This is a genomic window from Pectobacterium araliae (genome assembly GCF_037076465.1).
GTDB lineage: Bacteria > Pseudomonadota > Gammaproteobacteria > Enterobacterales > Enterobacteriaceae > Pectobacterium > Pectobacterium araliae.
In genome coordinates, this window is record NZ_AP028908.1 from 2,535,259 (window position 1) to 2,592,929 (window position 57,671).

Consider the following 57,671-nt stretch of genomic DNA (forward strand, 5'->3'; position numbering starts at 1 on the left):
TTGCGCGGTTTATTCATCTCGGTCGTCACTTGCCGCGTAGGTTTAGGTTTACAGGCCCAGACGTGGCGATCGCAGCAACAATGATCACAAGGATTACTGCTATGGGTTTTCTTACCGGTAAGCGCATTCTGGTAACAGGTGTTGCCAGCAACCGTTCTATTGCCTACGGTATTGCACAAGCAATGCAACGTGAAGGTGCCGAACTGGCGTTCACGTATCAGAACGAAAAATTGAAAGCACGCGTTGAAGGCTTTGCCAGTGAACTGGGTTCCAGCATCGTTCTGCCGTGTGATGTCGCTGAAGATGCGAGCATCGAGGCACTGTTTACCGAACTGGCTAACGTATGGCCGAACTTTGATGGCTTCGTGCATTCCATTGCTTACGCACCGGGCGACCAACTGGACGGTGACTACGTTGATGCCGTTACCCGTGAAGGCTTCAGCATTGCTCACGATATCAGCTCTTACAGCTTCGTCGCGATGGCGAAAGCCTGCCGTAAAATGCTGAACCCGAACTCTGCGCTGGTTACCCTGTCCTATCTGGGCGCAGAGCGTGCTATCCCTAACTACAACGTAATGGGTCTGGCAAAAGCGTCTCTGGAAGCAAACGTACGTTACATGGCGAACGCCATGGGTGCTCAGGGCGTGCGCGTCAACGCCATCTCTGCGGGTCCGATTCGTACACTGGCTGCATCCGGCATCAAAGACTTCAAGAAAATGCTGTCCCATTGTGAAGCCGTTACGCCAATCCGCCGTGTCGTGACCATTGAAGACGTGGGCAACTCTGCTGCGTTCCTGTGTTCCGATCTGGCTGCCGGTATCTCCGGTGAAGTTCTGCACGTTGACGGCGGCTTCAGCATCGCTGCAATGAACGAGCTGGAACTGAAATAAGTCATCAAAAGTAGCCTGTCTCCCAGGTGGGCTACTTTCTTTTCCTCGGAGTTTAATTAGGTTGTTAATTAAAAACAAATTATATTAAATATAAAATCATTTCAGTTAAAATAATAATGAAAAATAAAATAACCCTGTTAATAATATAATTATCTTATTAGATAAAGACATAAGATACTCTAATTTCATTCTTGTAAAAACAAAACAATATAATTACTATCAATGACTGAGCAAGTTAACACTTGCTCTAAAAAATCATCATTTGCTATGCAGCTTTTTACATATTCCATTTATTATTAAAAATAAGGATATTTCATGAGTAACATCAATCAACTAAATTCGAGCAATAATATCATTAACGTTATTGTCATTATTGATACAGACCGTATTATCAATGACCCCTCAATCAAATCTGTTAGTAAAGATCAAGCCCATCCGACGCCGATTGGCCACCAATACTCTTACATGGTTGCACCAAGTCAATCAGCTATATCAGGAGAGGGAACGGGCGACCTCAATATTAGAGCAAACCGTGATGATGTTATTCGCTGGACAGGTATTTCAGAATCCGCCAACTCCGACTCAAGCGTTTTAATTTATGGGCTACCACGATATGCAGGTGATTCCATTTTTACCCAAGTTGAATTCGTTAATAACGGCCGTTTAGAAGCAGAACCTGCACCAACGAATAACATCTCACCGTTCCCTGTTACGTTCACCGAACAAAAACATTGGTACACTCAGGCAACTGTAACTAAATTAGGAACAGAGCAGTATCAGGTACAGTTCGCGTTGTACCATAGACCACACGGCGGAAATCAAGAACTCTATGGTTACTTCCAGTGGGATCCGACAATTACAGTCAAAGAGTAATAAAATAGTCTCTTAGATAAAATTAATGGCTCAGTATAACTATTGAGTCATTCTATATATCTGCATATTAATGTATTAACCATATCTAAAAATATCAACACACTCGATGATTACTGCAAACTCAATTGTCACTAGGCCAGACTTTATTGAGAGACAAGACGTCTCTCATTTCATCCCGATGAGCTTACGCTGATAAATGATTTGGGTGATTGACGACTCTGCCAGAGGCAGACTTGAACGCTGCTTGCAGCGTAGTCAACACACATGCGACTTGAAGTATGACGAGTATATACTGTTTGATAGTCACTTTCTGACATGAACCAAATAACTACCATCCAGCAATTCAAACGTATGATGCTGCTGAGAAGAAAAGATAATCTTTTTATTCTTCGTCACAAAGATGGCTTCGATATCTGGCCGATTTTGTAAAAACTCGATACCCGCGTTCACCCCCATGCCATAGAGCAGCGTGGTGTAAATATCGCCGTCGAGAGAGTCGTTCGAGATAACCGTGACGCTATGCAGTTCGTTATCCAGCGGGTAGCCCGTCCGGGGATCGAGAATATGATGATAAATACGATCGTCCACGGTAAAAAAGCGTTCATAGATACCGGATGTCACCACGGATTTATTCTTCACCCTAATCACACCGAGCAAACTATCGCGGTCCGCAAAAGGTTTTTGCAATCCCACACTCCATAGCCCTTGTTCATCTGCCAACGCGCTGCCGATAGCCAGCACATTTCCCCCCAGATTAATCAGTGCATCCTGAATAGCGTGTTGATGCAGAACATCTCGAACGATATCGGCAATATAACCTTTCGCAATCGCACCCAGGTCGATCTCCATTCCTGCTTTTTCTAACAATACAGCGCAGTCTCGCTCTCTGAGGATAATGCGTTCGGAATCGGTTAATACCAGTGCCCGTTGTATCGATTGTTGATCAGGCACCGTGCTGCCGCTAAAGCCGATTTTCCATAGTTTCACGACAGGGCCGATCGCCACGTTAAAGCGGCTATTTTCAATCAGGCTCACCGCTTTAGCACGCTTAATCAGCGCAAAGACAATCGGGCTGACCGAAACGAATGCTTTCCCCGCCGCCTGGTTGATACTCATCACTTCCGACAGTGCCCGGTTAACGGTGAGTAAATCTTCGAGCTGCTTGATGCGATGGAAAACCTGCCTGACGGCGGTTTCATCATGGGTAAACAGTTTAAGCAGGATGGGGCTGCCCATCAGATGCACGGAATAGACGTAAGCGTTATCGACAGAAGGCATCGCGTAGCTCCCATGAACAGATCTCAGCGCAGAGAGAAAATGCGAGCGCCCTTTCAGACGCTCGCCAACGGCTCCACTATTCCATCATGGCCGACGGTTTTTCAGCAATTTTATCCGTGGATTTCACAAATTTTGCTTTACGCGCCTTCGCAGGCGAAAACTCAGAATGGCGCGGTGCACGCGCATACGCCGCTGCCTGAATCCCCGCCTGAATGCCGAAGATAATGATATCCGCTACAGCGTTGCCACCAATGCGGTTCGCGCCGTGAATACCGCCCACCACTTCCCCAGCCGCGTAAGCGCCAGAGATCGTCTCTTTGTGACGATTCAACACCTCCGCTTTCGTGTTAATCGTCACACCGCCCATCGTATGATGCACGCCCGGAGCCACCTTAATCGCGTAGTAAGGTGCCTGATTCAGCGGATCGCGCATCCCCGTAGTACGGCCAAAATCCTCATCGTGTTTGTCGGCAATAAAGATATTGTAGCGATCGAACGTAGCTTGCAGCGCCGCCTGCGGTATGTCGAGTTTCTCAGCCAGTTCCGTGAGGCTGCCCGCGCTGACGGTCAGCCCTTGAGCAACATATTCTTCAACCGCCCGGTTGCGATTCCTTACCTGTTCGTCGAACAGGATATAGGCGTATTCTTCCGGCAAATTGACGATGGCTGACGAAACATTATCGCGTGTTTCCATCTCATTGAAGAAACGTTCTCCGCGTTGTGACACCAGAATCGCGCCACCGCCGCGAATAGATTCGGAGATCAGGTAAGAGGTTGTCTGCTCAACCGTTGGGTGGGTTTGAATTTCCCCCATGTCCACCGTATCCGCGCCAATCTGCTCCAACAGACGAATCCCGCCGCCTGTCGCACCTTTGTGGTTGGTGGTAACGAAGCCTTTCAGGTCTGGACGGTATGACTCCACCATCGCCTTATTGGCGCTGAAACCGCCCGTGGCGACAATCACCGCTTTTGTCGTAATCAGGTTCTCTTCCTGGTCATCATTGATGACGCTAACGGCAGTAACTTTGCCTTTTTCCTGCACAATTTCGGTCACCGACGTTTCCAGCAGCACCTCAATATTATATTTATTGAGGTTCTTAATCAGTCCGCTGACCAGATAGCCGCCCACCGCTGCCCCGTTGGCAGGCCGATGCGTTCTGTCCACACTCATGCCACCCGTCGTGGTGATATCACTCAGCTCAATATCGTGCTGTGCCAGCCAGTTAATCGCATCAGACGCATGATCGACAAAATATTGCACTAAGGTCGGATTGTTCTTCTGCTTCCCGCTTTTCAGCGTTTCGTTATAAAACAGCGCGTGACTATCTTCGATACCTTTATTTTGCTGGAAGACCGTGCCCGCTGCGTTCATACCGGCAGAGGCCTTAATCGTGTTTCCGCCGATGACCGGCATTTTTTCAATCACGATAACGCGAGCGCCCTCTTCACTGGCCTGAATCGCCGCCGCCAGCCCCGCACCGCCGCTACCGATCACCACGACATCCGCCTCGCGGCGCGCATTTGGGTTGCCGCCATCGGCAATAATGGCGTCTTTACTCGATTTCACCATCGCCTTAGTGACGGCTTTTTTAATCGCTTCACTTTGCGCCGTTGCGCCCGTTACGGCATCAACGTGTGGACTGTTGGTATCCAGAATGCGTTCGCGAATAATTTCAAAACTGATTTTCAGCGAATCATCAATCTCGCTGTTATTCAGTGCAATATCGGCGACCCGATTTTGCTCGAAATGGACGGTAATTTGCAGTTCGCCACCTTCATCTTGAACGTTTTCCTGATAAGCGCCGGATTTAAATTTCTTGCCGGTTAAATTCACGTCCCGAATCATGGCTTCGACTAATGAAAAACGCCACAGCGGTTCAGGAATCATTAATGCTTCACGTTTATCGCTGGCAATATAAAGATCGAGTTTTTTTTGTTGGGCAATACAATCCGTCCAATCTGGATAAGCAATACAGGCTCTGCCAACGGCAATCAGGTCGTAACCATTTTCTAACGCCGCATCGGCATCGGCTTGGTTGACAATATCTCCGACGCCAATAACCGGAATCGCCGCTAACGTCGCAGAACGGCGTGCCGCATATTTTTTAATCAGCGGCGTCGGATCGTTTGTCTCGATAATCGATGGCCGCAGGATATTTCCCATAGAGAAGTGGACGTAATCCAGCCCGCGCGCCGCCAATTTTTCCAGCAGATAGAGCGAATCATCAAAATGGATGCCGGGTTCTTCGATTTCTTCTGGTGAGAAGCGATAACCGATAATAAATGACGGATCGGCGTATTTACCGGCTACTTCATGGGTGATATCCAACACTGCCAACGGAAACGCCGTGCGTTTGTCACGGCTACCGCCCCATTTATCGGAGCGCTGATTAGAGTGGGGAGAATAGAATTGTTGAATCAGGTAGGTATTTGCACCGTGAATTTCTACACCATCGAATCCCGCCTGAATAGCGCGATGAACGGCATCGCCAAACTTGCCAATCATGGCGTCAACTTCATCACCGGACAACGCAACCGGAACAATGGCACCCGCACGCGGTGCCGCGATAGCACTCGGCGCAACGGGCGTCGCGCCACCGATAAAGCGCGGTTCGACCATACGGCCGCCGTGATAAATTTGCAGGATCGCCGTCGAGCCTTTTTCTTTAATCGCCGTCGCAATTTTAGCCAGCCCAGCAATTTTGTCGTCGTTATCGATCCCTATCGCACCGGGAAAAGCCAGCCCCTTGTCATCAATAAAACAGCATTCCACAATCACGGTGCCAATGCTGCCCGCTCTGGCTTGATAATACTCCACCAACTCTTTGGTCACGCTCCCATCGTAAAAACCGCTACAGGTGGTCATCGGTGCCATCAGTACCCGGTTTTTCAGCGTCGCGCCGTTGGGGAGTGTAAAAGCAGCAAACAAATCATGGTGATTATTCTTCATAATGAATACTCCACTTAAAATAAAAACGCTGTTCGCAAAAGAATCAAAAGCGGCCATATTTGTTTTTAATCATTAATTTTTTTGGCTGATAATTTGCGAACTTATTACTTACCAAGTATCTATTTTTTTAACTGTTATAAAACGTTTTTTTACTATTTAAACTATTTTGTAGCCACGCTATTATTAAGGGTATTAGTACAACTACTTTTTATATTTAATATTTCATTCACCTTATTAACATCTTCCTATCCTGGGAATAACCAATCAGAGATTAGTTATATTCTGCATAACAAAAAAACGCCCCGGTAATAAAAACAGGGGCACAAAAATGGTGGGTAAGGTCATAAAAGCAAGATAGTGGGAATAACGGTTCAAATAAATGCCCATCAAACAAGGGGGCAGTACTGGGCGATGGCCTTTACAACTGCCCCTGCAACCACTGTTGTGCGGCGTTAAAGAAATTCTGCGCCAACGGCGTCGCTCGGCCTGCCTGCGCGATGACAACAGCAGGCTGGCGCTGCATCGGGGGAAATTGCAGCGGCCGCAGCGTTAAGGCAGGCGTCATTTCCGGAATCAGGCTGCCATGAGGCACAATGCCGCAGCCTAACCCGACATAGACGCTTTGGATCAGTTGCAGGACGGAAGCGCTTTCCACCTTGACCCACGGCGAGACACCGGCTTCACGAAAATGGCTATCCAGATAGCGACGGAAATAGCGGCTGGCTTCCGCCAGACAAAGTGGCACCTCGGAAAGTGCGTCGAGAGCCAGTGGCACATCCCCTACCAACTGCGGAAAATGATGCGGATGGAACAGCAGGTCAACGCCCCGCTCCGCCAGTGGCGACGCCTGAAAGTGCAGCTCCTGTAGCGTCGAAAATTCAAAAAAACCGATACCGATATCCACCGAATGTGCATTCAGCGCTTCCAGCAATTGATCCGCACTGAACAGCGAGATCTGGAAATCCAACTGCGGATAAATCTTGTTCACCGCGGCCAGCAGGCTCGACAGCGCGATACTGCTTTGTGGCACCGCACCGATACGCAATACCCCGCTTACACCACGTTTCAGCGACGCGACCTCCAATTTTAATCCCTGATAAACCGAAACGATCTCACGCGCCCAGGCCAGCACGCGTTCACCTTCAGCGGTGAAGCCTTCAAAGTTGTTACCCCGATTGATTAACGCCAGATCCAGCTCTCGCTCCAGATTTTTCAACCGCATGGAAAGCGTCGGCTGGCTGACAAAACTGGCTTCCGCAGCCCGGCCAAAGTGGCGTTCCTTCTCCAAATTGCATAGGTATTGCAGCTGTTTAATATCCATCGCCAGACTCTGTAGTGGGTAAGCCCTGAGTATACTCCGATAAATAGCCTCTATCCCACCATAGCCGCATTTGATTAGACGGGATCACCGACGGCACCTAAACTTCCCTCAAGAGCAAATATTTAAAATTTTGTTCACATAAAAAAAACATTATCACCTGCGGAACGTCTATGAAATTCAAACCATCCATCAAGCCATACCGCAACGCGGCTGGCGGCTGGGGCTCATTGGAAGCCACCACGCGTTTTGTCCTCGACAGTAAGCAAGCGCTGAAAAATATCCGAAATTTGTTGCGGGTCAATAAATCGAAAGGATTTGACTGCCCCGGCTGTGCCTGGGGTGATGACAACAGCAGTACCTTCAGTTTCTGTGAAAACGGCGCAAAAGCGGTCAGTTGGGAAGCGACGCGCAAAGCGGTCGATCTGGATTTTTTCGCCGCGCATAGCGTCACAACGTTACGCCAGCAAAGCAACTATTTCCTTGAGTATCAGGGGCGCTTAACCCGCCCGATGCGCTATGATCGCGCCAGCGATCGCTATGTTCCCATCGATTGGGATGCCGCTTTTTCGCTGATCGCTCACCATATCAGTAAGATGGCACATCCCAATCAGGTCGAGCTTTATACGTCCGGCCGTGCCAGCAATGAAGCGTCTTATCTGTATCAGCTTTTTGGCCGCATGCTAGGCACCAACAATTTTCCCGACTGCTCGAATATGTGTCATGAAGCCAGCGGAACCGGTCTGAAGCAAAGCATCGGCGTCGGTAAAGGGACTATCCGTCTGGATGATTTCGAACACGCTGACGCGATTTTCGTTTTTGGTCAGAACCCCGGCACCAATCACCCGCGCATGCTGCACAGCCTGCGCCATGCCGCCGATCGCGGTGCGCACATCGTTTCATTTAATACGCTACGCGAGCGCGGTCTGGAACGCTTTGCCAATCCGCAGAACCCGTTGGAACTGCTTACGCCGCTGTCCGGCACCATTAGCGAAACTTACCTGCAACCCAATCTGGGCGGCGATATGGCTGCCGTGCGCGGCATGGTGAAAGCCCTGCTGGAAACGCATCGCCAGCGTCTGTCTGCCGGAGAAACGGGATTATTCGATCAGGCTTTCCTATCCACGCATACCCAGCAGGTGGACGACTATCTTGCTGTGGTTGATGCCACAAGCTGGCAGAAAATCGAACAACAGTCCGGCCTGAGCGAAGCGCAATTGCGCTATGTGGCGGCGATTTATCAGCAGTCGCCGCGTGTGATTTGCACCTGGGCGATGGGAATTACCCAACATAAGCATTCCGTCGCCACCGTGCGCGAAATCGTGAACCTGCAACTGCTGTTTGGGCAGTTGGGAAAACCGGGCGCGGGGCTATGTCCGGTGCGCGGTCATAGTAATGTGCAGGGTAACCGCACCATGGGGATCGATGAGAAGCCGACAGCCGCATTTCTCGATCGTCTGGCCGCGCATTATGATTTCACTCCACCTTACGCCGCAGGTCACAACACGGTAGAAGCACTGGAAGCCATGCTGCGCGATGAGGTTAAGGTGTTAATTGCACTGGGGGGGAACCTCGCCGCCGCCGCACCGGATTCGGCACGCACTGAAGAAGCACTGAGCCGTTGCGATCTGACCGTACACATCAGCACCAAGCTCAACCGCAGCCATCTGGTTACTGGCAAGGTTGATGCGTTGATTCTGCCAACGCTCGGTCGTACCGATCTCGATATGCAAGCCAGCGGTGCACAGTTCATTACCGTTGAAGACTCTTTCAGTATGGTGCACGCGTCGCAGGGTGTCGGGCAGCCGCTTTCGCCGTTGCAGCGCTCGGAAACCGCGATTGTTTGCGGTATTGCCAATGCGGTGCTCGGCAATGAGAAGCTCGACTGGCTGGCGCTGGCGGACGATTATTCTCGCATCCGCGACCATATTGCCGCCACCCTTCCCGGCTTTACCGATTTCAATGCCAATTGCGATCTGCCAGGCGGATTCTATCTCGGCAATGCCGCTGCCGAATTGCGGTTTAATACCTTAAATGGGAAAGCGCAATTTAGCCATGCCTCGCTGCCCGATACGCTGTTCCCGCAGTTGCAAGGCAGCGACGTGCCCTTTACGCTGCAAACGCTGCGTTCACACGATCAGTACAACACCACGATTTATGGACTGGATGACCGCTATCGCGGCGTGTATGGTCAGCGAGAAGTGCTGTTTATGCACCCAGATGACATCGCCGATCTGGGGCTGAAAGATGGCGATCTCGTTGATATCGAAACGCTGTGGAACGACGGCATTAGCCGCATCGTCAACGGTTTCAAACTGGTGAGCTACGCGATTCCACGCGGTAATCTGGCCGCTTATTATCCGGAAACCAACCCGCTGGTGCCGCTGTCCAGCTTTGGGGATGAAACACACACGCCGACGTCTAAATCGGTGCCAGTTAGCGTGCGACGCAGTACGCAAGCGGAGTCTCTGCTGCGCATCGCCTAAGCGTGCGGTAAATAACACCGTAAGTTCCCCTGTCGTGTTGCGAAATCAATGCCGCATACGACAGGGTTCTTATTCAAATCAGCATTGACTTTACTCGGATTTATTCGCGCTTTCACCGCCGTTACGCAACCACGCCAGCCCCGATTATTCTTGCCGCCAGCACCTGATTCGAGTAAAACTGTGAACTGCTAATTAAGCCACTCACAATCGTATTTCTGGACGCTATGTTTCAAGATAATCCGCTGCTTGCACAGCTAAAACAGCAACTTCACTCTCAGACACCGCGTGTTGAAGGGGTCGTCAAAGGCACCGATAAAGGATTCGGCTTTCTTGAAGCTGACGGACAAAAAAGCTATTTCATTCCCCCTCCACAGATGAAAAAAGTGATGCACGGTGACCGGATTACCGCCACCCTGCATACGGAAAAAGATCGGGAAATTGTCGAGCCAGAAACGCTGCTCGAACCCTTCCTCACCCGATTTGTTGGACGCATCCATAAAAAAGATGACCGTTTATCCATTACGCCTGACCATCCGCTGCTGAAAGATGCCATCCCTTGCCGCGCCGCGCGTGATGTCACGCACGACTTTCAGGAAGGCGATTGGGCGGTAGCTGAAATGCGCCGTCACCCGTTAAAAGGCGACCGTGGCTTCCATGCCGAACTGACACAGTACATCACCACAGGCGATGACCCGCTGGTACCGTGGTGGGTGACATTGTCACGCCATAATCTGGAGCGCTCAGCACCAGAGATTGAAACCACGGAACGCCATGACGGCGAACTGGTCCGTGAAGATCTGACGGCGCTGAACTTTGTCACTATCGATAGCGCCAGCACTGAAGATATGGACGATGCGCTATATGTGCAGGACAATAGTGATGGTTCACTGCAATTAACTATCGCCATCGCCGATCCAACCGCGTATGTGGATGCGGGCAGCGAGTTGGATAACATTGCACGCCAGCGCGCCTTCACCAACTATTTGCCCGGCTTTAACATCCCGATGCTGCCGCGTGCGCTGTCTGACGATATCTGTTCCCTACTCCCGAACGAGCGTCGCCCTGTCCTCGTTTGCCGCGTGACGATTGCCGCCGATGGTGCGCTGAGTGATGACATTCACTTTTTTGCCGCCTGGATCGAATCGAAAGCCAAATTGGCGTATGACAACGTCTCTGACTGGCTGGAAAATCAAGGCGAATGGCAGCCACAAAGCGAGGCCATTGCTGAACAAATCCGTTTGCTGCACCGCCTCTGTCTGGCACGCAGCGAATGGCGTACTACCCACGCGCTGGTGTTTAAAGATCGCCCAGATTATCGCTTCCTGCTGGGTGAAAAAGGCGACGTCCTGGATATCGTGGTTGAACACCGCCGTATCGCCAACCGTATCGTTGAAGAATCCATGATTGCCGCCAACGTCTGTGCAGCCATTGTGCTGCGCGATAAACTGGGCTTTGGCATCTATAACGTGCATAACGGTTTCGATCCCGCCTCGGTTGAACAAGCCGTTGCCGTACTGGACACACATGGCGTTCAGGCTGATGCGCCGACGTTGCTGACACTGGAAGGTTTCTGTACGCTGCGCCGCGAGTTGGATGCCCAGCCGACGCAGTTCCTGGATAGCCGTATCCGCCGCTTCCAGTCTTTCGCAGAAGTGAGTACCACGCCGGGACCACATTTTGGTCTGGGGCTGGAAGCCTATGCCACTTGGACATCTCCGATCCGTAAGTACGGCGATATGGTGAACCACCGTTTGTTGAAAGCGGTTATCACCGGACAGGCGGCAGAAAAACCACAAGATGACATCACGGTACAGCTAGCCGAACGTCGTCGCCTTAACCGTATGGCAGAGCGTGATGTCGGCGACTGGCTGTACGCTCGCTACCTCAAAGATAAAGCCGGCACGGATGTGCGTTTCAACGCTGAAATCATAGATGTCACACGCGGCGGCCTGCGCGTTCGCCTGCTGGATAACGGCGCGGTAGCGTTTATCCCGTCCTCCTTTATCCACGCGGTACGTGATGAGTTGGTGTGCAGCCAGGAATTGGGCACCCTCTCGGTGAAAGGCGACGTGGTTTATCGTCAAGGAGATACGCTGGACGTCGTCATTGCTGAAGTGCGCCTGGAAACCCGTAGCATCGTGGCAAAACCTGCCGCGTAATTAAGCCATATCGCTGCAATACAGCATCTCCGCGCGGGCGTTCACAGCGAACCAACCCGCGCGTCATCAGCGTTTAATTGCAGTTCAGCATCATGCATACAGGCATGATTGATGCAGGCTTTAACGTCAATATGACGAACCCGGCATCGGTGAATCACGATGGTGCGATTCTGGAATACAGTCGTCTGAATTCGATGACCATTCAAGCCTGGTCACCTTTCCAATACGGCTTTTTTGACGGCGTTTTTCTCGACAATGAAAAATTCCCCAAGCTAAATGCCACGATTGATCACCTCGCCGAGCAACATAACGTCACCAACACCGCGATTGCCACCGCATGGATCTTGCGTCATCCTGCCGCCATGCAGGTGATTATCGGCACCATGAGCCCGGAACGTATCCGTGACATCGCGGCGGCGTCTACCCTGTCACTCAGCCGTGAAGAGTGGTACAAGATTTACCGCGCAGCCGGGAACGTTCTGCCTTAAGCTCCTCGGCTCTGTCATCCTCTGAATCTCTCCCGGCAGGGCCTCTTATTGTTACCGCGCCAGCACGTTAACCCTTGTTCACCTTTTAAATTTATTTACATAAATTCACGTTTGCTCACATTTTCTCATCCATTCGCTTCTATTCGTCAACAAACCCACTATTGTTAAATTGCATTAACACTCGCGCTATACCCTTTCTGAATAACGAAGGAGCCGTTGTTATGAGTAACGTAAAGAGCATTGTGATCTGGCTGCTGGTCGGACTGGCGGGCGCCTTTTCGTTCGCTACGCTGGCGCTAAGCCGCGGTGAGCATGTCAATGCGGTGTGGTTGGTTATCGCCGCCGTATCGTGTTACAGCATTGCCTATCGCTTTTACAGTCTGTTCATCGCCAAAAAAGTGTTTGAGCTCGACGATCGCCGACTGACACCGGCGGAACGTCATAACGACGGTCTGGATTACGTCCCCACCAATAAATGGGTCCTGTTCGGCCACCACTTCGCCGCCATCGCCGGGGCTGGCCCGCTGGTTGGGCCAATTCTCGCCGCCCAGATGGGCTTCCTACCCGGTACGATCTGGATTCTGGTTGGCGTGATGCTGGCGGGTGCCGTACAGGACTTTCTGGTGCTGTTTATCTCCACCCGCCGGGACGGTCGTTCTCTGGGTGAGATGGCAAAACAGGAGCTGGGTACGTTCGCGGGTATTATCACGATGCTCGGTGCGCTGGGCGTGATGATCATCATTCTTTCAGCACTGGCGCTGGTCGTGGTGAAAGCGCTGGCGGAGAGCCCGTGGGGGTTGTTCTCAATTGCCGCCACCATCCCCATCGCGCTCTTTATGGGCGTTTACATGCGCTTTTTACGGCCAGGTAAAATCGCTGAAGTATCGATTATCGGCTTTGTGCTGATGATGCTGGCGATTGTCTACGGCGGTAATATCGCCGCACACCCCTACTGGGGGCCGTTCTTCACGCTGAAAGGAACATCACTCACCTGGGTTCTGGTCATTTACGGCTTCGTCGCCTCTGTTCTGCCCGTCTGGTTGCTGCTAGCACCGCGTGATTATCTCTCTACGTTCCTGAAAATCGGCGTTATTGTCGGACTGGCCTTCGGTATCGTGTTTGCGATGCCGGAAATGAAAATGCCCGCCGTCTCTCGGTTTATTGACGGTAGTGGCCCGGTTTTCTCCGGTTCCTTGTTCCCCTTCCTGTTTATTACCATCGCCTGCGGTGCGATTTCGGGTTTCCATGCGCTGGTTTCCAGCGGCACCACACCAAAACTGGTTGAACGTGAAAGCCATATCCGCTTCATCGGCTATGGTGCCATGCTGATGGAATCCTTTGTCGCCATCATGGCGTTGATTTGTGCCTCGGTTATCGAACCGGGTGTCTACTTTGCCATGAACTCACCCGCCGCCTTGATCGGCACCACGGTCGAGAGCGCCTCGTTAGCCATTAATAGCTGGGGGTTTGTGATTACCCCACAGGAATTGAGTGCGATTGCCAATGACGTCGGCGAAGCCTCCATTCTTTCCCGTGCCGGTGGCGCGCCGACCTTCGCGGTGGGCATGGCTTATATCATCACCGAAATTTTTAACAGCCGGGCGATTATGGCGTTCTGGTATCACTTCGCGATTCTGTTTGAAGCGCTATTCATTCTGACTGCCGTTGACGCCGGGACGCGCGCCTGTCGCTTCATGGTGCAGGATCTGGTCGGTATTGCGATTCCCAGATTAGAGAACAGCCATTCCTGGCTGGGGAATCTGGCCGGTACAACCGTTGCCGTTTCAAGTTGGGGGTTCTTCGTCTATCAGGGCGTGATCGACCCGCTGGGCGGTATCAATACACTCTGGCCGCTATTCGGTATCGGTAACCAAATGTTGGCAGCAATGGCGCTGATTCTCGGCACCGTAGTGTTGTTTAAGATGAAGAAGCAGCGCTATGCATGGGTGACAGTCGTCCCTACCGTCTGGCTGTTTATTACATCGATGACGGCGGGTTGGCAGAAAATCTTCCATGAAAAACCGAGTATCGGCTTTCTGGCTCAGGCGAAACGCTTCGCGGCAGGCATTGAACAGAACACGCTGATCGCACCAGCCAAATCGATTAAAGACATGGAAACCATCGTCTTCAGTAACCAGATCAACGCCGCGCTGTGTGGGTTCTTCATGCTAGTGGCGGTAACAATGCTGGTTTCCGCTTTCTTCGTTATTCGTCGTGCAATCAACAGCAATGTGCCAACGGCAAAAGAAACGCCGATTGTCTTACGAGACAGCGCTCGGCCTTAAATGGCATCGGCGCATATTCTTCAATCCCTCCCGCGTGGAGGGATTTTTTTACGTAAAGATACAGCTTTTTAGGGAATTCGCGCGGAACTCGTGCAGTTCAGGAGCGACAGCACGTGGCTCAAACGACGCAACTCCGTTGCGTCGTTCATGTTAAGCGGAGGTGTACAACGGTGATTTACTGCCCGTAATAGGCGTTCTTACCGTGCTTACGTAAGTAGTGTTTATCCAACAGTGTTTGCTGCATCTCGCCCAACTGAGGCGTTAACTGGCGCGAGAAAATGCCCATGTAGGCAAGTTCTTCCAGAACCACAGCGTTGTGCACCGCGTTATCAGCATCTTTTCCCCATGCAAAAGGGCCGTGCGAATTAACCAATACAGCGGGGACATCTACCGGAGAAATGCCGCGCTGGCGGAAAGTTTCAACGATCACCGTTCCCGTATCCCACTCATAGCGGCCATTGATTTCTTCGTCCGTCATCAAACGTGTACAGGGAATGGGACCATAAAAGTAGTCAGCGTGCGTGGTTCCCCAAGCGGGGATATCTTTACCGGCTTGCGCCCAGATCGTGGCATGGCGAGAATGGGTATGCACAATACCGCCGATATCGGCAAACTCCAGATACAGCACACGGTGAGTATCGGTATCTGACGATGGCTTCTTCGTCCCCTCCACCACTTTGCCACTTTCCAGCTCAACGACCACCATGTCTTCCAGCGTCATGGCGGAATACTCCACGCCGGAAGGTTTGATCACCATCAGGTCGCGCTGCCGATCTACCGCGCTGACATTTCCCCAGGTAAACGTCACCAGATTGTGCTTCGGTAAGGCCAAATTGGCTTCCAGCACCTGTCTTTTTAGCGTTTCTAACATATCAGCCCCCCTCGGTGCGATGACACCATTTTCGCGGTCAGGAGAATTCGTCGCTATGGGCTAAATCGCTAAAGACCTAGCGGTGTTCTGCTATGGGAAAAAGAAAGAGACACGCCACAGAGTTGTGCAAAAAACAACCAAACTTATCAATTATTGCTATCGTTAAAGTAACACTGGGGAATTAGGAGTTTTTACCTGTTGCCGTTTTTTCCGATGATTATACTTGTCATCACGCGGTAAAAGGCTCTTTTTCTTTATTTAATACCGTAAAAAGTACATTGTTCGATATTTCCTCACAAGAAACGTGAGACTAAGAGCAGAAGGGGAATAAAATGAAATTAAACAAACGTTTTGCGACGGCCGCTCTGGCAATTACGCTTGCTGTTACACTCGCGGGCTGTTCAAACATGTCCAAACGTGACCGCAATACCGCGATTGGTGCTGGTGCTGGTGCCGTAGGTGGCGCTATCTTAACGGATGGCGGAACATTAGGAACGCTAGGCGGTGCGGCTATCGGCGGGCTGATTGGCCGTCAGGTCGATAAATAACATATTTATCGCAGCAGGTTCACGGGAGTAAACCTGCTGCTTTCATACTTAACCGCCAGCCAGCTTGACCTTCATCCCTTTTGCTTCCAGAAGCTGTTTTAGCAGGTCACGCTTATCTCCCTGGATTTCGATCACGCCGTCTTTTACCGATCCGCCGCAGCCGCATTTTTTCTTCAATTCAGCCGCCAACTTATCCAGCGCAGCATCATCGAGATCGAGACCGCTAATCAGGCATACACCCTTTCCTTTGCGCCCACTTGTTTGGCGCTGGATACGCACGATGCCATCACCTTTTGGCCGAACCACCTTTTCTTCTTCCTGCGTAATGCGTCCCGTTTCCGTGGAATAAACCAGTTGACTGTTCTTATCATGGTTCATGATGCCGCACCGTTTAACAACGACGCGCGAATATCACGCAGCGTCTGCGCGGGATCGGTGGATTGTGTGATCGGACGGCCAATCACCATATAATCCACGCCAGCCTGCTGTGCCTGAACCGGCGTCATAATGCGGCGCTGATCGCCAACATCGCTGCCTGCCGGACGAATCCCCGGTGTAACCAGTTGAAATGCCTGCCCGCATACTTGCTTCAAGCGCTGCGCTTCATGTGCGGAGCACACCACGCCATCCAGCCCGCTGTTATGTGTTAGCACCGCCAGCCTTTCCGCCTGTTCAGCCGGGCTGACAGTAATACCAAGCCCGCGTAAATCCTCTTCGTCCATACTGGTCAACACCGTCACGGCAATCAGCAGCGGTGCCTCTTTACCAAACGGCACCAGCGCTTCTTTCGCCGCGGTCATCATGCGCGAACCGCCGCTGGCATGCACATTGACCATCCACACGCCAAGATCGGCGGCTGCCGCCACGGCATGAGCGACGGTATTCGGAATATCGTGGAATTTCAGATCGAGAAACACATCAAAGCCGCGCTGCTGTAACGTCTGCACGAACTGTGGGCCAAATAAGGTAAACATCTCTTTGCCTACCTTCAAACGGCAATCCTGCGGATCGATACGGTCAACAAACGACAGCGCCGCATCCTGACTGGCGTAGTCCAACGCGACAACAATCGGGGAGGATACCGTTTGATTCTTTTGCTGTAGATTCTCGTTTTTCATTCGTCACCCAGTCTCTTGCGAAGCCAAAATTCCCGCCGCATTCTACATGCCCCGCCCTTGAAATCCCAGCCGCCTGAAGACCAATGGCGTTAAACACGCTGGCTGAAACGGAAATCACACACAACCATTAGTATGTTGTAACTAAAGTAGTTTAAAAAACAATTATTCGATATCACGAGAGGCTATTGTCCGTCTAATCCACGGATCGGCTTCACGCTGGCCCAGGTACGACAGGAAGGACATTGCCAATAGAGCGATTGTGACGTGAAGCCACACTTGCGGCAGCTGTAGCGGGGTTTAGTGCGAATCTGCTCGCCCACCATGTCGCGCAATCCCTGAAGATTTTCTTTTGTACGTCCGTCTTCTGCTTCATGCAGGTGAAAATCCATCAGACGATGGAATACGCGCATCGTGGGGTGCCGTTGAAGCTGGCGGTTAATATAAACCTGAGCGACTTCCGCCCCCTCTTCTCTCTCAAGGATGTCGGCTAGCATCAATTCCGCCGTCGCACCGGTATTTTCTTCTACGCAGCGTTTGAGGAAATCAGCCCAATCAAGAGGTTTATCTAAATGCTGATAGCACTCCTGGAGCATCGGCAGCGTTTCACTGACCAGCTCTTTATCCTGATCGAGAACCTGTCGTAGCGCTTCCACGGCTCGCGAATAATCTTGCTGTGCCATGTAAATACGCCCCATCATGATGGACGCACGAGCGCACTGGTTGTCTGCCGCTGCCCCTTTCTTCAGGAGCGTTAACGCTTTATCCAGATCATCGCTGCCCATCGCCAACAGCGCTAGTTCACAGTAAAAATGCGCGATATCAACATGGAGCTGGTCCTTTCCCATCTTGACCAATTTTTCCGCGACCTCAATCGCCGTCTGCCAGTCACTGGTTGCCTGATGGATTTGCAATAGCTGCTGCAAGGCGCTGCGCCGAAAATCATCTTCATCCACAAGTTGGTTGAAACTTTCTTCGGCACGGTCATACAACCCTGCGGCCATGTAGTCACGACCCAGCTGTTGCACCGCCAGCAGGCGTTGTTCAAACGTTAATGATGCGCTTTCAGTCAGCGCCTGATGGATGCGGATTGCGCGGTCCACTTCGCCGCGCGACCGAAACAGGTTGCCAAGAGTAAGATGGGCTTCAAAAGTGTTGCTGTCATCCTTGAGCATGTCGAGGAACAGCTCCACCGCCTTATCCTGCTGGTTGGACAACAGGAAGTTAACCCCGGTGACATACTCACGGGACAGGCGGTTGGATTCCTGCTCTTTGTCCTGCTGCGCACTTCTGCGACCCATGTACCAGCCGTACGCGGCGGCCACGGGCAGCAACAGAAACAGCAGTTCTAACATAGAGAGAATTCCTTAGTGGGTGACCGTCTGCACTGGCGCCACATTCTCCTCGGTGGAGGTAGAAAGCTGTTGTTCCAGACGCTTGATTTTACGTTGAGCGCGGCCAAGCGCAATGCGCTGACGCAGATAAAACAGACCACAAATAACCCAGCCAAGGACAAAGCCCAGGGCAAACAGCGTAGCGAGCAGCGTGGAGATACGATAATCCCCCTGCGCCAGCAGGTAGTTAAATGTCACAACCTGATCGTTGTGCGCACCCAGTGTGACAGAAATGATGAATATCGCCAGCACGAGTAAAAAAATCAGCAAATATTTCACATTGTCCTTCCTGTGATATCCATTAACCGGATGAATTATGCCAAATTTTGGCGACCAGCCCCATTAAATTACCATGTCCGACGCGGACAGGGAAATCAAGAACCGCGCTCCACTGCCGTCTGCGCTTATTATTTATTCTGTGCTGAATAAAAATGACAGTAACAAGCCAGCAAGGGGAAAAGTCATGTCAAAGCAGGACGAACAGCGATTATTGGTCAGGATCGCTACGCTCTATTATAGCGAAGGGATGAAACAGTGCGTCAGTGCCCTCGTGTAGTGACACTGGCAGGCGGCATTTAGAAGAGTGCAGCGATTCGCGGTGCGTTAATCGGCCACTATATTTGATGTGTTGATTACCGATCTTTTCTGGTCAACCCACACAATCCAACAGGACTCATGATCAGCCGCAAGGAGCTGTCTGTTGTCGCTGACGTCTGCGAACAGCACACTGTCACCGTAGTTTCAGATGAAATTAATAGCTATCTTACCTACGACGATAGCGAGTTTGTTCCTTATGGCAGTGTTTCTTCTGCAAGCCAACACCACTCCGTAACCCTAACTTCTCCTTCCAAAGCCTTCAACTTACAGGGACTAACCTACGCAATCGGTATTATCCCGAACAAGGCGATGGGTTCGAGCGCATCAACTTTGCTTGCCCAAGAGCCGTGCTTCTCGAAGGGCTAGAACGTCTAAAACTGGCATTTCCATAACGTTCCAGACCCTGCTATTTTGGTTATACTGCCATTTACGAGGATTTATTCTCGGCGGCATCCTCTTCTGCCTGTTCTTTAATTTCTTCATACTGGAGCGAAAGCAGGCCGCACCAGCGCTGTGCCAGCCAACTGGCGACCACCACCAGCAGCCAGCTAATTAACGTCGCCACCACCAAATCCTGCGGCCAATGCATCCCCAACACCAGACGGCTGCCCATGACGCCACTCGCCCACAGCATCAGGATCACCACCGTTTTATAATGCCGACGCGCCCACAGCAGCCCGACGGCCAGCAGCGCCCAAGTCGCGGCAAATAGCGTGTGCCCAGACGGGAAAGCAAAGCCAGTTTCAAACTGCCAGTGGCTACGCAGCCATTGCGGGATCTGCGTTTGATCCTGCAATTGCGTTCTTACCAGCTCCGAACGCGCTTTACGCGGCAACGAGTAGAAATAGCTATCGTCCACCTGATGATTTTTTTCCAGCCAGACAACATAAGGTCGTGATTCCTGTACCCACTCTTTAATCACTGATTTGATTCCCTGCCCAACCAACACGGTAATCGCCATAATAACCAACAAGCCAAGTGCAGGTTTCAGACGAAAACGCAGGCACCAGAGAAACCAGATGCTCAGTATAATACTGGTCAGAATTCCCCACGGTGATGTCACCGTCTCGGTGATCCAAAAGAGTACGCGCAACCAAGGCCCACCGTACTCTGGTTGCCACTGCCAACCGCTCATCCAGATAATCATTGGCATAATCAGTAATAGCGCTGCACCAATAGTTGTTCGTTTGGCAATGTCGTACATAATTTCTTCCCATAATTCAGCATGATGCCTTGCAACAAAACTTTCACAATTCTATCAGAAAATCCGACATGAACTGTCAGTATGGCGTAAAATAGCGCTCAGTTCTGTCAACGAACCTGAAACCAAATGGCAGTCTGGTCTCGTTCTAATTCAATTTTTGTGACGTTCTTAAACAGGCTTTTTTGCTGGTCAAGCGCGATAGGCAGCAGTAGGATTCGCCTCAGCACTTTTTGGGACACTGTTTTTTGGATACCGCGTTTTTGGAGAAAAGTATGCAGCTAAAACGGGTGGCGGAAGCCAAATTACCCACGCCGTGGGGCGATTTTCTGATGGTGGGTTTTGAAGAAATCGCCACAGGCCATGACCACCTTGCGCTAGTTTATGGTGATATTTCTGGTTCAGTTCCCGTACTTGCCCGCGTGCATTCCGAGTGCCTGACGGGAGATGCCTTGTTTAGCCTGCGCTGTGACTGTGGTTTCCAGCTTGAGGCTGCCTTGGGTCACATCGCCGAAGAAGGGCGTGGCGTGCTGCTATATCACCGTCAGGAAGGCCGTAACATTGGGCTGCTCAATAAAATCCGCGCCTATGCGTTGCAGGATCTGGGAGCTGATACGGTGGAAGCGAACCATCAGCTCGGGTTCGCCGCCGACGAGCGCGATTTCACACTGTGCGCTGATATGTTCAAACTGCTGGGTGTTGATGAAGTTCGCCTGCTGACTAATAATCCGCAGAAAGTAAAAATTCTCAACGAAGCAGGCATCAACATCGTCGAGCGCGTGCCATTAATCGTCGGGCGCAACCCGAAGAATGAAAATTATCTCGCCACCAAAGCGGCCAAAATGGGACACCTACTGGATATAAAATAACGATCCTGCTCGCGTTATTTGTTCACAGACACAGACACAGACACAGACACAGACACAGACCGCCAGTATTTTACCGGCGGTTTTTTTTCACCTAGTGTTTAATCACGTACATGTCCTGTGCGTAGTAGTTACCACGGATATCTGGCAAGAATCCGCCGATGTAGGGTTTCACCATCTGTGGCAATGAATAGTGATAGATAGGTAGCAATGGTGCTTGCTGATTCAAAATCGTCATCGCCTGCTGATAAATACCCTGTTTCTCTTGTCTGTTGCCTACTGCCAGCGCTTTTTGCAGCAGCGCATCATATTCAACGTTACTGAATTTGGAATTGTTATTACTGTTACCCGATTGCAGAATCTCCAGGAAGGTACTCGGTTCATTGTAATCCCCAATCCATGAATAGCGAACCACCTCGTAGTTGCCGGAGCGGATTGTATCCAGCATGGTTTTCCATTCCTGATTCTGTAATGTCGCCTCTACGCCGAGGTTCTTTTTCCACATAGAACTCGCCGCGATGGCAACACGCAGGTGCGATTCTGAAGTGTTATAAAGCAGGTTAAAGCGCAGCGGATTTTTCGCGTTAAAACCGGCCTCTTCCAGCAATTTTTTCGCTTCCGCATTGCGCTGTTCTTGCGTCCAGTTTGCCCATTCCGGTTCCTGCCGCGTATAGCCACCGGTGTTTTGAGGGACCAGATTATATGCGGGCTTCTGCCCCATACCCATTACCTTTTCAGCGATAACCGTTTTATCCAAACTCAGGTCTAAGGCGCGGCGCACTCTGGCATCATCAAACGGCGGTTTTTGCGTATTGAACTGATAGAAGTACGTGCCAAGCTGCGGCGATATTTTTACTTCCTGCGGGTACTCTTTTTGCAGCGACGCGAACTGAATCGGCGATAACGGTCCGGTTATATCAATTTCACCGGATTTATAGCGATTCAGCTCCGCCGCCTGCGAGCTAATCGGCAGATACGTGACTTTGTTAATTACAGTATGCGCATCATCCCAATACTGGGTATTGCGCTTACCGACGATACGTTCGTTCACCACCCATTCACTCATCGTGTAAGGGCCGCTGCTGACAAAATTCCCAACCTGCGTCCAGTTTTCTGGGTGCTTTTCAAGCACCGCTTTCGGCAACGGCACCAGAACATGATAGGCCGACATTTCCAGGAAATAGGAAAGCGGACGTTCCAGCGTAACTTCAACCGTATGGCTATCCAGCGCCTTTATGCCCAGCGTATCGGGTGTCTTTTTGCCCGCCATAATCTCTGCGGCATTCTTCACATACATACTGGCGACGTAGCTGCCGTAAGGCGATAGCGTTTTAGGATCGCCAAGACGTCGCCAGCTGTAAACCACATCGTCGGCGGTCAGCGGCGAACCATCAGACCATTTGGCATCAGGCCGTAGGTGGAACGTCCACACCGTGTTGTCTTTATTATCCCAGCGCTCGGCCAGCCGCGGCTGTATCGTGCCATCATCACCCACGCGCACCAGATTATCGAAGAAGTCGTTGATAATGTGGCCTTCTACATCACTTTCTACCTTATGCGGATCCAACGAGGCAGGCTCAGAACCATTGCCTCGCACCAGTTCTTGCTTGTCCGCCAGCACCGTCCCAGCAGGAACCTGTGCCGCAAAAGCCGATGGCATCGCCCCTGTGGCACATAAAGTAAGAAGCAGTAGCGATTGTTTGAAGCGATTTTTGATTACATCATTCATATAACCTCCTGTTATATTCCGTCATTATTCAAGCGGCATTTCCGCGGTTCCAGGGCGTGGCTGGGCAATAATTTTTACTTATTCCCCATGTAGTTAGCGTCACTACCACCTAACCACAATTCGCCTGAGGATTCGAGTATTTAATGTGGGAAAACGTGCGCTGGTGCATCAGGGGTAGTATATCTTTCTTAACCGCTTGAAATGAACGTTACACTGCTGGGATTAACGCTTCATTTTTAACCGTCAATAGTCCAAGTTATAAGCCTACGTAGCGATAACAAATGGAGAACTGTACTTTCGGGCATGGTATAGCAACGATTTTTCCCTCACGAATATGTCCAACCAACACCTCTTTATTCATGAAATGAGCCACGTCTGGCAGCGTGAACGAGGTATGAATGTCATATTTAGAGGTTTGGTCAGTTGGGCTGTCAGTTATCGCTACCAACTTGGTAACCGCACATTAAGATGCTACCCAATGGAACAGCTGGCACAAATAATCGCTGATTATTTCGTTTTAAAAACATACGGCTATCAAGTGTGGAAAATGTTGAGAGCACGGGGAAATGTCACCCTTGATGGCGATACTTCTGAGGCCGCCATACGGCAACAATATCAAAAAACTATGCAGTTCTTTCCCTGGAATTAACGATGACATTTACTGCAAAATTGTCTGCGTTTCTGCTTATAGTGCCGAGTTTTCTTCTTGTCGGTTGCCCCGGTTCGGGCGATCGCCTGAAGCCAGACGAATTGACATCAGTCAGACAAGTGGGAAGCGATCTCTGCTTTTTAGTTAGCGATGCTCGGGATTACCAACTCACTCTTATTGCGATTAGCGCAAGAGCCGCTCAGCCACAGGAATGGATGCTGTATGAAAATCCCAGCGTAGTCGTTACACAGGACGAACTGTGCATTCCTCCTTCTTTTTACCGCTTTTTAGACGACAGCACATACGTCGTCAGGTATATCCTGCAATCGAAAAAATACGGTGATTCACGAAGAAGCGTCGTGTCTGCGATAGTGTTTACCAACGACGGTGTCCGAAGCGTACCGCTTAGAAAGGATGAAGCCGCTTATTACTGATGTACCCGCTATATTTCGAATTGAGCGAATCCACCGAGAGCAGGCTTTCTGCCCTCGGTGGCGAGACATAAAATTACAGCATATTGCGGATAACGTAGTGCAGGATGCCGTCGTTCTGGTAATAAGTCAGTTCATTACGGGTGTCGATGCGGCAGCGGGTCTTGATCGCCTGCGTATTGCCATCCGCCCCCGTGATGTTTATCTCAACCGTCGCACCCGGTGTCAGTTGATTTAATCCCGTAATCGAGATTTGTTCGTCCCCGGTTAATTGCAGCGTTTTACGCGTCACACCATCAGGGAACTCCAGCGGCAGAATCCCCATTCCAATCAGATTAGAGCGGTGAATACGTTCGAACGATTCGGCGATCACCACGCGGACGCCCAGCAAACGCGGGCCTTTTGCCGCCCAATCGCGGCTAGAACCAGAGCCATACTCTTTGCCAGCAAACAGCGCCAGCGGGATGTTTTCGTCTTTGTAACGCATCGCCGCGTCATAGACCGTCATCTCATTCTGCGACGGAATGTGCCGGGTATAGCCGCCCTCTTTACCCGCCACCATCTCATTACGGATTCGGATGTTGGCAAACGTGCCGCGCATCATGACTTCATGGTTACCACGCCGTGAACCGTAAGAGTTAAACTCCGTGGTTTCGACGCCGCGCTCCAGCAAGTATTTCCCTGCCGGGCTATCGCGTTTGATGTTACCCGCCGGCGAGATATGATCGGTTGTGACCGAATCGCCCAGCATCGCCAGAATGCGCGCGTTGTGGATATCCTGAACCGGTTCTGGTTCTTTCCCCATCGCCAGAAAGAAAGGCGTTTGGCGAATATAGGTCGATTCTTCCGGCCATTGATAGGTGGGGTTGTTGTCGACCTCGATCTCTTGCCACTCCTGCGTGCCTTCAAACACGGCGGCATACTGTTTGTGGAACATGCCTGCGCTGACGTTTAATACCGCATCCGCCACCGCCTTAGTCGACGGCCAGATATCCTTCAGGTAGACAGCTTTCCCGTCACGATCTTCACCCAGCGGTTCTTGTGTCAGATCGACGTTCATATTCCCTGCCAACGCGTACGCGACCACCAGCGGCGGTGACGCCAGCCAGTTCGTTTTCACCAGCGGATGAATACGACCTTCAAAGTTGCGGTTGCCGGACAGCACGGCGCCTACTGTCAGATCGCCTTCTTTTATCGCCGCTTCAATCGCATCCGGCAGCGGGCCGGAGTTACCGATACAGGTGGTACAGCCGTAGCCCACCAGATTGAACCCCAACTCGTCGAGGAACGGCGTTAATCCCGCTTTCGCATAGTAATCCGTTACGACCCGCGAGCCCGGTGCCAGCGAGGTCTTAACCCACGGCTTGGTTTTCAGACCGCACTCGACGGCATTTTTTGCCAGCAGTCCGGCTGTCATCAGCACGCTCGGGTTGGAGGTATTGGTGCAGGACGTGATCGCGGCGATCACGACGGCACCCTGCTGTAAACGATGCGTTTCCCCTTCCAGCGTAAATTCTTCATAGTCAGAACGGTTCTTCACCGTGCTAACTTCCAGTTCCCGGCTGGCTTTAAAGGCTTCCGGTACGCCAGCCAGCGGCACACGATCCTGCGGGCGTTTCGGCCCCGCCAGGCTGGTTTCCACCGTTGCCAAATCCAGCGCGAGCTGGCTGGTGAATATCGGCTCATCCCCCGCATTACGCCACAGCCCCTGCTGCTTACTGTAGGCTTCCACCAAGGCAATCTGTTCTTCCGCACGGTTGGTCAGCCGCATGTAATCCAGCGTGATGTTGTCGATAGGAAAAAAGCCACAGGTCGCACCGTATTCCGGTGCCATGTTAGCGATAGTCGCGCGATCCGCCAGCGGCAGCGAATCCAACCCATCGCCGTAAAATTCCACAAACTTGCCGACCACGCCGTGCTTACGCAGCATCTGCGTGACCGTTAGGACCAGATCGGTTGCCGTGATCCCTTCACGCATCTTGCCGCTTAGCTTGACGCCGACCACGTCAGGGATCAGCATCGAAACAGGCTGCCCCAGCATCGCAGCCTCTGCCTCTATCCCGCCGACGCCCCAGCCGAGCACGCCCAAACCGTTAATCATCGTGGTATGCGAATCGGTTCCTACCAGCGTATCAGGATAAGCAAACTGCTTGTCGCCCTGCTTTTCATACCAGATGGCCTTGGCGAGATACTCCAGATTCACCTGATGGCAAATCCCGGTTCCCGGTGGCACGACGCTGAAGTAGCTAAAAGCATGTTGTCCCCAGCGCAAAAACTCATAACGCTCACGGTTACGCGCCATTTCGAGCTGCGTGTTATCTGTGAGCGCCTGACGATCGCCGAAGTGGTCCACCGTCACCGAGTGGTCGATAACCAGATCGACCGGCGACAGCGGGTTAACCTTATTCACATCGCCGCCCAGCCGTTTCACCGCCGCTCGCATCGCCGCCAGGTCGACCACGGCAGGCACGCCGGTAAAGTCCTGCATCAATACACGCGCAGGACGATAGGCAATTTCTCGGTCAACATGACCGGTTTTCAGCCAGTCCACAACCGCCTGAAGATCGTCCTGCTCTACTGTGTCGCCGTCCTGATGACGCAACAAATTCTCCAGCAGCACCTTGAGCGATTTCGGTAATTTATCGATATTGCCAAGCGTTTTCGCCGCCTTCGGCAGGCTGTAGTAATGGTAAATCTGCTTCTGTACCGTCAGTGTGTCCAGACAAGTGTCGCGAAGGTGTGATGGCATGCTTCCTCCCAAATTAACTTGCTATTCGTTATTCTGCATCGGGCGATTAATGAATAACCAGCCTGAGCTTGCGGTCTTATTTAAAGATAACACAAACAAAAAATAACGTTTTTGCAACAAGATGATATGAACGCAGCGATAGCCGTTAGCGATTGAAAAGAAGCACATCGTCTCTGGCGATCCGTATCACTGTCAGTTGTCTGTATTACATGTGACATCGTTCTCTGCATGGGGATGCTCAAACCTGTAAATTCGCCCCAGGATGGCATGTAAATTTGACTTTAGTCCGTCAAAACCGGCCAAGTTTCATACGGTAGTCATACATAAAGAGTATTTTGGAAGAAGCTTCACACTCTATCGTTACGTTTTGTTGTAAAAAAACGACATGTCGTCATTCAACAATCATCAGCGCATATGTTGGTGGAAAAATAATAATAGAAAGGGGTTTTCATGAAACTGTTTTACAAGGCTGAAAGCAGTTCTCTTTTTGCGCACATCGTTTTGCTCGAATCCAAATTGGAGTTCAAGTTGGATAAGGTCGACATGCGCACGAAAAAAACAGAGCGTGGAACCGACTATATGTCCATCAATCCAAAGGGAATGGTGCCCGCGTTAGAACTCGATGATGGATCGATCCTAACTGAAGGTGTCGCTATTGCTGAGTACATCGCCGATCTGGTTCCACACTGCAACCTTATCGCCCCCACTGGGAGTATGGCTCGCTACCATACGATTGAATGGCTGAATTACATTTCTGCTGAACTGCATAAAACGTTTACGCCGATCTTTCGTCCCGGCACGCCAGAAACCTATAAAGATCTATTGACCGAGTATTTGCAGGTCAAATTCCGTTATATCAATCTGGTGCTGAGTGAACAAAACTATCTGGTCGCCAACCGCTTCAGTATCGCCGATGCTTATCTGTTTACCGTGATGCGCTGGGCACAGTCATTAAAGCTGGATATGTTCCGTTACCCTGCGCTGGCCGCTTATCTTGACCATATTGCCGAACGCCCTTCCGTGGCGACCGCGCTTAAGGTTGAAAGATTGAAAGGATAACGTGCCATCACGCCCCGAGTATCGGGGCGTGATGAGTTTCACGACAGGCGAACGGCCTGGAAATGATGACGCGGATTGGCGATACCATCCTGAGCAGCAACCAATTGCAGCTCATACTCATTCATCTCTTTCGTCACCAGCATGACTTCATATACTGCCGCCGTTGTGTGCTCCAGCGCTTTATCCAACGCCACACCCTTCAGCAAGTTCACCAACAGCAATCCACTGGTTAAATCGCCCACACCAACAGGTTGACGCTCAAACTCCACCAGCGGGCGGCTAATGTGCCAGGCATCCGTCGGCGTGACCAGCAACATTTCGAAGCTGTCTTCACGGCTTGCCGCTCGGCTAAGGTGTTTCACCAGAACGATTTTGGGCCCTTTTTCACACAGTGCACGTGCAGTCTCCACGGCTTCCGTCACATTATGCACGGTACGGTCACCAAGCAGTTCCAACTCAGGCAGATTCGGCGCAATAATGTCAGCCGCGAGTAGCGACTGCTGACAGTGAAAACCCGATACGCCGGGAGCAACAATACAGCCTTTCTCCGGCGTGCCCATCACGGGGTCACAGAAGTACACCGCATCAGGATTAGCAGCTTTTACCTGCCGAACAATATCCAGAATATGTTCACCTTGCTCAGCAGAGCCGATATAACCACTCAACACCGCATTACACGTCTTCAGTTTGTCGATATCCGCAATACCCTGTACCACTTCAGTCAAGTGGCTGGCAGGCATCACACATCCCGTCCAGTGGCCATATTGGGTATGGTTCGAGAACTGTACCGTATTCAATGGCCAAACGTTTGCGCCCATCCGACGCATCGGAAACTCTGCCGCGCTATTACCCGCATGGCCAAAAACGACATGTGATTGGATGGAAAGTATATTTTTCATTAGCTATGACTCAAACCCTTGCCAGCGCCTCTGCGCCTCAACTTACAAGAAGAAAGGGAGCTAACGCTCCCTTGTCGGTGATGCTTATGCTTTCCAGCAGATCAGGCAGTAGTGCTTTTTACCGCGACGCAACAAAGTGTAGCGATCAAACAGGCGGTCGGCAGCACTGAAGGTGTATTCAGGATTCGCCTGTTTTTCACCGTTAATCGTTACCGCATTCGACGCGATCATCGTGCGTGCTTGACCGCGTGACGGCACCAACTCAGCACTGACCAGCGCCTGTTGTAAATCAGCGCCGTTTTCCAGTTCGATAATCGGCATACCATCCTGCGCCAGTTGAGCAAAATCGTCCTGCGTCATATCCTGCAACGCGCCAGAGAACAGGCTTTGTGTAATACGACGCGCGGCTTCCAGACCCGCTTCACCGTGTACCATACGAGTGACGTCTTCCGCCAGCACGTACTGGGCGCGTGGCGCGGTGCCGCTATTTTTGTCTTCTTCTTCCAACGCATCGATGTCTTCGAGGCTCATGAACGTGAAGAATTTCAGGAAACGGTACACATCGGCATCTGCCGTGTTGATCCAGAACTGGTAGAATTTGTAAGGGCTAGTTTTGCTCGCATCCAGCCAGATTGCGCCGCCTTCCGTTTTACCGAATTTCGTGCCATCAGATTTGGTGATCAGTGGAACGGTCAAGCCGTAAACTTGCTTCTGGTTCATACGGCGCGTCAAATCGATACCGGACGTAATATTACCCCACTGGTCAGAACCACCGATTTGCAGTTCGACGCCATGCTGCTTGTTCAACGAGGCAAAGTCATATCCCTGCAACAGGTTGTAAGAGAACTCAGTGAATGAAATACCCACGTCATCACGATTTAAACGCTGCTTGACGGCTTCTTTGCTAATCATCTGATTAACAGAGAAATGTTTACCGATATCACGTAAGAAATCCAGCACGTTCATACTACCGAACCACTCGTAATTATTTGCCGCAATCGCGCTGTTTTTACCGCAGTCAAAATCCAGGAATGGAGAAACCTGACGACGAATTTTTTCTCCCCATTCACCCACGGTGTCAGCCGTGTTCAGTTTACGTTCCGTGGCTTTAAAACTTGGGTCGCCGATCAGTCCCGTCGCCCCACCGACTAACGCAACGGGCTGGTGGCCAGACAGTTGGAAGCGTTTCAGGCAGAGCAGCGGCACCAGATGCCCCAAATGCAAGCTGTCAGCGGTAGGATCAAAACCGCAATACAGTGCAATTGGCCCTTGCGCCAGCCGCTCTGCTAACGCTTCCTCATCCGTTACCTGGGCAATCAAGCCCCGCTCTTGCAATTGTTTAATCAGGTTACTACTCGCCATCGATAACTCCATTTTTATAAAAACAGGCCGTTACGTTCCCGTTGGGTTTACGCACAGAGCCGTAAGGAATGCGCAGCATACCTGTCTGCTGTCGCATAATGATTTCGTTGCTGCATTACCTTACGCAGCAGGCTACGAACGCCATATTACCGGGCAATATCCAGCCAACACGAAACTTCATAGGATAAAGTGCCGGTGGTAGGAGCGCCAGCGTTTAACACGGATATTTCGTGATTAAGGCGCTAAACGATCGATCTGCCAGCCCTCTTCCTGCCGCTGGTAGAAAAATCGGTCATGCAAGCGGTGTTCACCGCCTTGCCAAAACTCGACAGAATCGATAACGACGCGGAAGCCCCCCCAGAAACTCGGCAAAGGGACTTCACCGCTTTGGAATTTTTGCTTCAATTCCAAAAATTTGCTCTCCAGCACGCCACGCGCTGAAATCCGGCTAGACTGCTTTGATACCCACGCACCGATCTGGCTGTCTTTCGGACGACTATGGAAGTATTTCAACACCTCAAGCACGGGCAGTTTCTCTACGCGTCCCAGCACCATTACCTGTCGTTCCAGCATATGCCAGGGAAACAGCAGGCTGATACGTGGATTGTTTTCCAGATGATGAGCTTTGCGGCTGCCCATATTGGTATAAAACACCATGCCTTTCTCATCATAGTGTTTAAGCAAAACGATACGCTGGTAGGGCTGTCCGTGTTCATCAACGGTCGCGATAGACATCGCGGTAGGATCGGCCAGTTTCGCTTCACAAGCCTGTTTCAACCAGCGTTCAAATAAATCCAGCGGGTTAGCGGGAAGATCGCCGCGACGAAGCCCGTCTCGCGTGTATTCACGGCGGATGTCGGCGATATCAGTGGGTTGAAGGAGAGGCGTCGTGTCAGAGGGAGAGCGTTCCTGAGTCATAATATCCTGCTATCGCAATGTCGGGTCAGAAGCGGGCGAAAACCTCATTCTGCTCCCGTGCCCGAAAAATCGCAATCAGCAGTGACATGGCTCACGTTCAGCGTCAGTTACATCGGCACCAACACGCAATCGTCCACAATAACGCGTTCACCCCGTTGGATAAATGCACGATCGCCTTTGCTCCAGAACGTATAGGTATCATTGCTGTATCTGACTCCAGAAGCAGACACCACCTGAGGAAGCGACAGGCGTTCACCATCCAGCAGGAAGCCGACCTGTGCAGGCGTTTCTCCGCCCTGCTGTAGCGTGACGGTTAGTGGCATCGTGCCACATTGATAACGCAGCGTTTCCACGGTCTGCTTATGACCCAAATAGCTGCATCCGCTCAGCAGAATCAGCGCGGTCCCCGTCAGCAATCGTTTCATGTTTTTCTCCTGTTATTCTTGTCAATGGCGGCAACTGTCACTGCCGCTCATGTAAGTTTAACAAGAGGATAAACATGAACCTCTCGGCAAAATCTGATTAATCTACGTTGATGGGATAAATCGCACCTAACACCGTTTCCTGACTCGCCCCCGTGACGGACGGCAAATTACCCGGCAACCCTGATAACGTCCGTGATGCCAGCCAGGCAAATGCCAGCGCTTCCATATCATCGCCACTCACACCACATTCATCCGTGGTGCTGACTTCGATACCCGGCAGTAAAGCCGAGAGCCGCATCATAATGAGCGGGTTACGCGCACCGCCACCACAAACCAACAAACGCTCACATCCACCGACCAGTAGCACCTGTTCAGCAATGCTCATGGCTGTCAATTCGACCAGCGTCGCCTGAACATCCTGCGGCGCTATCGGCGGCAGACCAGCCAGCATTCTTTCCAGCCAGCCCAGATTGAAATACTCACGTCCGGTGCTTTTCGGTGCCCGTAACGCAAAATAAGGATCGGTCAACATCCGACGCAACAATAGCGGATTCACCTGGCCGCTTACTGCCCACGCCGCGTCTTTATCATACGGCTGTGCGCAATGCCGCCAGATCCAAGCATCCAACAGCATATTCCCCGGCCCGGTATCGTAACCGCGCACGGGCGCACCTGGCACCAGCAGTGACAGATTGGCGATCCCTCCGATATTGAGCACAATACGACGCTCGACAGGATGTAGCAGCAATGCATGGTGGAATGACGGCACCAGCGGAGCACCTTGTCCGCCATAGGCTAAATCACGGCGACGAAAATCACCCACGGTGGTGATGCCAGTTAATGCAGCAACGCGATTATTATCCCCTATCTGCAACGTACACGGCGCATCGCCCGTAGGCTCATGCCAGACCGTCTGCCCATGGCAACCAATCGCGGTAATATCCTGCGCCCCCAATGCCGTCTCTTTCAGCAGCGTCAGTACCGCTTCGGCAAACAAAATACCTAAACGTGTATCTAACTGCCCCAGCGCCGACAGCGTTACGGCCTGCCCCTGACACATCCCAAGGATGGCCATTTTGATATCCTGTGGTATCGGATGACAATAACTCGCCTGCTGAGCAACCGTATGTTCGTCAATCGCGGCTAGCACAACATCAACACCATCGAGACTGGTGCCGGACATCACGCCAATATATCTGCCTGACCTCATTATATTGCCTTTCCCCTATGGGATAAAAAGAGAACACCGATAACAACCGTTACGCTGAGAATAAAAATAGCACGTTAACACGCTGAATTATTAAATTTTTTGCGTTTTTGCCACACGGGTTAGGTTTTAACCAAAAAGGAATTTTTGATAATATTTGCTACAAAAAACCCCCTGTACTGTGCTATTTACTGCTCTGTTTAGACGCAATTTAAGCGCACTATTATAGTCTGAAAAAAAGAGTAAAAAGAGTGGCATGCTACACTGAGCCAGACCATAATTTATTGGTATAACACTGCGTCGGCCGAGGCTGAGCCAGCCCGACATATTCGCTATTAAGGAGTTTTTATTATGATGAAGCGTTTGCTTGTGGTTACCCTTGCTGGTATCACGCTAGCTGGTTGTGCTAATACCAGTACGCTTTCTGGTGATGTGTACAGCGCATCCGAAGCTAAACAGGTGCAGACCGTTACCTATGGCACCATCGTTTCTATGCGTCCGGTTCAGATTCAGGCTGGGGAAGATTCTAACGTGATCGGCGCGCTGGGCGGTGCCGTATTGGGTGGTTTCCTGGGTAATACTATCGGCGGCGGCTCCGGTCGTAGTCTGGCAACGGCGGCTGGCGCAGTAGCGGGTGGTGTAGCAGGTCAAAGCGCGACGGGTGCGCTGAACCGTACACAGGGCGTAGAGCTGGAAATTCGTCGTGATGACGGCAGTACCATCATGGTGGTACAGAAACAGGGCGATACGAAATTTAGCGCGGGTCAACGTGTTGCCATGGCGAGCAATGGCCGTAGCATCACCGTTTCTCCACGTTAACATTGTGTGACGATCGCTACTCTCCGCAGCGATCGTCACAACGAATAATCAACTCCCAGAATGAATAACCAATAACAGGTATCAGTAATATTACCGGGATTTCATTCTCCCTCCGCGTAACCCAAATTTAGCTACACTTGATGTTCATGTAATGCCAATATATTTTTTTCAAGACGCGAAACCAACAGCGCTAATTCATCAACCTGTTCTGGCGTAATTCCAAATAACACCTCACTTCGGGTATGACTAATTACACCATTGACTGCCTGTATTATTGGTTCTGCTGATTCAGTCAGCATAATACGTTTTGCTCGGCGATCGTGAGCACAAACGTGGCGAGTGATTAACCCTTTCTCCTCAAGCTGATCCAGTGTTCGAACTAATGAGGGTTGCTCAATACCAATTGCTTTGGCCAATTGAATCTGCGACTGGCCAGGGGGTAAGTGGTATATGTTATGCAACGTGACCCAATGCGTTTGAGTCAGCTCAAGTGGTTTTAATCGGTGATCGACCAGCGCACGCCACACGCGCACCAGACGAGCTAAATCAGATCCTAATGGCAATTCCATCACCTCTCCTTATTGTTAGCACGCTAAGTTATATCCCTGGATTGCAATCAATTCTGATTTATAAGAATAAAAAACGATATGACTATCGTAAAAAATAGAACCTTTCCTAAAAGTGATTCTATCAAATAAAAGTCTTTTAAAAATGATCTTCGGCTTATTTTATTCAATCGAACGCTCCTGCGTTGCTTAAACAAAATTTCACGTAAATAGACCGTCTAAGACAAAATGACTTAAAACAATGATGGCTGATGGAATTCTGCTGGTGTATCGGTTTTCTCTGAACGCTGCGACCGTTTCATTCTTTGCCGACACAAACGCAGTACATCCTGTTTCTGAGCATCACTCATTTGACCCCAACTAAAGCGTTCGTTACGACTGCGAAAGCAACCGCGACAATATCCGCCATCATCCGCCTGACAAATACCACGACATGGATTAGGGACAACAAAGAGTTCAAGCTGCTCTGGCACACCACCTCCCGCTACAACTCTATTTATTGAAGCCCTGTTCTTTACTGCTGGCAAGCCAAAACAGACCGTCACAATGAAAATAATTAGATAACCATTGTAATCACTGACGATTTTTTTATACGTCAGGCGGCCTAAAATCCCTTTACTACATCATTAATCCCTCCTGTTAGTACGTTTTAACACAAACCCCACCATCGTGTCGCATTTTTAGCACCATTCCAACAGCTTGGACTCACCAGAGCCACAACGCTATACTTCCCTTTTGCTGTACTTTTTTAACGAGGGCATTATGCGTTTACTTCATACCATGCTGCGTGTTGGCGATTTACAACGTTCTATTGATTTCTATACCCAGATTCTGGGCATGCGCGTACTGCGCACCAGCGAGAATACCGAATACCAATACACACTGGCTTTCGTCGGTTATACCGAGGAGAGCGAGGGTGCCGTTATCGAGCTGACCTACAACTGGGGCGTCGACAGCTATGATTTGGGCAACGCCTATGGTCATATTGCATTGGGCGTTGACGATGTTGCCGCAACCTGTGAGCGTATCCGCAAAGCGGGCGGTAATGTGACGCGTGAAGCGGGGCCGGTCAAAGGCGGTACCACCGTTATCGCATTCATCGAAGATCCAGACGGTTATAAAATCGAATTGATCGAAAACGCCCACGCCGGTAACGGCATCGGCCACTAATCCCCCGCATTTTACAGGTGCTACATCGGCACCTGTTCTCCCCCCTTCTTCTGCTACCTCCACCGGTTGAAAGGTAACGAGCATGCTGCATCTCCGGCCAAAATTTGTAATAATACGCGCTGCGTTTTGCTGACAATTAAGAGACAAATGGCTGATAAAAGTGATCTGAACGCCCTGAGCGGCCGTTTTCGTGGGTTTTATCCCGTAGTGATTGATGTTGAGACTGCCGGATTTAATGCGAAAACCGATGCCTTGCTGGAAGTCGCGGCGGTAACATTAAAAATGGATCAAGACGGTTGGTTACAGCCAGATGAAACGCTACATTTTCATGTTGAGCCATTCGAAGGCGCGATTCTGGAACCTGCTGCACTGGCGTTTAATGGCATTGACCCCACCAATCCGTTACGCGGCGCGGTGAGCGAATATGATGCGCTGCACGAAATTTTCAAAGTCGTGCGTAAAGGGATTAAAGATCAGGGCTGTAACCGTGCGATTATCGTGGCGCATAATGCCACCTTCGATCACAGCTTTATGGCAGCAGCGGCAGAGCGTTGTAGCCTGAAACGTAACCCATTCCATCCTTTCGCTACCTTCGATACCGCCGCCCTTAGCGGACTGGTTTTAGGCCAAACGGTTCTGGCTAAAGCCTGTATTACCGCGGGTATTGCGTTTGATTCCAGCCAGGCGCACTCCGCGCTGTATGACACAAACCAGACTGCGTTATTGTTCTGTGAGTTGGTTAACCGCTGGAAACGTCTCGGAGGGTGGCCGCTTGCGCTGGAAGAACGTTCTCTCGAAGACACTTCCACCGAAGACTAAGAAAACACGAAAGCTAGTCGTAAAAGAACGGGTGCCATAAGGCACCCGCTGGGAATATTCACGCTCACATCATAACAATATGTAGATTGTTATGATGTGTGGGGCAAACATCACTCTTGATCGGCCTGCTGCGCTTTGTATTTATCAGCCGTTTCTTTGATCAGCTGTTGCAGTTCGCCACGCTGAAACATTTCAACTACGATATCACAGCCGCCAACCAGTTCGCCATCCACCCACAGCTGTGGGAATGTCGGCCAGTTCGCGTATTTCGGCAGCTCAGCACGAATATCCGGGTTCTGTAAAATATCAACATAAGCAAAACGTTCGCCACATGAAGACAATGCCTGGACGGTCTGTGCAGAAAAACCGCAGCTTGGCAATTTTGGGGAACCTTTCATGTACAGCAGAATCGGGTTTTCAGCAATTTGGCGCTGAATTTTTTCAATTGTCGGTGTCGTCATCTTCTTGCTTCCTTAAATCTATAGGATGGCTAACGTCCAAACGCTAGCCATGAGTCGCCGTCAGAGTGTTACGACAGCGACATTGACTCAATGATATTGTACCGATGCCACTAGCTACAAAAAAACGCCATTTTTTGTAGGGTTATTTTCCTGCCGATTATTCATCATTGATGAAATCAGCGCCAGAAAACGCTGATAAATCAGACGAAAAAACAACTATTAACGTTTTTTCACTATTCTGTATGAATAAAGCGACCATGCCCACTTTTTTATGACGCCGTTTTCAGGAATACTGTGCGGATTGAGCGAGTTAAGGATTATGTTCGGTCACTTTTATTATGCGCTTATTTATTACTCTTTTTATATTATTTTTCAGTAACCTATCCCTGAACATCGTTCAGGCTGCGCCGCATACCCCGCATTCTACGCCGAAGAAAAGCGTCGTTGAAGAAACGAATAAGAAAAACCGTCAAACAAAGGGTACTGCTAAATCACCAGCACCAATCAAAAGTAAAAAGCCAGAACCGACCACCGTCAGCAATAAATTCAAACCCCGTACGGCTAACAAACCAGTAGAAAAGAAGCTATCCCGGACGCAAAGCAGCACGCCTGCACTAGTGAAAAAAAACCTTAAAAAGCTAAAGCCTGAAGAGGATAGGCAGACAATCGCACAGACCAGAGTCAAAACCGAGTTGAAGAAGACCGCGCTCAAAGGAAAAGTGGATAAAAATCCAGCGCCCACAGAAAAGGGGATGGCGCTGAGCACAGCGCATAAAAAACGCTATCAACACGCCAAAACGACAGCAATGAATAAACTGATGAGCCAGATCGGTAAGCCTTACCACTGGGGCGGATCATCGCCTTTTACCGGTTTCGACTGTAGCGGACTGGTCTATTACGCCTATAAAGACGTCGTTAAGATCCCAATCCCACGTACCGCGAACGAGATGTACCATCTGCGTGATGCCGCACCGATTAAAAAAAGTGAGCTGGAAAGTGGTGATCTGGTCTTTTTCCGCATCAATAATCGTGGTGCCGCCGATCACGTCGGGGTTTATCTGGGAGAAGGCAAATTTATCCAGTCACCGCGTACCGGTTCAGATATTCGCATCAGCAAGCTAAGTGAGGATTATTGGCAGGAGCATTATGTAGGGGCGCGTCGCGTGGTGACGCCACAGACCATTCGTTAAGCGATAGCACGCCGAACAGAAGCGTATTCAGACAGATTCTGTGCAATAACCCTGTCTGAATGCGCAGAAACACTGAAGGTTAGTTCAACACCGCAATGAAACTAAACGTGATGATCACAGCCAACGAGCCAACCGTTGTCAGCAAAGACATCTTCAAATCGGTATCCATAGGCCACTCCTTATTAGCAAACAAATTTCATCTGAAAAAAGACACTATCATTTACAGCCGAACCCACTGAGACAATAAAGCGACAAATAATAGGGTTATTACGATTCTTTCATAATTCTAACGAAAAATCTCCGACGCATGCATCACTAATAGTATAAATTAGCCCTTTCACTTTCATGATAAATCGGACACAATCCGCTGTTTATGAAAGCGCTGCGTGCCAGTCGAAAAACGTCAAGCCAGATCCCTTCGGTATAACATTCGGCATTCTCCTTCTGAAATCCTGTTTTTTAGCTTAGAAGAAGAACTTTAAACGTAGGCAAACGATTAACAATATACTTACGTCTGTAACAGGTAAGTTCAGGAGTCATTTTTAGATGGCAACGATTAAAGATGTGGCAAAACGTGCTGGCGTTTCCACCACAACCGTATCGCACGTGATCAATAAAACACGTTTCGTCGCCGAAGAGACTAAGGCAGCCGTCAGGGCAGCAATCAAGGAATTGCACTATTCGCCTAGCGCCGTCGCCCGTAGCCTTAAAGTTAATCACACTAAATCTATCGGCTTGCTGGCTACATCCAGCGAAGCGCCCTATTTCGCCGAGATCATTGAAGCGGTCGAAAACAGCTGTTATGCCAAAGGCTACACGCTGGTGCTGTGTAATTCTCATAACGATATCGGCAAACAGCGCGCTTATCTCTCGATGCTGGCGCAAAAACGCGTCGACGGCCTGCTGGTCATGTGTGCCGAGTACCCGCCAGAGTTATTGGGCATGTTGGAAGATTATCGCAGCATTCCTATGGTCGTCATGGACTGGGGACAAATGCACAGCGATTTTACCGATACCATCATCGATAACGCCTTTGAGGGCGGTTATATGGCAGGCCGCTACCTGATTGAACGCGGTCATCGGGATATTGGCGCTATCCCTGGAATACAAGAGCGCAACACGGGTAACGGACGCTACCTTGGCTTTTTAAAAGCCTTGAAGGAAGCCGACATTACCGTGCGCGATGAATGGGTCGTGCGGGGCGATTTTGAACCGGAATCCGGTTATAAAGCCATGCATCAGATTCTCGCGCAAAAGCAGCGACCTACCGCGGTATTCTGTGGTGGCGATATCATGGCGATGGGAGCCATTTGTGCGGCAGACGAATTGGGGTTACGTGTGCCACAAGATATTTCGGTGATCGGTTATGACAACGTCCGCCACGCGCGCTTCTTTACGCCCGCACTAACCACCATCCATCAGCCCAAAGAGCGTCTGGGCCAATCCGCGTTTTCTATGTTGCTGGATCGGATTACCAGCAAGCGTGAAGATGCACACGTCATTGAGGTGCATCCGACGTTGATTGAACGTCGCTCGGTTGCCGACGGTCCGTTTCGCGATTATCGCCGCTAATCTCGGCGACTCAACATAGACCGATGTTCTTATTCCCGCCTGCTAATCGAGTAGGAGGCGAGATTACTCCCGCCGTCCTCTCACACCACCGTACGTGCGGTTCCGCATACGGCGGTTCATGTTAACTCTGGAACTGCCGTTGCTGCTCCACTAGTGATATCAAGCCGAGTCGTCTGAACTGCGCCGTCTTTATCGCATCATTCATGTGACTCGACCCCGCGTTCCACCACGCTCCTCGCTGGTTACTCGCCGACCTCCACGCTCGCTTTTCACACAAGCCCGCTCGCATTAGCATTCGGGCTCGCGTATACGTTCGTTTCCATTGCCGCCACAGTAGACTGCGCAGTTTACGCCTGACCCAGCCGTCAATCTTCTCCAGAACTCCTTTTACTTCCGTGTATCTGAAGTAGCTCATCCAGCCTCGCAGTATCGGTGTGAGTTCATTGATTACGCCTTTCACTGATTTCGTCGCGTGCCCTGTCGTCAGGCTACGGATCTTCTCCTTCAGCCTCTCGACACTGCTCCCTGCGATCTTCAGTCGGGTCTGTTTGTGCCGTGTCACGCTGTATCCCAGGAACTTACGCTCCCACGGTCGCGCCACCGCACTCTTCTGCTCATTGACCTTTAGCTTCAGTATGTCTCTCAGGTACACCCTGATTGCCCTAAAGATATGCTCGCCTGCTTTGCGACTGCTCACGTAAATGTTGCAGTCATCCGCATAGCGACAGAAGCTGTGACCTCGACGCTCCAGTTCTTTATCCAGTTCATCCAGCAGAATGTTCGACAGTAGCGGCGACAACGGTCCGCCCTGCGGCATTCCCTTACCTCGCTTCTCTGTCTCGCACCCGTTCGTCATTTCCGCTTCAAGGTAGCGACGTATCAGTTTCAACAGCCGTTTATCCCTGACAGCCTCGCCAGACGTGACATCAAAATGTCATGATCCACCCGGTCAAAGAACTTTTCCAGATCCAGATCGACCACCCAGCGTTTCCCGCTTTGTATGTAGCGCTGTGCCTGTTGCACTGCCTGCCACGCATTGCGGTTACTTCTGAACCCGTAACTCGATTCGCAGAAGTGCGGCTCCACGACCGGACTGAGTTGTTGTGCTATCGCCTGCTGGATAAGCCTGTCCACTACCGTCGGGATACCCAGGGTTCTCACGCCGCCGTCCGGCTTTGGGATATCCACTCTGCGTATCGCCTGCGGCTGGTAGGCGCCCGTAATCAATGCCTGCCTGATACTCGCCCAGTTCTGTTTCAGCCACGGCTTCAACTCCGTCACTTTCAGGTTATCTACCCCTGCCGCGCCGTTGTTTTCCACCACGCGCTGATAGGCCAGCATCAGGTTCTCTCTCGTTATCACCGTTTCCATCGTCAACGGCATTTCCGCTTTCGTTTGCCCACCGACCGCCGTGGGGATTTCAGCACCCTCATGCAGCACTGACGGATACTGTCCGTCTCCTCTGCCGCTGGCCGCAGTGCTCTGCGCTTGTGCCTCATTAATTCCCATCGAGTATCGGTGTCCTAATCACGGTTAATCATGTTCAGCCCTTCATGCTGCCAGTTATGCAGCACTACTACGGCTTCGGCTGACTGCTGCACGTTCATCCCGTCGCCTCTCGACGCTCGGTAGCCCTGAAGCAAACGTGCAGCCCTCCCGGGGTAATTCGCGCGACCTTCCTGCTTATGCCTGTCAGCTTTACGTCACAGCGTTCTGTGCAAGTATTGGGCTTTGATGATATTTGCCACCTTACCCCGCTGTGCCGCCTAAACTGCTTCCTGTTCGTCAGGCCAGCATTTTGCCTTCAGCTTCCTTCAGATCCCACCTCGCGGTGGGCACCCTTGCCGTTCGGCTAACACTTCCCCTTGCCGGGTGTGTAGAGGACTTTCACCGCCAAGTCGCCCCTTGACCACTACAGTCAACGGACAGCGCCCGTCAAGGCGCTACGCGCCATGCCCGGCGCACAAATAAAAAACCGGACAATGTTGCTCGTCCGGTTTACCAAAAAGAGGGAATGCAGAACTACTCTTCTTTACCGAGGTCGTTCGCCTGCTTACTGGCTAACACACGCTCGACGGTATCCACCACGGCCTGCGTTTGTGGATCAATTTCAATATTGATGCGATGCCCTAAACGCTTTTGCCCCAGCGTTGTGCGATTCAACGTTTCTGGAATTAAATGCACGCAGAAACGCCCGCGGATCACCTCACCCACCGTCAGGCTGATGCCATCAATCCCGACAAAACCTTTATGCAGCACGTATTTCATCAGCGCTTCATCTGCCAGACGGAACCAAATCTGGTGATTGTTCTCTGATACCTGAATCTTGACCACTTCCGCCGTGCACATAATGTGACCCGACATCACATGCCCACCGATCTCATCACCGAATTTTGCCGCTCGCTCAATATTCACGACATCGCCTTCATGAATATCACCCAAATTCGTTAGCCGCAGCGTTTCTTTCATGAGATCAAAACTGACGCGATCGCCATCAATAGCTGTCACCGTTAGGCAGCAGCCGTTGTGCGCCACCGATGCACCGAGCGTAAGCCCTGTCAGTAGGTCGGGGGGGAGTTGAATAACGTGAGTACGAAAATTGGATTTTTCTTCAATTGACACCACAGATGCGGTGCCCTGAACAATACCGGTAAACATGCGGTTTGCCTCTTAAAAACAAAGAAATGACGCTGTGCAGTGTGCACGATATTCCACGGAAAACCAAACCGGAATGCCAGACATCAAACGCTATCGAAACCGCAGCGTAACAAAAAGAATATATTCTCTTTCATGCTGGTTTACTTTTATTAAGTCGTTACAATAATGCTCTCATTTTATTCTTGACGTTTTTCATATCCAGATTTTTCATCCCGCTAGCAAAATTAAGTCATTCAAGGAAGGTATCCGTGCAACAGTATCTGACAGAAGCGCGTAAGTTATCGGCGCTTGCTGTTCCTGTCATTATTGCGCAAGTGTCCCAAACATCAATGGGTGTGGTTGACACCATCATGGCCGGTGCTTATAGCGCCACCGATATGGCCGCCGTCGCAGTAGGGACGTCTATCTGGCTGCCCGCCATTCTTTTCGGTCACGGCCTGCTGTTGGCGTTAACGCCCGTTGTCGCACAGCTCAACGGTTCCGGCCGCCGCGATCGCATCTCTTATCAGGTGCGACAATCTTTTTTCCTGGCCGCTATTATTTCTCTGCTGACAATGCTGGTGCTGTATCAGGGTGAATATGCCATCAATCTGATGAGCGACGATTCGCCAGAGCTGGCTGCAAAAGCCATCGGTTATCTGCATGCATTACTGTGGGGTGTTCCCGGCTATCTGTTCTACCAGGTATTACGCTGCCAGTGTGAGGGGCTGTCCAAAACCTATCCCGGGATGATGATTGGGTTCATTGGGCTGTTAATCAATATCCCGATTAACTATATCTTTATCCACGGTAAATTTGGCATGCCGGAACTGGGCGGCGTAGGCTGTGGTGTGGCTACCGCCTCGGTTTACTGGATCATGATGCTGCTGATGATGCTTTATACCCGACGCGCTTCCTGGCTACGCGATATCCGCCTTCATCGCCCGGCATTCCGGCCGGATTTTACCGTGCTCAAACGACTGTTTGGCCTCGGTTTACCCATCGCGCTAGCACTGTTTTTTGAAGTTACGCTGTTTGCGGTGGTGGCGCTGTTGGTATTACCGCTCGGTGTCGTTGATGTGGCTGGTCATCAGATTGCCCTGAATTTCAGCTCACTGATGTTCGTTCTTCCACTTTCGGTTGGCGTCGCCACGACCATTCGCGTCGGACATCGTTTAGGGGAAGGGTCGGTTGAAAACGCCCGCATTGCCGCGCACACCGGTATCATGGCTGGCGTCGCGTTAGCCTGCTGCACAGCAATCTTCACCACGCTACTGCGTGAACCTATCGCCCTGCTCTACAATCAGGACCCTCTGGTGGTCGCAATGGCTTCTCAGCTCATGCTTTTAGCCGCCGTTTATCAAATCTCCGATGCGGTTCAGGCGATCGGCAGTGGTGTACTGCGCGGTTATAAAGATACTCGCTCGATTTTTTATATTACGTTTACAGCATATTGGGTATTGGGATTACCGAGCGGCTATCTGCTGGCGTTGACAGATGTCATCGTCACGCGCATGGGCCCAGCAGGATTTTGGTGTGGTTTCATCATTGGCCTGACAGCAGCAGCAGTGATGATGGTGACGCGGATTCGCTTTCTTCAGCGTCAGCCGGCCGCGCGAATTTTAGCGCGAGCCGCCCGCTAGATACCGTTTTATCCCGTTTACGTCGAAAAAAACAGCGGGATGGATACAAGCTCAGCAATCGCATCGGCAAGCGCACAAAATTGCATTTTTTTCTTGCCAGATTTCCCCTTGCTCGCTACTATTCGTCCCGCTATCAGACAGGCAGTTCGGTATCTCAATGCGTTCATAGCTCAGTTGGTTAGAGCACCACCTTGACATGGTGGGGGTCGTTGGTTCGAGTCCAATTGAACGCACCATTCCTTGTTTTTCCTTCCTCTATTTCTTTTGCATTGCTGTTTTCTCTTTCGTTCATTGATACAAAAAACGCCGCTATTTCTCGATGATTTATTCGCCCATACCGTCTATTGCCCCCAATTAAGTAATTAAATTAACCATTAAGTAACTAACATCACACTTATTGTGTGTTTTTTTGTTTCATCTGACCCGATTCAGCTAAAATTATTTAATAACCATGCGTTATATAAGTGTATATAGCAGCACGTTGGTATTCCTTGTTTTTTACTTCTTAAAATCAGGATGTCAGGACACCGCTATGCACGATTATTTATATTTTTTGCTGGGTAGCTTCCCACTGTTGGTCATGATTGTTCTTATTCTCAAAATAAAAATGCCTATCCACTATGCAGTGCTGATTACGCTGACGCTAACCGTCATGATCGCCGCCCTATTCTGGCACACGCCACTAAAAACACTGGGATTAGCGGCGAGCTATGGCGCGCTGAAAGGTCTATGGCCAATAATTATCGTTATTCTGGGTGCCATATACAGTTATAACCTGATGCAAAAGACACGCAGCATGGATGTACTGCGGGACGTACTTGCTAGTATCAGCGATGATAAACGCATTCAGGTATTGCTGATTTCATGGTGTTTTGGTGGTTTTCTCGAAGCGGCGGCGGGTTATGGCACCGCCGTTGCGATCCCCATTGGCATCCTGATTGCACAGGGTTTCAACCCAATGAAAGCGGCGATTGCATCACTGGTCGCCAATACCGTTCCCACCGCCTTTGGTGCTGTCGGCATTCCGGTTTCTATTTTAGCGGAGCAGGTTCACCTTCCTGTCACCACATTAAGCGCGACGGTTGTGCTGCAACTGGCGTTGTTCAATATCCTTCTGCCCTTTGTCATCATCGTGATTATTGGCGGCAGCATTAAGGCCATTCGCGGCGTGTTCGCGATTACGCTGGTGTGCGGCGTGGCCACGCTGGTGCCACAGTATATTGTGGCTGTCCATCTCGGCGCCGAATTGCCCGCTTTCGCTGGCAGTTTAGTCAGCCTGATTGCTGTTACAGCAATGGCAAAATGCCGTAAAAAAGCAACCGATACCCCCTACCTTATCGACAGCGCGCAGCGTGCTTCCTTATCAGGCTATTCTGTCAGTCAGCTGCTGCGCGCTTGTGCGATTTATATCCTGATTTTTACCTTTATTCTGCTTTGTTCTCCGCTGTTTCCCGCCATCAAAGCTACCGTCTCTCAGGTCGCTTCCGTCATTCCTTTTTATCTGACGGAAACACAGGTGCTGAAGTTGAAGATCGACTGGATTGGCACCCCCGGCGTTTTGATCATCATCGCCAGTCTGTGGGGCGGTTTTATGCAGGGAGCAACGCTGGGAACCATGTTGAACGTCTTCGTCAGTACGATAAAACAGCTCAAAAATTCGATTATCGCGATTACCGCTATCGTCGCTATGGCGACGGTGATGGATGTCAGCGGACTGATCGCCACGCTGGCACAAACCATGGTGGATGTAACCGGAGGGGGCTACCTGTTTATTGCCCCAGTGATTGGGGCGTTAGGCACTTTCGTCACTGGCAGCGACACCAACTCCAACGTGCTGTTTGGCAAACTGCAAACCATGGCAGCGGAAAAATTGCATGTTGACCCCGTCTGGCTGGCGGCGGCGAATACCGCAGGCGCCACTGGCGGCAAGATGATATCGCCGCAAAGTATTGCGATCGCGGTGTCGGCAACGCGCATGGAAGGACAAGGCAGCGCAATCATGTCCGGTACGCTGAAGTATTGCGGCGTCTACATCATCATTCTTGGGCTCAAGGTCGGCCTGGTCTACTACCTGTTTATGGCCTGATGTAACAATAAAAAATTCATCTACATTGAGTAATGGGAGTCTGTCGTGAATGTTAATTTTTTTGTTACCTGTATTGGTGACGCCCTAAAATCCCGCATGGCGCGTGATTCTGTCCTGCTACTGGAGCAGTTGGGCTGCAACGTGTACTTTCCCGAAAAACAGTCGTGTTGCGGGCAACCTGCCATCAACGGCGGTTATATCAACAGCGCCATTCCCAGTATGAAAAGCGTCATTGCCGCGCTGGAGGACAACGACGACCCGATCATTTCTCCCGCAGGTTCATGCATGAATGCCATCCGCCACTATCCCGAATATCTGGCCGATGAACCTGAATGGGTACTGCGTGCCGAACGTGTTGCCGAACGCATGAAAGATCTGACATCGTTCATCGTCAATACGCTTGGCGTAACGAACGTCGGTGCACGCCTGTCAGGAACGGCGGTTTACCACCCCTCTTGTAGCCTGTTTCGCAAATTAGGTGTGCGCGAAGAGCCTATCGCACTACTCAACCACGTTCAGGATTTACACTTGCTGCCGTTTAAGGCTGAGGAAACCTGTTGTGGCTTCGGCGGTACGTTTTCAGTGAAGATGGCAGAAATTTCCGGCGAAATGGTCAAAGAAAAAGTCAGCCACATGATGGAGGTCAAACCCGACTACCTGATTGGTGCCGATGTCAGTTGCCTGCTCAATATTGGTGGTCGTATGCAGCGTGAAGGCCACCCTGTCAAGGTGATGCACATCGCCGAAGTCCTGATGAGCCGCTAAGGAGAGGATATGAGCCTGAAAACCAGCGATGTTAAATTCAAGGATCGTATTCAAACCCAGATTCACGATCCCATCATGCGCAAGGCGGTTGCTAATGCGCAGGAACGTATCAGTGAAAACCGTCAAAAAATGGTCGACGAGTTAGGCCATTGGGAAGCATGGCGCGATCATGCCGCTCAGATCCGTGAACATGTACTGAACAACCTCGATGCCTACCTTTACCAGCTCTCAGAAAAAGTGACGGACAACGGTGGAAACGTCTATTTCGCCAAAACCAAGGAGGATGCCACCCGCTATATCCTTCAGGTTGCTCAGGCTAACCATGCCAAAAAAGTCGTCAAAGCGAAGTCGATGGTCACCGAAGAAATCGGCATGAACCACGTCTTGCAACAGGCGGGAATTGAGGTGATCGAAACCGATCTGGGCGAATATATTCTACAACTGGATCAAGATCCGCCTTCGCATGTCGTCGTTCCCGCTATCCACAAAGATCGCTACCAAATCCGCAAGGTACTACACGAAAAATTGGGTTACGACGGACCGGAAACGCCAGAAGCCATGACGCTGTTTATCCGTCAAAAGATACGTGAGGATTTTCTCAGTGCGGAAGTCGGCGTAACAGGCTGTAATTTTGCGGTGGCGGAAACCGGCTCGGTGTGTCTGGTCACCAATGAAGGTAATGCGCGCATGTGTACCACGCTGCCAAAAACGCACATTGCGGTAATGGGCATGGAGCGTATTGCGCCGACGTTTGAGGAAGTGGACGTTTTAATCACCATGCTGGCGCGTAGTGCAGTCGGCGCACGTCTGACGGGCTACAACACCTGGCTGACGGGGCCACGGGAAGCAGGACATGTTGACGGGCCGCAGGAATTTCATCTGGTGATCGTCGATAACGGTCGCTCACAGATTCTCGGCTCCGCATTTCGCGATATTCTGCGCTGCATCCGCTGTGGTGCCTGTATCAACACCTGCCCTGCCTATCGTCACATCGGTGGACACGGCTACGGCTCCATTTATCCCGGCCCGATCGGCGCGGTCATTTCCCCCTTGCTGGGCGGCTATCAGGATTTCAAGGAACTGCCCTATACCTGCTCGCTCTGCACCGCCTGCGACACGGTGTGTCCGGTTCGCATCCCCTTATCGTCACTGATTCTCAAACACCGGCGCGTCATGGCGGAAAGCGGAATCACGCCAAAAGCAGAACAGCGAGTAACGAAACTCTTCAACTACGTCAATAGTCATCCGAGGTTATGGAAGGTCGGAATGATCGCCGGTGCCCATGCCGCAGGCTGGTTTATTAAAAACGGAAAAACGTCCATTGAGATGGGTGCCATCGGCGAGTGGACCGAAGCGCGCGATCTGCCGGATGCAGACGGTGAAAGCTTCCGTAGTTGGTTTAAGAAACATCAGGCGAGAGGAAGAAAATAATGGAAAACCGCGATAGTTTTCTGGCCGAGATTGCCCGCCAGTTTGGACGCACGGTGCGCCACATTCCAGCGCCACTACCCAGACCCGCGAGCCACCATGCCCGCACCCGATTAAGCGATCTGACAGTACAGCAGCGTTGTGATGCCTTTATCGATGTCGCCACTAACATCATGCTGGCACACTGCGAAATCGTCAGTGAAGCCGACGCGGCGCAGGCGGCGCGGCAATTGTGCGATAAATACGGCCATGCGCCCGTGATCGTCAGCGACGATCGGCGTTTAGAGGCATTAGGGATCACCGCGTGCTTACAACGCGAATGCCAAGCCACCGTATGGGACCCGCGCGTGGGAGAAGAAAACCTGCGGCTGGCGGAGCAGGCCAAAGTCGGCGTGGTTTATGCGGAATATGGCCTAACCGAATCAGGCGGTGTGGTGTTATTTTCCGCACCTCAGCGAGGACGTGCCGTCAGCCTGCTGCCGGAATCCTCTCTCTTTGTGTTACGCAAGAGTACATTGTTACCTCGCATCGCACAGTTGGCACAGCACTTACATCACATGGCACAACACGGCGAGCGTATGCCGTCGTGTATTAATATTATTGGCGGTCCAAGCTCCACCGCGGATATTGAACTGATCAAAGTGGTCGGTGTACACGGGCCGGTTAACGCCGCCTATCTGATCGTTGAAGACTGTTGACCCATCGGGCAGGATGCCCAACATGCGTTACAACGGAACATGATGCTCCCCGCGCAGTATAAACACCGACGCAGGGAGCATGATCTCTTACTCGACCAGATCGAAGCGATCCGCATTCATCACTTTCACCCAGGCAGCAACAAAGTCATTCACAAACTTCTCTTTGCTGTCGTCCTGTGCGTAAACCTCGGCATAAGCGCGCAGAATGGAATTCGAACCAAAGACCAGATCCAGACGCGTCGCCGTCCATTTGACTTCACCCGTTTTACGATTGCGGATTTCGTACAGATCCTTACGGTATGGCTTCCACGTGTATTTCATGTCGGTCAGGTTGACGAAGAAATCATTCGTCAGCGCCCCTTCACGATGGGTAAATACGCCGTGCTTTGTACCGCCGTAATTGGTTCCCAGTACGCGCAGGCCACCAACCAGCACCGTCATTTCCTTCGCGGTCAGCCCCATCAACTGCGTGCGATCGAGCATCAACTCCTCCACGCTAACGGCATAATCCTTCTTCAGCCAGTTACGATAACCATCGTGGAGCGGTTCGAGGACGTCAAAAGACTCCGTATCGGTCAGCGCATCGGTGGTATCACCACGTCCCGGCACAAAAGGCACGGTCACCTGTACGCCAGCCGCTTTCGCCGCTTTCTCAATCCCCACATTACCCGCCAGCACAATGGTATCCGCCACGCTGGCTCCCGTTGCCGCGGCAATACTTTCCAGTACGACTAACACGCGCGCCAGACGATCAGGCTCGTTCCCTACCCAGTCTTTCTGCGGGGCGAGACGAATACGCGCACCGTTGGCACCACCGCGCATATCGGAACCACGGAACGTACGGGCGCTATCCCAGGCGGTTGCGACCAGTTCACTGATGGAAAGGCTACTTTCTGCAATGCGTGCTTTGACAACATCAACATCATAGCCGGTACGGCCAGCCGGAACCGGATCCTGCCACAGCAAATCTTCCTGCGGCACATCTGGGCCGATGTAACGCGCTTTTGGCCCCATATCGCGGTGCGTCAGTTTGAACCACGCACGGGCAAACACTTCAGAGAAGTAGGCCTGATCCTGATAGAAACGCTCGGAAATCTTGCGATATTCCGGGTCAATTTTCAGCGCCATATCGGCATCGGTCATCATCGGGTTGTAGCGGATAGACGGGTCTTCAACATCAACCGGCTTGTCTTCTTCTTTAATGCTGACGGGCTCCCACTGTGATGCACCGGCTGGGCTCTTTCTCAGTTCCCATTCGTGATTCAACAGCATGTGGAAGAAACCGTTATCCCATTGCGTCGGATGTGTGGTCCAGGCCCCTTCCAGCCCGCTGGTGACGGTATAGCGCCCTTTGCCCGATCCCGTTGGGTTATGCCAGCCGAGACCTTGCTCTTCCACATCCGCACTTTCTGGTGCCGCACCCAGCAGACTGGCATCGCCATTGCCGTGGGTTTTACCCACCGTGTGCCCACCCGCCGTCAGCGCAACGGTTTCTTCATCATTCATCGCCATACGGGAGAATGTCACGCGCATATCTTGTGCGGTACGCAGCGGATCGGGATTGCCATCAACGCCTTCTGGGTTAACGTAAATCAGCCCCATCTGCACAGCAGCCAACGGGTTTTCCAGCGAGGTACGGTCATCATTGCCATAACGCCCAGTGCTCTTCGCCAGCCACTCTTTTTCCGACCCCCAGTAGGTATCTTTTTCTGGATGCCAGATATCTTCACGACCAAACGCGAAGCCGAAGGTTTTCAACCCCATAGATTCGTAAGCGATATTGCCCGCCAGAATAATCAGGTCAGCCCAACTGAGTTTATTGCCGTATTTTTTCTTGATTGGCCACAGTAAACGACGCGCTTTATCAAGACTGACGTTATCCGGCCAGGAGTTGAGCGGTGCGAAGCGCTGGTTACCGGTTCCACCACCGCCGCGACCGTCGGTGGTGCGGTAGGATCCCGCCGAGTGCCAGGCCATACGAATCATCAGGCCGCCGTAGTGACCCCAGTCCGCTGGCCACCACTCCTGACTGTCGGTCATCAGCGCATGCAGGTCTTTTTTGAGGGCATCGACATCAAGGGTTTTAAGGGCTTCACGGTAGCTAAAATCGCTGCCTAACGGGTTGGTTTTGGTGTCGTGCTGATGAAGAATGTCGAGATTGAGGGCATTTGGCCACCAGTCAGTGTTTGATGAGCCAGTAGAAGTATTTCCGCCGTGCATAACCGGACACTTGCCGGCTGGTTTCGTTTTATTCTCGTCCATCATTATCTCCCAGTATGTTGCATTGCCTTAATCTCTGCGCAAGAAGGCAGGTGCGTTCACCTGTTCCCTCTCCTTGATGCAAGACAGTGCCAGAGTCTCCCTATAATTTATAATTGTATATGCTAACTTCTGCGATAGCTTAACCTGATGAAAAGCAGCTTAATCGCACATTTTTCCTATCTGCATCAATAATCTCACCGAGAGAACCCCTGAGATAATGAGTCTGCTTATCAAAGATAATACCGATCGGTTAAGGATCGAAATACCGGTGCGACCGCGCAGGCAAACGGAGAGTGTGTCAAACCGTTTACCGCGGGGCTCACCTATTGCGGATCGACGCGGTAAAGGTGTTGTGTTGCCAAAAGGGGCACGTTATGAAGATAGCTTCATCAGAATCAGGCCGCTGACGATCAACAGTGCAGCGATAATCCGCATCGCACTTACGGGTTCATTCAGGAATACCAATCCCACGACAAACGCTCCCACCGCGCCAATTCCTGTCCAGATGGTGTAGGCCGTGCCCAATGGAAGCGATTTCATCGCCATGGATAACAGCGCGAAGCTAATGATCATGGCAACGATAGTGACAACTGATGCGCCCATTTTCGTGAAGCCATCAGACAACTTCATGCTGTAAGACCAGACAATTTCAAACAGACCAGCGAGTGCTAATAGAAACCAGGCCATACCCAGTTCTCCTTAAACAGTGCATATGGGTCGTCCCGTGAGTCCTTTTCGCGTCAGAGGTCGTCCCCTGCCAGGATGGAGGTATGCAACGATACGATAACGTTGCGGCGTTCGGGAGTAAAGCCAGTGTGCTTTCAGCGCCTCGCGGATATTTTCGCCACTTCAGTACAAAAAGCGCCAAAACCGACAATGCAATTCGCAACACTTAAATATCCAACCGAGATCATGTTATTCACATTTCATTAAACCCCGCCGTTGATAATATCGCGTCTACGCCACACCAACATGTACGGATAAATAAAAATATCCGAACATGTAAAAATATAACATTGGCTACAAAACATGACTCCTGACGCAGGTTGTATCGCTAAAAATCAAAAAATCTTTTTAGTTTATGTCGTTAGAGACATTTGGTTCTGGTAGTAGCTTCGCGGTATTCGCAGCCACGGTGGCAACCGTCGGTAACCTGCCGATAGAAGGACTCGCGCTAATCTTCGGGGTCTATCGCTTCATGTCGATGGCAATTTCCTTGTGCAATACGATTGGGAACAACGTAGCCACTATCGTCGTCGCAAAATGATGTGGGGAATATTCACCGCAACCTGACGATGCATCGGACAATCCGGCTTTTGCTCGGGAAACCCGTCCTGCGAGCTAATATCCTGCCTGCGGCAGGAAAGCGTGGAAAATGACAGACATCAGCCATGACGAACCACAGACATCCTGCTGAGTAATTAACCTCAGGGAGCAAATACGGCTAAACATTCGACACTTGAAAGAGGATGATAAACAAAGCGCTTGCCACCAATGCCAGAGCCGTCCATAATAGCGCCCATTCCAAACACTGGAATAAAGAAAAGCATTCTAATCAAAACGTTACTGATTAAGATGTTATCTCCTGTACGACCGTAGCTCAGTTGGTTAGAGCACCACCTTGACATGGTGGGGGTCGGTGGTTCGAGTCCACTCGGTCGTACCAATTCATGTTCTATAGACGTATATTGATGTCTATAACACACTGAAAAGAAGAAATATTTCTAGAAAATTACAGCTTACTTCTCCCAAATGTCCTCACTTTAAGTTCGTTTAAATACTAACGATTTCACCTTCAAATTACTGCTGTTATGAACGCCATCGAGTAGTCAATACGGTTAAAACGAGTAAGTGACGCCTAGCTATTAAATGTTCATTACCCTTACCAAGAATATATAAAGTCGTTATACCCGTCATACTCCAAGCGGTCTGAGCTGCTTTCTTCGGTCAATTGGCGTTGGGCCAAAAGTCGGTCATCAATCACTGAGCGAAAAATAAGATAGAGCAGAGAAAAGAACGGGTGAAATGTTTTGGCGAAAACACAACATTATGAATAATTATAATTTAATTATCGGCATGATAACCAGCGATGACTGGGGCAGTTATGCCAGATAAGTTCCGAAAGAGAAACCTCTGACCGGTAAAATATTTACTCAGCGTATTGAACGGAACAACCTGACGTTGAGAACCCGCATCAAGCGTCTGGCTTGCCGCACTCTCTGTTTCTCACGCTCTGTTGAGTTACATGAAAAAGTCATCGGAGCCTTCAATGCTTTCCGCCTGATGCGCCAGGCCAATAGCATACGTTACTCCACAGTGCCCTAAACACGTGCGAATGGATGTAACAGCAGGGGCACACTTATCGGTGCTCCCCTGCTGTCGCCTACATGATGGGGAAACGGTACTTAGGCAATAATGCGGGGGATGTCTCCGCTAGCCCAAGCTACAGTCTTTCTTGCGGGTACGGACGGATCAAGACTACTGACCGCATCAAGACGCGCGATCTGTTCCGTCGACAGCTCAAGCTCCAGAGCGGCCAGGTTATCAGTCAGTTGAGTCAGCGAACGTGGGCCAATAATCGGTACGGCACCATGTGTACCCGCCCAGGCGATAGCGACCTGTCCGGCATTTACGCCCAGCTCATCAGCGATAGCCAGAACGGTGTCAAGAGTCTGTGTACGCTGTTCTGAGTTCTCAGGCTGGAACACCCGACCACCAAATCCCTCTGCACGCCCCTGCTCACCTTTACGGTATTTACCTGTCAGCATCCCTCCCCCCAATGGCGACCATGTCACGATACCCAGCCCCAGTGCATGTGAGGCAGGGAAGAGATCAGCCTCCGGATTGCGATGAACCAGGCTGTGTTCAAACTGTGCCGCAGCGATCGGAACCGCATGCGTCAGTTCAGCCAGAGTGACCGCACGAGAAAGTCGCCAGGCTGAGAAATTTGACAAGCCCGCGTAAAGAATTTTTCCCGACCGAGCCAGATCCTCAAAACCACGGACAATTTCCTCAATAGGTGTAACACCATCAGGATGGTGCGCCCAATAGATATCGATGCGATCGGTTTTTAACCGCTTCAGACTCGCCTCAACCGAGGCCACCAGAGCCTTGCGGCTATTGCCCGTCACCAAGCGATCGGCATTGGGAACGGCACCATTAGTGAATTTGGTGGCGAGCACGAAATCCTCACGGCGCCCCTGCAACAAAAGACCGAGTTGTTCCTCAGACTGGCCAAACTGGTAGATATCGGCCGTATCAATAAAGTTACCGCCAGCTTCAGCATAAGCCTCAAAGACCGCCTTGCTGGCGTCAGGATCGGCACCGTATCCCCAACCTGTACCAAAATTACCCGTACCGAGTGCGACCTGCGATACTCTGAGGCCGGTTTTACCGAATGCTGTGTATTTCATATCTGCTCCGCTAATTGAGTTGAGACGGTCACGACGCTTGAGTAGAACCCTTTAGCAAAGGGGTGGTGACTTTCATCAAGATCACCATCAAATTTATTTGCATATACAACAGTTGCAATTACAATATAGCATATGAAGAACACGATCAAGCCACAGCCCTGTACGAATCTGAAGCTTCGCCAGCTTAATCGCATGGTGACGCGCCACTATGACCACTATGTTGCCGAATCCGGGCTAAAGAACACACAGTACGCATTGCTGTCACATATCATCAGGCTAGGCCCCATCCGTCCGAGTGATCTAGCAAAACACATGCAGTTGGATGCCTCGACCTTGACGCGTAATCTCCAGCCATTGGTCGCCCAAGGTTGGGTGACGATTGGCGCAGGAGAAAATGCGCGTAGCCGTCTGGTTGAAGTGACCGAATCGGGTAAAGCGAAGCGAGCTGAGGGGCAACGAGCCTGGGCAGCCGCACAGTTGGCACTTAATGAACGTCTTGGCGCAGAGCGTGTAGCCGCACTGCATAGCCTGCTCGATGCCTGTATCGACTGTCTTAGTGATGACGCAGAAACGGTCATGGAAGAATGAATACCCTTGCGGGCGTTCTGAGAGAGATCGCTCGTCGATATTGATGCATTGTGCATCGAATGACAGCCCCGTATCTGAATAGCCTGAGGCTTGTCAGATACGGGCTGATAGCTAAAACAAGAATGGGATGTAACTGGATGACTCGAAAACTACTTTCTCCTCTTCAGATAGGGAGGCTCCATTTAGCCCATCGTGTCGTCATGGCGCCACTTACACGTATGCGTGCCATGCAGCCTGGGAATATTCCTCACTCGCTCAATGTGGAATACTATCGGCAACGCGCGTCTCAGGGAGGACTACTCATTACCGAAGGGGCTCAGATTTCACCTACAGCCCAGGGCATGCCCGCAACACCGGGTATCCACAGTACGGCACAGATTGAAGGCTGGAGAGCGGTTACACAGGCAGTGCATAACCAAGGTGGCCTAATTATTCTCCAACTTTGGCATGTCGGCCGTATCTCTCACTCGTCGCTATTAGCAGGCCAATCCCCTGTTGCACCATCGGCCATCGCGGCACCTGGCAACGCCTTTACTGCTAATTTTGAGCGCGCACCCTTCGCGACACCACATGCCCTGACAACAGCAGAGATCGCGTCGGTGGTAGAGGACTACACACAGGCTGCACGTAATGCACAACTCGCAGGCTTTGATGGTGTGGAAATTCATGCAGCCAACGGCTATCTGCTCGAACAGTTCCTGCAAAGCCGCAGCAACCAACGCACGGACGACTACGGCGGTTCGATCGAGAATCGTTGTCGTTTGGTACTGGAAGTGTCCGCAGCGGTTTCGGCAGTATGGGGAGCAGATCGCGTAGGCATTCGCCTATCGCCATTCGGCGTGGCTAACGGCAGCGGAGAAAACAACCCGCTACCGCTCTATAGCTTCCTCGTCAACGCGCTGGCCGATCTTGATCTGGCGTACCTGCATCTGATTGAGCCACGAGCCAGCGGAGCAGGCCAGGCAGAAGTCGATCATCCAAACGTTCCGTTTGCATCAGAGTTATTCCGTCCATTGTGGCCGAATGCCCTGATCGCCGCAGGTAATTATCAGCCCGATACCGCGGCCGCCGCCATTGAATCTGGCCATGCCGATGCGATTGCATTTGGTCGGATGTTTATCGCCAACCCCGACCTGCCTGATCGCATCCGACAAGGTGCGCCCCTGACTCCCTACAATCGCGCCACGTTCTATGGCGGCGGAGCCGAAGGCTATACCGATTACGCTCCGTTAAATACGAAAGACACCCGATAACCCCCCCTCGGCGTGTTAGTCACTGGGTTTATGCGTATTGCTCTTTAAGGGCACTACGCAGGCTTAGGCGCGCTGTCAGTTATGAAACCAAGGAACCCTCCGTGAAAACTGAAACACCTACGTCATTAATCCACAGATCGCTCTCTGGTGAGTTACTTTTTTTATTAGCCGGATTGGCGGCGCTTGGAGCGCTGGCAACCAATATCATCCTCCCTGCTTTTCCCAACATAGGCATCACGTTGGGGGTTTCCTCTATGGCACTTAGCGCCACACTAAGTAGCTTCTTTGTCACCTTTGCACTAGGACAACTTTTTGTCGGCCCCCTGTCGGATAGATTCGGCCGTAAGTGGCTGGTGTTAGGTGGGCTTATCACGTTTATGATTGGGAGTGCGATATGTGCATTAGCAACCACTTTACCGCAGTTGATTGGTGGCCGGATTATCCAGGCACTCGGCGCCTGTGCGACAGCCGTACTATCCCGCGCGATTGCAAGAGATTTGTTTGATGGTGAAAAGCTAGCACGCACCCTTTCACTCATTATGGTAGCAATGGCCGCTGCACCAGGCTTCTCTCCGTTGCTGGGTAGTGCGTTCACCTACCTGCTTGGCTGGCGCGGAATATTTATCTTTGTCAGTGCGCTGGCGATAATACTGGCGATCCATTACAGCACTCGTCTGGGGGAAACACTGCACGCAGACAAAAGATCCACATTATCCCTTCCTGAGATTCTGCGTAATTACGCTCGGTTATTGCTCGACCGTCGCTTTATCGCCCCCGCCCTTTATGTCAGCCTGATTATCGGCGCACTGTATGCCTTTTTCTCAATGGCTCCCGCCATCTTAATGACTGGATTTGGTTTTTCCTCACTGGGACTCGGCCTATTCTTCGCCGCAACAGTCTTAGTTGTTTTTGCCGGTGGCTTACTCGCACCACGATTGGCTCGTCGATGGGGACCTATTTATGTAGCAGGCACCGGAATTGTGATTGCACTTGCAGGCAGTGCCTCGCTGTTGATAGGTCAGGGAGAGTTTGTCTTCTTCAGCGCATCACTGACCGTATTTCTACTTGGTATGAGTCTGGTTAACCCGCTGGGAACCGCTCTCGCCCTTCACCCTTTTGCGAAACAAGCAGGGTCAGCCTCCGCCCTTCTGGGGTTTTTACAAATGAGCGGTGCGGCTCTTGCGGTAAGCATTGGCGGAACGCTAGAACTTCCACCCTATCGTTCACTCGGCATCATCCTGACAGCGAGTCTTGCAACCTCACTGTTAATATTCTTTCTCAGCCTGCCCCGCCAACGCTGAAAGCGTGCAATGATAGAAAGCACTGCCACATTCTCATAATCATATTGATCGTGACTCAGAATGAGTGGAGGTATATATCTCATTGATGTGTAGATGAATAAAAAAAGGAAAAAAACCCATCGGTGACCATCATGCAACAACGATCACACTTCATCGCTTGCAGCGGATTTCTACAGGAAACATAGCCGGATAATTAAGCCACATCCCCGACAACAGGCATATATTGATCTCATACGATTCATGACGGTTGATC

The 57,671-nt window shown here is 51.1% G+C and carries 51 protein-coding genes, 2 tRNA genes and 3 pseudogenes; 30 read left to right on the forward strand and 26 right to left on the reverse strand.

The annotated features are described in order from the left end of the window. Nucleotides 1-101: 101 nt before the first annotated feature. The gene (fabI, locus tag AACH44_RS11410; protein ID WP_261848680.1) at nt 102-890 is read left to right on the forward strand and encodes an enoyl-ACP reductase FabI; all 789 of its coding nucleotides are present in this window, start codon (nt 102-104) and stop codon (nt 888-890) included. Between the two features lie 315 nt (nt 891-1,205). After that, on the forward strand, nt 1,206-1,763 hold the full coding sequence (locus tag AACH44_RS11415) for an inclusion body family protein (RefSeq protein ID WP_261848681.1): 558 nt from the start codon (nt 1,206-1,208) through the stop codon (nt 1,761-1,763). Nucleotides 1,764-2,066: 303 nt separating this feature from the next. Here the strand turns inward: AACH44_RS11415 and AACH44_RS11420 are convergent, their stop codons facing one another. From AACH44_RS11420 to AACH44_RS11430, 3 genes are all read right to left on the reverse strand, one after another. Continuing rightward, complete coding sequence (locus AACH44_RS11420; RefSeq protein WP_261848682.1) at nt 2,067-3,041, reverse strand: FAD:protein FMN transferase; 975 nt, start codon at nt 3,039-3,041, stop codon at nt 2,067-2,069. A 76-nt stretch (nt 3,042-3,117) separates the two neighbouring features. After that, nucleotides 3,118-5,991, reverse strand: a complete 2,874-nt coding sequence (locus AACH44_RS11425; RefSeq protein WP_261848683.1) for a flavocytochrome c — start codon at nt 5,989-5,991, stop codon at nt 3,118-3,120. A gap of 418 nt (nt 5,992-6,409) precedes the next feature. Then, nucleotides 6,410-7,312: a LysR family transcriptional regulator gene (locus AACH44_RS11430; RefSeq protein ID WP_261848684.1), complete on the reverse strand. Its 903-nt coding sequence runs from the start codon at nt 7,310-7,312 to the stop codon at nt 6,410-6,412. Between the two features lie 170 nt (nt 7,313-7,482). Here AACH44_RS11430 and AACH44_RS11435 point away from each other — a divergent pair, with 170 nt between their 5' ends. The 4 genes and pseudogenes from AACH44_RS11435 (at nt 7,483) to AACH44_RS11450 (ending at nt 14,727) form a co-directional block, all read left to right on the forward strand. Further along, a complete protein-coding gene (locus AACH44_RS11435; protein ID WP_261848685.1) occupies nt 7,483-9,795 on the forward strand; it encodes an FdhF/YdeP family oxidoreductase in 2,313 nt (770 codons plus the stop codon). Nucleotides 9,796-10,019: 224 nt separating this feature from the next. Continuing rightward, nucleotides 10,020-11,954, forward strand: a complete 1,935-nt coding sequence (locus tag AACH44_RS11440) for an exoribonuclease II (protein WP_261848686.1) — start codon at nt 10,020-10,022, stop codon at nt 11,952-11,954. A 77-nt stretch (nt 11,955-12,031) separates the two neighbouring features. Further along, nucleotides 12,032-12,442, forward strand: a pseudogene (locus AACH44_RS11445) (aldo/keto reductase); the annotation flags it as partial. 221 nt (nt 12,443-12,663) lie between these two features. Further along, the gene (locus AACH44_RS11450) at nt 12,664-14,727 is read left to right on the forward strand and encodes a carbon starvation CstA family protein (protein ID WP_261848688.1); all 2,064 of its coding nucleotides are present in this window, start codon (nt 12,664-12,666) and stop codon (nt 14,725-14,727) included. A gap of 175 nt (nt 14,728-14,902) precedes the next feature. Here the strand turns inward: AACH44_RS11450 and araD are convergent, their stop codons facing one another. After that, nucleotides 14,903-15,598 carry an L-ribulose-5-phosphate 4-epimerase gene (gene araD, locus AACH44_RS11455; protein WP_261848689.1) on the reverse strand — a complete coding sequence of 232 codons (696 nt, stop codon included), beginning with the start codon at nt 15,596-15,598 and terminating at the stop codon, nt 14,903-14,905. A 332-nt stretch (nt 15,599-15,930) separates the two neighbouring features. Here araD and osmB point away from each other — a divergent pair, with 332 nt between their 5' ends. Beyond that, nucleotides 15,931-16,146 (forward strand): osmotically-inducible lipoprotein OsmB, encoded by a 216-nt coding sequence (gene osmB / locus AACH44_RS11460; protein WP_010276685.1) that lies wholly within the window; start codon nt 15,931-15,933, stop codon nt 16,144-16,146. Between the two features lie 48 nt (nt 16,147-16,194). Here the strand turns inward: osmB and yciH are convergent, their stop codons facing one another. From yciH to AACH44_RS11480, 4 genes are all read right to left on the reverse strand, one after another. Continuing rightward, a complete protein-coding gene (gene yciH, locus AACH44_RS11465; RefSeq protein ID WP_261848690.1) occupies nt 16,195-16,524 on the reverse strand; it encodes a stress response translation initiation inhibitor YciH in 330 nt (109 codons plus the stop codon). Beyond that, the gene (gene pyrF, locus AACH44_RS11470) at nt 16,521-17,264 is read right to left on the reverse strand and encodes an orotidine-5'-phosphate decarboxylase (RefSeq protein WP_261848691.1); all 744 of its coding nucleotides are present in this window, start codon (nt 17,262-17,264) and stop codon (nt 16,521-16,523) included. Before pyrF ends, yciH begins: the two co-directional genes overlap by 4 nt. 182 nt (nt 17,265-17,446) lie before the next feature. Then, nucleotides 17,447-18,616: a lipopolysaccharide assembly protein LapB gene (lapB, locus tag AACH44_RS11475; protein ID WP_261848692.1), complete on the reverse strand. Its 1,170-nt coding sequence runs from the start codon at nt 18,614-18,616 to the stop codon at nt 17,447-17,449. Nucleotides 18,617-18,628: 12 nt separating this feature from the next. Then, on the reverse strand, nt 18,629-18,934 hold the full coding sequence (locus tag AACH44_RS11480; RefSeq protein WP_015840581.1) for a LapA family protein: 306 nt from the start codon (nt 18,932-18,934) through the stop codon (nt 18,629-18,631). Between the two features lie 73 nt (nt 18,935-19,007). Here AACH44_RS11480 and AACH44_RS21230 point away from each other — a divergent pair. Both AACH44_RS21230 and AACH44_RS11490 read left to right on the forward strand, forming a co-directional pair. Next, nucleotides 19,008-19,190: pseudogene (locus AACH44_RS21230) on the forward strand (hypothetical protein); the annotation flags it as partial. A 140-nt stretch (nt 19,191-19,330) separates the two neighbouring features. After that, nucleotides 19,331-19,618, forward strand: a complete 288-nt coding sequence (locus tag AACH44_RS11490) for an aminotransferase class I/II-fold pyridoxal phosphate-dependent enzyme (RefSeq protein WP_338659244.1) — start codon at nt 19,331-19,333, stop codon at nt 19,616-19,618. 61 nt (nt 19,619-19,679) lie between these two features. Here the strand turns inward: AACH44_RS11490 and pgpB are convergent, their stop codons facing one another. Continuing rightward, entirely contained in the window at nt 19,680-20,456 is a 777-nt protein-coding gene (gene pgpB, locus AACH44_RS11495; protein WP_261848693.1) for a phosphatidylglycerophosphatase B, read from the reverse strand. Nucleotides 20,457-20,728: 272 nt separating this feature from the next. On the opposite strand from pgpB, the gene ribA reads away from it, so the two are divergent. Then, nucleotides 20,729-21,322 (forward strand): GTP cyclohydrolase II, encoded by a 594-nt coding sequence (ribA, locus tag AACH44_RS11500; RefSeq protein WP_261848694.1) that lies wholly within the window; start codon nt 20,729-20,731, stop codon nt 21,320-21,322. 91 nt (nt 21,323-21,413) lie between these two features. Here ribA and AACH44_RS11505 read toward each other — a convergent pair whose 3' ends face one another. Continuing rightward, complete coding sequence (locus AACH44_RS11505; protein WP_261848695.1) at nt 21,414-23,048, reverse strand: ABC transporter substrate-binding protein; 1,635 nt, start codon at nt 23,046-23,048, stop codon at nt 21,414-21,416. Nucleotides 23,049-23,526: 478 nt separating this feature from the next. Between AACH44_RS11505 and AACH44_RS11510 the strand changes: the two genes are divergently transcribed. Both AACH44_RS11510 and AACH44_RS11515 read left to right on the forward strand, forming a co-directional pair. After that, nucleotides 23,527-23,697, forward strand: a complete 171-nt coding sequence (locus tag AACH44_RS11510; RefSeq protein WP_261848696.1) for a hypothetical protein — start codon at nt 23,527-23,529, stop codon at nt 23,695-23,697. Between the two features lie 2 nt (nt 23,698-23,699). Then, nucleotides 23,700-24,131: a putative T6SS immunity periplasmic lipoprotein gene (locus AACH44_RS11515; protein ID WP_261848697.1), complete on the forward strand. Its 432-nt coding sequence runs from the start codon at nt 23,700-23,702 to the stop codon at nt 24,129-24,131. A gap of 73 nt (nt 24,132-24,204) precedes the next feature. Here AACH44_RS11515 and acnA read toward each other — a convergent pair whose 3' ends face one another. Beyond that, the gene (acnA, locus tag AACH44_RS11520) at nt 24,205-26,877 is read right to left on the reverse strand and encodes an aconitate hydratase AcnA (protein WP_261848698.1); all 2,673 of its coding nucleotides are present in this window, start codon (nt 26,875-26,877) and stop codon (nt 24,205-24,207) included. 450 nt (nt 26,878-27,327) lie between these two features. Here acnA and gstA point away from each other — a divergent pair, with 450 nt between their 5' ends. Further along, entirely contained in the window at nt 27,328-27,936 is a 609-nt protein-coding gene (gene gstA, locus AACH44_RS11525) for a glutathione transferase GstA (RefSeq protein WP_261848699.1), read from the forward strand. A 38-nt stretch (nt 27,937-27,974) separates the two neighbouring features. Here gstA and pdxY read toward each other — a convergent pair whose 3' ends face one another. The 5 genes from pdxY to anmK all read right to left on the reverse strand — a co-directional run bounded on the left by pdxY (nt 27,975) and on the right by anmK (nt 32,750). Continuing rightward, the gene (gene pdxY / locus AACH44_RS11530) at nt 27,975-28,835 is read right to left on the reverse strand and encodes a pyridoxal kinase PdxY (RefSeq protein ID WP_261848700.1); all 861 of its coding nucleotides are present in this window, start codon (nt 28,833-28,835) and stop codon (nt 27,975-27,977) included. 84 nt (nt 28,836-28,919) lie between these two features. Then, nucleotides 28,920-30,197 carry a tyrosine--tRNA ligase gene (gene tyrS, locus AACH44_RS11535; RefSeq protein ID WP_261848701.1) on the reverse strand — a complete coding sequence of 426 codons (1,278 nt, stop codon included), beginning with the start codon at nt 30,195-30,197 and terminating at the stop codon, nt 28,920-28,922. Between the two features lie 234 nt (nt 30,198-30,431). After that, nucleotides 30,432-31,115, reverse strand: coding sequence for a pyridoxamine 5'-phosphate oxidase (pdxH, locus tag AACH44_RS11540; protein WP_261848702.1), 684 nt, complete (start codon nt 31,113-31,115; stop codon nt 30,432-30,434). Nucleotides 31,116-31,222: 107 nt separating this feature from the next. After that, complete coding sequence (locus AACH44_RS11545; RefSeq protein ID WP_261848703.1) at nt 31,223-31,540, reverse strand: MliC family protein; 318 nt, start codon at nt 31,538-31,540, stop codon at nt 31,223-31,225. A 97-nt stretch (nt 31,541-31,637) separates the two neighbouring features. Beyond that, nucleotides 31,638-32,750 carry an anhydro-N-acetylmuramic acid kinase gene (gene anmK / locus AACH44_RS11550; protein ID WP_261848704.1) on the reverse strand — a complete coding sequence of 371 codons (1,113 nt, stop codon included), beginning with the start codon at nt 32,748-32,750 and terminating at the stop codon, nt 31,638-31,640. 348 nt (nt 32,751-33,098) lie between these two features. On the opposite strand from anmK, the gene AACH44_RS11555 reads away from it, so the two are divergent. Next, complete coding sequence (locus AACH44_RS11555) at nt 33,099-33,566, forward strand: glycine zipper 2TM domain-containing protein (protein ID WP_005972534.1); 468 nt, start codon at nt 33,099-33,101, stop codon at nt 33,564-33,566. Between the two features lie 131 nt (nt 33,567-33,697). On the opposite strand, the gene slyA is transcribed toward AACH44_RS11555, so the two are convergent. Both slyA and AACH44_RS11565 read right to left on the reverse strand, forming a co-directional pair. Continuing rightward, on the reverse strand, nt 33,698-34,135 hold the full coding sequence (gene slyA, locus AACH44_RS11560; RefSeq protein ID WP_107167589.1) for a transcriptional regulator SlyA: 438 nt from the start codon (nt 34,133-34,135) through the stop codon (nt 33,698-33,700). Nucleotides 34,136-34,365: 230 nt separating this feature from the next. Continuing rightward, nucleotides 34,366-34,605, reverse strand: coding sequence for a DUF1289 domain-containing protein (locus tag AACH44_RS11565; RefSeq protein ID WP_261848705.1), 240 nt, complete (start codon nt 34,603-34,605; stop codon nt 34,366-34,368). Nucleotides 34,606-34,894: 289 nt separating this feature from the next. Between AACH44_RS11565 and gloA the strand changes: the two genes are divergently transcribed. Next, nucleotides 34,895-35,302 carry a lactoylglutathione lyase gene (gloA, locus tag AACH44_RS11570; RefSeq protein ID WP_261848706.1) on the forward strand — a complete coding sequence of 136 codons (408 nt, stop codon included), beginning with the start codon at nt 34,895-34,897 and terminating at the stop codon, nt 35,300-35,302. 147 nt (nt 35,303-35,449) lie between these two features. Next, nucleotides 35,450-36,121 carry a ribonuclease T gene (gene rnt, locus AACH44_RS11575; RefSeq protein WP_261848707.1) on the forward strand — a complete coding sequence of 224 codons (672 nt, stop codon included), beginning with the start codon at nt 35,450-35,452 and terminating at the stop codon, nt 36,119-36,121. 110 nt (nt 36,122-36,231) lie between these two features. Here the strand turns inward: rnt and AACH44_RS11580 are convergent, their stop codons facing one another. After that, the gene (locus tag AACH44_RS11580) at nt 36,232-36,582 is read right to left on the reverse strand and encodes a Grx4 family monothiol glutaredoxin (RefSeq protein ID WP_005972539.1); all 351 of its coding nucleotides are present in this window, start codon (nt 36,580-36,582) and stop codon (nt 36,232-36,234) included. 338 nt (nt 36,583-36,920) lie between these two features. On the opposite strand from AACH44_RS11580, the gene AACH44_RS11585 reads away from it, so the two are divergent. Further along, on the forward strand, nt 36,921-37,772 hold the full coding sequence (locus AACH44_RS11585; protein ID WP_261848708.1) for a C40 family peptidase: 852 nt from the start codon (nt 36,921-36,923) through the stop codon (nt 37,770-37,772). Nucleotides 37,773-37,851: 79 nt separating this feature from the next. Here the strand turns inward: AACH44_RS11585 and AACH44_RS11590 are convergent, their stop codons facing one another. Further along, nucleotides 37,852-37,941 (reverse strand): YnhF family membrane protein, encoded by a 90-nt coding sequence (locus AACH44_RS11590; protein ID WP_129706256.1) that lies wholly within the window; start codon nt 37,939-37,941, stop codon nt 37,852-37,854. 377 nt (nt 37,942-38,318) lie between these two features. On the opposite strand from AACH44_RS11590, the gene purR reads away from it, so the two are divergent. After that, nucleotides 38,319-39,344, forward strand: coding sequence for an HTH-type transcriptional repressor PurR (gene purR / locus AACH44_RS11595; RefSeq protein ID WP_014700292.1), 1,026 nt, complete (start codon nt 38,319-38,321; stop codon nt 39,342-39,344). A 121-nt stretch (nt 39,345-39,465) separates the two neighbouring features. On the opposite strand, the gene AACH44_RS11600 is transcribed toward purR, so the two are convergent. The 3 genes from AACH44_RS11600 to AACH44_RS11610 all read right to left on the reverse strand — a co-directional run bounded on the left by AACH44_RS11600 (nt 39,466) and on the right by AACH44_RS11610 (nt 42,002). Continuing rightward, nucleotides 39,466-40,233, reverse strand: a complete 768-nt coding sequence (locus tag AACH44_RS11600; protein ID WP_338659245.1) for a group II intron maturase-specific domain-containing protein — start codon at nt 40,231-40,233, stop codon at nt 39,466-39,468. Next, nucleotides 40,230-40,853, reverse strand: coding sequence for a reverse transcriptase domain-containing protein (locus AACH44_RS11605; RefSeq protein ID WP_338659246.1), 624 nt, complete (start codon nt 40,851-40,853; stop codon nt 40,230-40,232). The genes AACH44_RS11600 and AACH44_RS11605 overlap by 4 nt, the downstream gene beginning before the upstream one ends. 513 nt (nt 40,854-41,366) lie before the next feature. Further along, nucleotides 41,367-42,002 carry a riboflavin synthase subunit alpha gene (locus AACH44_RS11610; RefSeq protein ID WP_261848342.1) on the reverse strand — a complete coding sequence of 212 codons (636 nt, stop codon included), beginning with the start codon at nt 42,000-42,002 and terminating at the stop codon, nt 41,367-41,369. 248 nt (nt 42,003-42,250) lie between these two features. On the opposite strand from AACH44_RS11610, the gene AACH44_RS11615 reads away from it, so the two are divergent. From AACH44_RS11615 to AACH44_RS11640, 6 genes are all read left to right on the forward strand, one after another. Then, the gene (locus tag AACH44_RS11615) at nt 42,251-43,624 is read left to right on the forward strand and encodes an MATE family efflux transporter (RefSeq protein ID WP_261848343.1); all 1,374 of its coding nucleotides are present in this window, start codon (nt 42,251-42,253) and stop codon (nt 43,622-43,624) included. Between the two features lie 159 nt (nt 43,625-43,783). Beyond that, nucleotides 43,784-43,860: transfer RNA gene (locus AACH44_RS11620), tRNA-Val, on the forward strand. A gap of 296 nt (nt 43,861-44,156) precedes the next feature. Then, a complete protein-coding gene (locus AACH44_RS11625; protein ID WP_261848344.1) occupies nt 44,157-45,710 on the forward strand; it encodes an L-lactate permease in 1,554 nt (517 codons plus the stop codon). Nucleotides 45,711-45,755: 45 nt separating this feature from the next. Continuing rightward, nucleotides 45,756-46,475, forward strand: a complete 720-nt coding sequence (locus AACH44_RS11630; protein WP_261848345.1) for a (Fe-S)-binding protein — start codon at nt 45,756-45,758, stop codon at nt 46,473-46,475. A 9-nt stretch (nt 46,476-46,484) separates the two neighbouring features. Beyond that, a complete protein-coding gene (locus AACH44_RS11635) occupies nt 46,485-47,906 on the forward strand; it encodes a LutB/LldF family L-lactate oxidation iron-sulfur protein (RefSeq protein WP_261848346.1) in 1,422 nt (473 codons plus the stop codon). Continuing rightward, the gene (locus AACH44_RS11640; RefSeq protein WP_261848347.1) at nt 47,906-48,601 is read left to right on the forward strand and encodes a LutC/YkgG family protein; all 696 of its coding nucleotides are present in this window, start codon (nt 47,906-47,908) and stop codon (nt 48,599-48,601) included. Before AACH44_RS11635 ends, AACH44_RS11640 begins: the two co-directional genes overlap by 1 nt. 87 nt (nt 48,602-48,688) lie before the next feature. Here AACH44_RS11640 and katG read toward each other — a convergent pair whose 3' ends face one another. Next, on the reverse strand, nt 48,689-50,863 hold the full coding sequence (katG, locus tag AACH44_RS11645; protein ID WP_338659612.1) for a catalase/peroxidase HPI: 2,175 nt from the start codon (nt 50,861-50,863) through the stop codon (nt 48,689-48,691). A 372-nt stretch (nt 50,864-51,235) separates the two neighbouring features. Continuing rightward, nucleotides 51,236-51,550 (reverse strand): DMT family transporter, encoded by a 315-nt coding sequence (locus tag AACH44_RS11650; RefSeq protein WP_261848348.1) that lies wholly within the window; start codon nt 51,548-51,550, stop codon nt 51,236-51,238. 394 nt (nt 51,551-51,944) lie between these two features. Between AACH44_RS11650 and AACH44_RS11655 the strand changes: the two genes are divergently transcribed. The 3 genes and pseudogenes from AACH44_RS11655 to AACH44_RS11665 form a co-directional block, all read left to right on the forward strand. Beyond that, the gene (locus tag AACH44_RS11655; protein ID WP_338659247.1) at nt 51,945-52,130 is read left to right on the forward strand and encodes a cation:dicarboxylate symporter family transporter; all 186 of its coding nucleotides are present in this window, start codon (nt 51,945-51,947) and stop codon (nt 52,128-52,130) included. 322 nt (nt 52,131-52,452) lie between these two features. Further along, a tRNA-Val gene (locus AACH44_RS11660) sits at nt 52,453-52,529 on the forward strand. Nucleotides 52,530-52,933: 404 nt separating this feature from the next. Beyond that, nucleotides 52,934-53,188 (forward strand): annotated as a pseudogene (locus AACH44_RS11665) (IS1 family transposase); the annotation flags it as partial. Nucleotides 53,189-53,268: 80 nt separating this feature from the next. On the opposite strand, the gene AACH44_RS11670 reads toward AACH44_RS11665, so the two are convergent. Then, entirely contained in the window at nt 53,269-54,276 is a 1,008-nt protein-coding gene (locus AACH44_RS11670) for an aldo/keto reductase (RefSeq protein WP_261848349.1), read from the reverse strand. A 132-nt stretch (nt 54,277-54,408) separates the two neighbouring features. On the opposite strand from AACH44_RS11670, the gene AACH44_RS11675 reads away from it, so the two are divergent. The 3 genes from AACH44_RS11675 (at nt 54,409) to AACH44_RS11685 (ending at nt 57,418) form a co-directional block, all read left to right on the forward strand. Beyond that, nucleotides 54,409-54,864 carry a MarR family winged helix-turn-helix transcriptional regulator gene (locus AACH44_RS11675; protein WP_261848350.1) on the forward strand — a complete coding sequence of 152 codons (456 nt, stop codon included), beginning with the start codon at nt 54,409-54,411 and terminating at the stop codon, nt 54,862-54,864. 122 nt (nt 54,865-54,986) lie between these two features. Then, complete coding sequence (locus AACH44_RS11680; RefSeq protein ID WP_425606651.1) at nt 54,987-56,117, forward strand: alkene reductase; 1,131 nt, start codon at nt 54,987-54,989, stop codon at nt 56,115-56,117. Between the two features lie 101 nt (nt 56,118-56,218). Continuing rightward, a complete protein-coding gene (locus AACH44_RS11685) occupies nt 56,219-57,418 on the forward strand; it encodes a multidrug effflux MFS transporter (RefSeq protein ID WP_261848352.1) in 1,200 nt (399 codons plus the stop codon). The last annotated feature ends 253 nt before the right edge of the window (nt 57,419-57,671 follow it).

Excerpts from the sequence above, each read along its gene's own strand:
- fabI (WP_261848680.1), top strand. The coding sequence starts at position 102 with ATGGGTTTTCTTACCGGTAAGCGCATTCTGGTAACAGGTGTTGCCAGC.
- AACH44_RS11415 (WP_261848681.1), top strand. The coding sequence starts at position 1,206 with ATGAGTAACATCAATCAACTAAATTCGAGCAATAATATCATTAACGTT.
- AACH44_RS11420 (WP_261848682.1), bottom strand. The coding sequence starts at position 3,041 with ATGCCTTCTGTCGATAACGCTTACGTCTATTCCGTGCATCTGATGGGC.
- AACH44_RS11425 (WP_261848683.1), bottom strand. The coding sequence starts at position 5,991 with ATGAAGAATAATCACCATGATTTGTTTGCTGCTTTTACACTCCCCAAC.
- AACH44_RS11430 (WP_261848684.1), bottom strand. The coding sequence starts at position 7,312 with ATGGATATTAAACAGCTGCAATACCTATGCAATTTGGAGAAGGAACGC.
- AACH44_RS11435 (WP_261848685.1), top strand. The coding sequence starts at position 7,483 with ATGAAATTCAAACCATCCATCAAGCCATACCGCAACGCGGCTGGCGGC.
- AACH44_RS11440 (WP_261848686.1), top strand. The coding sequence starts at position 10,020 with ATGTTTCAAGATAATCCGCTGCTTGCACAGCTAAAACAGCAACTTCAC.
- AACH44_RS11450 (WP_261848688.1), top strand. The coding sequence starts at position 12,664 with ATGAGTAACGTAAAGAGCATTGTGATCTGGCTGCTGGTCGGACTGGCG.
- araD (WP_261848689.1), bottom strand. The coding sequence starts at position 15,598 with ATGTTAGAAACGCTAAAAAGACAGGTGCTGGAAGCCAATTTGGCCTTA.
- osmB (WP_010276685.1), top strand. The coding sequence starts at position 15,931 with ATGAAATTAAACAAACGTTTTGCGACGGCCGCTCTGGCAATTACGCTT.
- yciH (WP_261848690.1), bottom strand. The coding sequence starts at position 16,524 with ATGAACCATGATAAGAACAGTCAACTGGTTTATTCCACGGAAACGGGA.
- pyrF (WP_261848691.1), bottom strand. The coding sequence starts at position 17,264 with ATGAAAAACGAGAATCTACAGCAAAAGAATCAAACGGTATCCTCCCCG.
- lapB (WP_261848692.1), bottom strand. The coding sequence starts at position 18,616 with ATGTTAGAACTGCTGTTTCTGTTGCTGCCCGTGGCCGCCGCGTACGGC.
- AACH44_RS11490 (WP_338659244.1), top strand. The coding sequence starts at position 19,331 with ATGATCAGCCGCAAGGAGCTGTCTGTTGTCGCTGACGTCTGCGAACAG.
- pgpB (WP_261848693.1), bottom strand. The coding sequence starts at position 20,456 with ATGTACGACATTGCCAAACGAACAACTATTGGTGCAGCGCTATTACTG.
- ribA (WP_261848694.1), top strand. The coding sequence starts at position 20,729 with ATGCAGCTAAAACGGGTGGCGGAAGCCAAATTACCCACGCCGTGGGGC.
- AACH44_RS11505 (WP_261848695.1), bottom strand. The coding sequence starts at position 23,048 with ATGAATGATGTAATCAAAAATCGCTTCAAACAATCGCTACTGCTTCTT.
- AACH44_RS11510 (WP_261848696.1), top strand. The coding sequence starts at position 23,527 with ATGGAACAGCTGGCACAAATAATCGCTGATTATTTCGTTTTAAAAACA.
- AACH44_RS11515 (WP_261848697.1), top strand. The coding sequence starts at position 23,700 with ATGACATTTACTGCAAAATTGTCTGCGTTTCTGCTTATAGTGCCGAGT.
- acnA (WP_261848698.1), bottom strand. The coding sequence starts at position 26,877 with ATGCCATCACACCTTCGCGACACTTGTCTGGACACACTGACGGTACAG.
- gstA (WP_261848699.1), top strand. The coding sequence starts at position 27,328 with ATGAAACTGTTTTACAAGGCTGAAAGCAGTTCTCTTTTTGCGCACATC.
- pdxY (WP_261848700.1), bottom strand. The coding sequence starts at position 28,835 with ATGAAAAATATACTTTCCATCCAATCACATGTCGTTTTTGGCCATGCG.
- tyrS (WP_261848701.1), bottom strand. The coding sequence starts at position 30,197 with ATGGCGAGTAGTAACCTGATTAAACAATTGCAAGAGCGGGGCTTGATT.
- pdxH (WP_261848702.1), bottom strand. The coding sequence starts at position 31,115 with ATGACTCAGGAACGCTCTCCCTCTGACACGACGCCTCTCCTTCAACCC.
- AACH44_RS11545 (WP_261848703.1), bottom strand. The coding sequence starts at position 31,540 with ATGAAACGATTGCTGACGGGGACCGCGCTGATTCTGCTGAGCGGATGC.
- anmK (WP_261848704.1), bottom strand. The coding sequence starts at position 32,750 with ATGAGGTCAGGCAGATATATTGGCGTGATGTCCGGCACCAGTCTCGAT.
- AACH44_RS11555 (WP_005972534.1), top strand. The coding sequence starts at position 33,099 with ATGATGAAGCGTTTGCTTGTGGTTACCCTTGCTGGTATCACGCTAGCT.
- slyA (WP_107167589.1), bottom strand. The coding sequence starts at position 34,135 with ATGGAATTGCCATTAGGATCTGATTTAGCTCGTCTGGTGCGCGTGTGG.
- gloA (WP_261848706.1), top strand. The coding sequence starts at position 34,895 with ATGCGTTTACTTCATACCATGCTGCGTGTTGGCGATTTACAACGTTCT.
- rnt (WP_261848707.1), top strand. The coding sequence starts at position 35,450 with ATGGCTGATAAAAGTGATCTGAACGCCCTGAGCGGCCGTTTTCGTGGG.
- AACH44_RS11580 (WP_005972539.1), bottom strand. The coding sequence starts at position 36,582 with ATGACGACACCGACAATTGAAAAAATTCAGCGCCAAATTGCTGAAAAC.
- AACH44_RS11585 (WP_261848708.1), top strand. The coding sequence starts at position 36,921 with ATGCGCTTATTTATTACTCTTTTTATATTATTTTTCAGTAACCTATCC.
- AACH44_RS11590 (WP_129706256.1), bottom strand. The coding sequence starts at position 37,941 with ATGGATACCGATTTGAAGATGTCTTTGCTGACAACGGTTGGCTCGTTG.
- purR (WP_014700292.1), top strand. The coding sequence starts at position 38,319 with ATGGCAACGATTAAAGATGTGGCAAAACGTGCTGGCGTTTCCACCACA.
- AACH44_RS11605 (WP_338659246.1), bottom strand. The coding sequence starts at position 40,853 with ATGGGAATTAATGAGGCACAAGCGCAGAGCACTGCGGCCAGCGGCAGA.
- AACH44_RS11610 (WP_261848342.1), bottom strand. The coding sequence starts at position 42,002 with ATGTTTACCGGTATTGTTCAGGGCACCGCATCTGTGGTGTCAATTGAA.
- AACH44_RS11625 (WP_261848344.1), top strand. The coding sequence starts at position 44,157 with ATGCACGATTATTTATATTTTTTGCTGGGTAGCTTCCCACTGTTGGTC.
- AACH44_RS11635 (WP_261848346.1), top strand. The coding sequence starts at position 46,485 with ATGAGCCTGAAAACCAGCGATGTTAAATTCAAGGATCGTATTCAAACC.
- AACH44_RS11640 (WP_261848347.1), top strand. The coding sequence starts at position 47,906 with ATGGAAAACCGCGATAGTTTTCTGGCCGAGATTGCCCGCCAGTTTGGA.
- katG (WP_338659612.1), bottom strand. The coding sequence starts at position 50,863 with ATGGACGAGAATAAAACGAAACCAGCCGGCAAGTGTCCGGTTATGCAC.
- AACH44_RS11650 (WP_261848348.1), bottom strand. The coding sequence starts at position 51,550 with ATGGCCTGGTTTCTATTAGCACTCGCTGGTCTGTTTGAAATTGTCTGG.
- AACH44_RS11655 (WP_338659247.1), top strand. The coding sequence starts at position 51,945 with ATGTCGTTAGAGACATTTGGTTCTGGTAGTAGCTTCGCGGTATTCGCA.
- AACH44_RS11670 (WP_261848349.1), bottom strand. The coding sequence starts at position 54,276 with ATGAAATACACAGCATTCGGTAAAACCGGCCTCAGAGTATCGCAGGTC.
- AACH44_RS11675 (WP_261848350.1), top strand. The coding sequence starts at position 54,409 with ATGAAGAACACGATCAAGCCACAGCCCTGTACGAATCTGAAGCTTCGC.
- AACH44_RS11680 (WP_425606651.1), top strand. The coding sequence starts at position 54,987 with ATGGGATGTAACTGGATGACTCGAAAACTACTTTCTCCTCTTCAGATA.